This window comes from Paraglaciecola sp. (assembly GCF_030730205.1).
Lineage (GTDB): Bacteria > Pseudomonadota > Gammaproteobacteria > Enterobacterales > Alteromonadaceae > Paraglaciecola.
In genome coordinates, this window is sequence record NZ_JANQVQ010000084.1 from 1 (window position 1) to 56,661 (window position 56,661).

Consider the following 56,661-nt stretch of genomic DNA (forward strand, 5'->3'; position numbering starts at 1 on the left):
TCTTATCAACCGCATACCGACGAATTAAGAACAAGGCTGTCTGCGCGGCTTTAAGTTCACAATTACAATGATCAATTAATAAATCAGTGAGATTTTCAGGTTTAATGGCCTCATCTATCCAGCTTTGCGGCGTTGGGCATTGAAGGAAGGAATTTATTGGTTGTAAAAGTTTTTCAATGCTCATTATTTAATCAATTTTTCCATTTTTAAACTTAAGTCGTGAGAATAAATCACGACTAAACTATCATTATTTTTCAACTAACCCAGAGCTCGCATTACCGCTTGAGGCTCTTTGGCCACAACATTTAAAAGGGTCAAAGCGGGACCTTGGGGATTTCGGTCACCTCTTTCCCAATGACGAAGTGTCGCAACGCTAATACAAAATTTTGAAGCAAACTCCACTTGAGTTAAGCCCAGCCTATGGCGTATCGCTGCAACATCAACATGAGGTGGCTTTTGAGTCCTCTGAGCAACCTGTTTTCCACCCTTAAGTTCAATAGCCTCTTGAAGTCCCTGAGCTATACTTTCAAATGCGCGAGTCATTACTATTCTCCAATACTGTCTTAACAATAATTTCAACCAATCTGCCATGAGCATTTCTATTAGCTTTTTGAAAAATTTTCAGGTTAGTTCTTTCCGAACATGGTCAAAAGATACAAAGGGCTGCGGTCATCATGGTAATAATATCTCACTCTAATACCACCTCTTTTGCCTTTGCTTCCTCTCCTCTAACGTATTTTACGAACACCTTATGTCACTTCCATTCAATCTCCCAATTTCGGAATTTCTTAAGGTATTCAATTCAATATTTATACTCTGGTTCACTTCATGAAGATTCTGATCGTTTAACCTAGTCGGCTAGTCTGGTAATCGTTGGAAGCATGTAAAAAATAATAATCCATTGGATTACACAAATCAAAGAAATCAGTGCCATTGTTAATTGAAAGAGTAACAACTAAATTGGAGATAAAACTATCTGCTATTTAATCGAAGCAAATTAGCTTAACTTTGATATCAGGATAGTAAGATCAAAAGCGCACGCCAGTTTTTAATACCCTAATTAAATCTAGTTGTAGAACGTTATTTTTTGAATAAGTATTTGAAAGAGTACGACAAATAAGCGGTAACCAAGTGTTAAAGCACACTGGATTTAGCCACAAATAAACACAATTTATTAATTTTTATAGGGTCAAACTTATCTAAGTACAAAGGGTGCTACGCTTACGATAATAAGTATGCTCCATTTTTTACTTTAATCAGTTATCTGCCAGCTCTCCCCTGAGTCGCCATTGCCTTTCCCATCTCTGAATCAGACAAAAGTCGTTATCTACCATTCATCTATTGACTACTGGCTACTCATTGAATGACGAAGTGAGTGACACCGATGGGTTAAATTTCAAACAAAACTGTTGACTGTTTAATCAAGCTAAAACAAACTACTGTTAAAATATTGTTAACAACAAGTAAACTATTGGTTCTTTTGCGATTTTTACGACATCAGGAGTAGATATAAATGATATTAAACCACCTATGGGGTCTGTATACCCACCCAAAAGAAGAATGGCATACCATAGATAAACGTCACGAAAGCTTTTTTTATAGTTTGAGTCATATCGCCATCATTTCCTTGATACCAACCCTAACCAGCTATTACTCAGCGGCACACCTTGGTTGGAGTATTGGTGTTGGCGACATTATCAAACTGACTCATCAAAGCGCAATGTTAATGAGTATAGGCATGTATTTTGGATTAATGGTTGGCGTTGTCGCGCTTGCTATTTTAATCCACGAATTAGCAAAGGCATTTGATGCCACTCCTACTTACACCCAGTCTTTAGAGCTTGCTGCCTATACTGCAACACCACTGTTTATGGTGGGTTTTGCGTCTTTCTATCCCGTATTATGGTTTGTGATGGCAATTGGCTTAGTTGGACTCACCTACTCTATTTATTTGCTCTATTCTGGCACCCCCATATTGATGCACATTCCTGAAGAAAAAGGCTTTATTTACGCCAGTTCAGTGGTGACCTGCGGACTAGTTCTTCTCGCAATCTTAATGGCAGCCTCGGTGATACTGTGGAGCGCCGGCATGGGTCCTGTGTATATGCATTGAGTCTCTACCATCCTAACAAGCCAAAAGGCCGCTGTTTAAGCGGCCTTTTTTTATTTGAATTAATAACAAGCTTAGACGTTAGTCATATTGTGCATTTCTAAATTACTTAATTCGGTTTGCAATCCAGAGGTTTTGGCCCCTTCATTTCGCTGTGTATCAATTCGCTCTAAATAAGCTTGATTCACGTCACCGGTAATATACTTGCCATCAAACACAGAGGTTTCAAAACGGGTAATTTGTGGATTAAGCTCGCTCACGGCGTCAACCAAATCTTGGATATCTTGGAAGATCAAGCCATCAGCACGGATAAGCTCACTGACTTCATCAATTTCGCGCCCATAAGCAATCAGCTCATTGGCCGAAGGCATATCAATGCCGTATACATTGGGGAAGCGAATTTCAGGTGCGGCAGAGGCAAAATACACTTTTTTAGCACCAGATTCGCGCGCCATTTCAATGATTTGCTCAGAGGTTGTCCCTCTCACAATAGAGTCATCCACCAGCAACACATTTTTATCTTTAAATTCTGATGAAATTGCGTTGAGTTTGCGACGCACTGACTTACGGCGCATGGTTTGACCCGGCATGATAAAGGTTCGGCCAATGTAACGGTTTTTCACAAACCCCTGTCGATACGGTTTATTTAACTCTATGGCAATTTGCAAGGCTACATCAGTGGACGTTTCTGGGATCGGTATTACCACGTCGATATCGAGTTCAGCCCATTCTTTTGCGATCTTTTTACCCAGTTTACGCCCCATATTAACCCGTGAAGCATAAACAGAAATACCATCAATAAAGGAGTCAGGGCGGGCAAAATAAACAAACTCAAAGATGCAAGGTGAGTTAATTGGGTTGGTCGCACATTGCTGCGTGTGTAGCTCGCCCGCTTCAGTAATGTAAATGGCTTCTCCAGGTGCAACATCACGGATAAACGTAAACCCAACGGCATCTAGGGCAACACTTTCTGAGGCGACCATATATTCATCGCCAAATTCTGTTTTGCGTTTACCTAAAGCCAGTGGACGAATACCAAAGGGGTCCCGAAAAGCTAACATACCATTACCAATGATGGCGGCCACCACCGCGTAGGCACCGCGAATTTTTTTATGCACCGCAGCAACCGCTTTAAACACATCTTCTGGGGTAAGCACCAAACCGGTGGTATTTTGTAACTCGTGAGCAATAATATTGAGCAATAATTCAGAGTCAGAAGTGGTATTAATGTGCCGTCTAGACACTTTTGTCACTTCATCAAAAAGTTCGTGAGCGTTAGTCAAATTACCATTATGGGCAAAAGCAATGCCGAATGGTGAATTGACATAAAATGGTTGAGCTTCAGCGGAGCTAGAGCTGCCTGCAGTAGGGTAACGAACATGACCGATTCCTAGTTGCCCTGTTAACTTCAGCATGTGGCGGGTGTGAAAAACGTCTTTAACTAGCCCATTATCTTTACGTAAATTAAACCGTCCCTCATCCACCGTCACAATACCAGCGGCATCTTGACCTCTATGTTGCAATACAGTTAAGCCATCATAAAGCGCTTGGTTAACTGGGCTTTTACCAACAATTCCGACAATACCACACATGCAGATTACCTTTTTTAAACGGATTTTATAAAACTTGAGTTGCCTTGCAAATATTCGAAAAACCACTCAATGATTAAACTAAACTCAGGTACAAGTATAGAAGTTTGCCACCAATCTGAACTTGCTGACGGTGTAAATGTATCTAGAAAAAATAACAAAGCACTCACAATAAGCACGCCTCGAAGTGCGCCGAATATGGCACCTAATGCGCGGTCTGTTCCACTCAAACCAGTAAACTGTACCAGCTGAGCAATCAAATAATTAATTAAGCCGCCCAAGATAAGCGTCACAATGAACAAAATAGCGATAGCGACTCCGTTACGTATCATGGGGTCAGAAAAATGGGTAAGGTATGACGCTAAGTCAGCGTAAAATTGGCTTGCAATAAAAAATGCACTGAACCAAATCGCTAAAGAAATGGCTTCTTTAATAAAACCGCGGATCAAGCTAATGACGGTGGAGATTAAAATCACACCTAAAATGGCGAAGTCTATCCAATTCATAAGATTCGTATTTCTAAGCTCTTGAGGCTATGGTTCGATGACTTATCGACCAAAGGGCTAAAATCGCGCGCATTCTATCAAATGGACAGGTCAAAATCTTGCTTATTTTTATGTCAATTTTTTAAAAAAAGTGATTTTTAATACTCGTTTATTGAACAGTAAATGGCGTTACCCGGCCTTGTAAGGCAGTAATTTCTTTTAGGTGAGGAAGCACTTTCTCGAGTTTATCTTTTTGCAACTCCGGGCCCACAAACACTTTGGTTAACAAACCTGAGCTTGTTTGCACTGGACGACTAAAAGCACGATAACCGCTTTGTTCTAACTTGGTCAGTAATTCACGGACATTTTTTTGGTGTCTAAAGCTACCTAATTGAACCACCCAGCCTGCACTGGCTAAGGATTTAGGTTGCTCATTATCAACCACGGTTTCTTTTGCCAAGGAACTGGACTCATCTGAAAGGCCAGTATTTTCAGCTTCTTTAGGGCTAACTTGCTGTTGAATTTCCACAGGACTGGAAGACACTTCTGGCTCATCCACCGCAGATTCATTGATGATTTCAATTTGACGTGATGCGCTTAATTGCACTTTTTGCGTATCGAAAGATTCAGGTGCAAGCACTTTTTTAATACTGGGTTTGGTTGGCAATTCAACAAACAAATCTTGCTTGGACTCTTTTTTACCGTCTAATAAATCCGGTAAAAATATGACCGCGATTGCCACTAAAATAACCGTGCCAACCAATCTATTTTGTAAGGCAGAAGACACCTTAATTTTCCTCAACCAAGGTTAACACCTCTGCCACGGTATAAAATGAACCAAACACCACGATAAAATCTTCCTTTTGAGCGTTTTTGCATGCTGCCTCAAAGGCACTCGACACTGACGCAAAGTCTAACACCAAATTGGCTTGGCTTAACACCGAAACTATTTTGGCGGCTGGTGCACCTCTTGGAACAGTCAAAGAAGCACAATACCATTCATCTACTACTTCAATGAGTGGTTCAAGACTTTTTGCAATATCTTTATCCCCTAACATAGCCACAACGGCAATAACACGTTGATGTGATAAGGCTGCAATGTCATTGGCTAATAGCCTAGTAGCATGAGGATTATGCGCAACATCAAGCATGATGGTCGGATTGATTTGTAAAATTTGACGACGCCCACTAAGCCTAGTCTGAGCAAATACCTGCTCAATAAAATTTTGGCTTAAAGTCACACCGATGATGCTCAGCGCTTGCAGTGCCGTAGAGGCATTTTGTGCTGGTATGAAGGGCACCGGCAAATTCTCAAAATGGTACTGGTCATTTTTCCAAGTAAAGCTCGTCGGTGTAGAAACAAAAGAAAAACCTTGGCCTTGCCACGCGGCTTTTACATTAAGCTCAGCGGCTGCCTTAATGAGACTATTGGGCGGACTCGGTTCTCCAATGATCACAGGAATATTTGGACGAAAGATACCGGCTTTTTCCACCGCAATAGCCTCTCGGGTTGTGCCCAACCACTCTTGGTGATCTAAATCGATACTTGTGATGATAGCGATATTTGCATCAATAATATTCACCGCGTCTAAACGGCCGCCTAAACCCACTTCTAATAATAAATAATCACAATCACTCTGGGCCATCAGATAAAGCGCTTGGAGTGTACCAAACTCAAAATAGGTTAACGAAATATCGCCTCTGACATGTTCGATTGCAGCAAAGGCTGCGCAGTGCGCCTCAGGTGTTAACATCTTTCCCTGCACTCTAAGCCGTTCACGATAATCTATTAAGTGGGGAGAACTAAACACCGCAACACGTTTTTTTTGCAGCAATAAGGCCTGTTCAATCATCGCACAGGTCGTGCCCTTGCCATTTGTTCCTGCCACAGTGATAACTGTTTTATGGCTAAAATCAAGCTCCATACGTTTAAATACTAACGCGACTCTTTCGAGTCCCATTTCAATATTCTTAGGATGAATTTCGCTGAGATAAACAAGCCATTGTTCAATGGACCAGGCTGCTTGATCAGCAGCCTTTTGTAGAGAGTTTTTGTGCATTAGTGATGTTGATGATGAAGCTTAGACAATATTCCGTGTAATCTATCACGCATTTCACGACGATCAACTATCAAATCGATCGCACCTTTTTCTAATAAAAATTCACTGCGTTGAAACCCTTCAGGCAGCGTTTCGCGCACTGTTTGTTCAATAACGCGGGGGCCTGCGAAACCGATTAAGGCTTTTGGCTCTGCGACGTTGATGTCACCTAACATCGCTAAACTGGCTGACACACCACCCATAGTTGGGTCTGTTAGTACTGAAATATAAGGCAAACCTTGTTCGCTCATCTTTGCCAAGGCAGCGCTAGTTTTGGCCATTTGCATTAATGACAATAACGCTTCTTGCATACGTGCACCACCACTGGTGGAAAAACACACTAAAGGCATATTGTGTTTTAAACAGGCCTCAACCGCTACTACAAAACGTGCACCAACAACCGAAGCCATAGAGCCGCCCATAAAAGCAAACTCAAAAGCAGCGGTTACTACCGGCATACCCTTCAACTTACCTTGCATGACGACTAAAGCGTCTTTTTCATTAGTGGCTTTTTGCGCTGCAGCTAAACGTTCTTTATAACGTTTTGAATCTTTAAATTTCAGGAGATCTTGAGGCTCTAAATTAGCACCAAGCTCTGTGCGATCATTTTGATCTAGAAAACTGTTGATGCGAGCACGTGCCGTAATACGCATATGATGATTACACTTGGGGCACACACCGAGCTGTTTTTCTAATTCAGACTTATATAACACAGCATCACATTCACCACATTTAGTCCATACACCTTCTGGTACGTTACTTTTTGTGGTTGACTTGTTGCGGGTTAATACTTTATCTATCCAACTCATATCTGAATCCTAATTGACTAATCGCCTACTTAAGACAATTAGCTTGGGTAATGGTTTAATTTGTTTAAGCCTACTGGCCTTTATTGCCCATCATTAAAACACAACATCGTACCTTTACGAAAATAAAACTGGTCTAAGAAGTTAGTCCGCTAAAAACAATGGCCCTAAGGGTTTTCGAGGCAAATCAAACGTTTCGGGATAACTCACATCAACCAGATATAAACCATTAGGTTTAGCCGTAGCACCGGCCTTGGTACGATCTTTTTCTTCAAGTAATGTTTTCAACCAATCAACGGGTCTTTCGCCGCTGCCAATAAGTAACAACGAACCTGTAATATTTCTAACCATATGATGCAAAAACGCATTGGCTTGGACATCAATCATAACATAGTCACCAAGCCGAGAAACAGTAATATGAGAGACACTTCTGACTGGCGTGTTTGCTTGACAGTTTACCGCCCTAAATGCACTAAAGTCCTGTTTTCCAACCAAATATTGTGCGGCTTCGTGCATCAATTCATGATCAAGAGGCGCAAAATGCGTGGTCACGCCACGCGCCAAAATAGCACTGCGTAAGGTGGAATTATGGATGATGTAACGGTAACGACGAGCAGTGGCAGAAAAACGAGCATGAAAATCATCAGAGGTGACTTTAAACCATCGAATACTGATAGTTTCAGGCAAAAAACCATTTATGCCAATTGTCCAAGCACTGCGATGACGCACACTGTCAGTATCAAAATGGATCACTTGGCCGGTGGCATGCACACCTGCATCGGTGCGCCCCGCACACGTGACCTTGACCGGATGATTGGCTATTTTACTAAGCCCCTCTTCCACTAACTGTTGAACAGTGAGAACAGTTTGTTGGCGCTGCCAACCATAAAAAGCACCGCCATCGTACTCCACACCTAAAGCTATTCGCATGACTCGTTTTTATTCCTGAATCGCAAAAGGCCGATATTGTATGCAAGTTATGGTTAAAAACCAGTGATTTCAATTAATTGTGCAGATAATCTGAGTTATCAGTCACGCTTAAAATCCCCAGAGTGCAAATCATGCTTTTTCATCAATTTGTGCATGTCTGTTCTGTTACGGCCTGCTAATTCTGCCGCCCGAGTAACATTTCCATCAGTCATTTTCAGCAATTTAAGCAAGTACTGCTGCTCAAAGGCATCTCTGGCTTCAGTTAGCGTTGGCCATTTTTGCTCAGATGCAGAAAGTGCTTGCTCTACTAGGTGTGAGGCAATTACTGACGTTTGCGTTAACGCTACACATTGTTCAACCACGTTAACCAGTTGTCTAACATTGCCAGGCCACAAACATGTAGTTAATAACTGCATGGCATCATCAGAAAACCGGCTGACCTTAACCTCATGACGCTCTGCGCTTTGTTTGAGTAAATAGCGAGCAAGTAGAGGAATATCTTCAGAGCGCTCCCGCAAACTGGGCAGGGTTATATTGACCACATTTAGACGATAATACAGATCCTCTCTAAAGTTCCCCTCTTCCATCTCGGTATTGAGATTACGGTGGGTAGCAGAGATTACTCTAACATTAATAGGAATTTGCTTACTGCTACCAACAGGCCTTATCATTTGTTCTTGCAAGGCTCGAAGTAATTTAACTTGCAAAGAAATTGGCATATCACCTATTTCATCTAAAAATAAGGTGCCGCCATCGGCTTCTTTAAACAATCCTTGGTGCTCGTTAACCGCACCAGTAAACGAGCCTTTAGCATGGCCAAATAATTCACTTTCAAGAAGATTTTCAGGCAAGGCACCGCAGTTTATAGCCACAAAAGGTTTGTTGGCTCGTTTGCTGGCTTTGTGAATGGCGTTAGCTAGTAATTCTTTACCTGTGCCACTGGCGCCGCTAATTAGTACGCTAACGTCTCTTTGCGCGACACGATACGCTTGATCAAGCAACTGCTCCATTTGCAACGAACGGGTGATGATTTGTTCGCACCATTTACCTTTTTGTAAGGTTTGAGTTTGGCTCACTGCTTTGTTTAATAACGCTCTGAGTTCATCGTGATCAATCGGCTTAGTTAAAAAGCCAAAGACTCCGCGTTGAGTTGCTTCAACAGCGTCTTGAATGGTGCCATGCGCCGTCATCAAAATGACCGGTATGTCTTTACCAATTGACATAATTTCTTCAAACAAACTAAGGCCGTCAAGGCCAGGCATGCGCAAATCGCTGAGCACCACATCAACATTTTGGGTATTTAATAGCCTTAATGCATCCTTTCCACTTTCAGCACTTGTTACCGCATATCCTTCACCGCGTAAGCGAATGGCCATGAGTCGCAACAAACTTTCATCATCATCAACCAATAAAACACTAGGTTGTACTATTTCTTGCTGGCTCATAGCTGGTCTCCATTGTCGTTAGCCATAATTGATGCTTCTATTTTCAATAATTGCTCTATTTGATTTTTCTGTTTTTCAATCATTAGTTTTTGTTCTTCGTTGGCTTGTGACAAATTACTATTCACTCGACCTAAGGTCACTAAGGCGGACTCCAACTCAAGTAAATCTTGGCTCGGTTGGTAGACCATTACTTTTACAAACTGCTGCATTTCCTCTGATAGTTCAGGTAACAAAATCTCTATCCAGCGTTGAGCTCTGAGTCTATCGTTATAGGGCGTCTCTTTACCTTGACTGAGAAGAATCTTTTTTAACAATGAGTTTGGAGCAGCATCAAGGCGCTCTATTTCCGCTTTTCGTTGCAACCACGTTAACGTTTCGAGTTCGCTTCTATAATTGAGCCAAAATGGAATATTACAATTATGCTCAATTTGAGACGTTTCAGCGCGAGCCACACAAAACGACAAAAGCTCTTGGTTTTCTGCCTCGCCGTTTACCTGATTATGCTCGTTTTCGGCGGGCTGTTTATGAGGCAATAATTCGCAGGCGCTAAGTCCAAATACAACGACAAACACAAAACTTAAGCGCTTTGTCATACACTTTCTCCATCCAAAGGAATGCTGACTCTGATGCAAAAATCAGCTTGCTCGATATCAATAATCTCCGCTTTACCATGCATCATACGGGCACAATCTGCAACAATAGACAAACCTAGGCCCGAGCCCACTACGCGGTCATTACGTTTAGTATTTCCTCGACTGAATGGTTGAAATAAAGACTGGCGCATTTCAAGTGGTACTCTCTGCCCTCGGTTTGCGACTTCTAAAACTTGGACTGTTTCGTGCCTATATAAACGAATGGAAATAGGACGGCCTTTACTGCCATGTGCGAGCGCATTAGATAGCAAATTGTCTAAAATTCTTCTAATCAAATGCACATCAGCATAAATGACGTCTAGTTCAATAGAAAGTTCAAGCGAATTATTATTCTGCTGAATAGCGAGAGAATTATCAGTAATAAATTCTTTGAATAAAAATTGTGAATCTATCGATTCAACAATGGGTTTGGCTTGTTGCAATAATAAATTGTAATCAAGTAGCTGAACAATTAATAAATTAAGCCTTTCCGTACTACTATTTAGCAAAGAAACCACTTCTGTTTGCTGCTCATTCAATGGCCCTACCACTTGTTCACTAAGCAATGAACACCCCTCTTTTATGCTCGCTAAAGGAGTTTTTAACTCATGGGAGGCATGCCTGAGCAAAGCGTGCCGTAAATGCTCTAATTGCACTAAGCGAGAAGAGAGCTCATGTAATTTTTGTTCAAGAACAATCAGCTCTTTTGGTCCCGATTTAGAAACAGGTGGCAGCTCGTCCTCCTGGCGTGAGATAGCGCGAATCACTAGCTCTAACTTTTCGACCGGGTTAATAATGACTTTTGTGCCAAATATAATCAGCACTAAAGAAACACCAACTAACAGCACGGTGAGCCAAACTTGAATTTGTAATACAGAGTTAACATAGTCCTGCTGAGCTAAAATTCGAACATCAAGCATTGATTCAATTTGATCGGACAAATCGCCTAGGTTTGCTTTGAACTCGGCTAACTGGGCATCAAGCAATAGCTGGTCTTGATCACCCGCATACAACGCCAACCACCCTAACCGTTCAGATAGATGATGACAGCTCTGCTGTTCATTCAGCTCTTTACAAATCATAGACTGCAGCTCAACAAAGCGCTCTATGGACTTATCCGCCAAATTCTTTAAGGCCTCATTGTGTAATACATTGTATTGCTTAAATAAACGTTCGATATCGACAGACAAGCCTTCCATTTTACTCAGTCGCCTGACAACTGAGACAGAGTACTGCGCCTCGGAATTGGCTATTTTACCCATTTTACTCAAGGTAAATTGGCTGTAGGTTAGGAGCATTAGTAAAGGGACTAATACTAAAATAAAACTCACAACGGTGAGCTGGCGCAAAGAGCCAAGTTGCATTGCACGTCCTATGGAAAGTTTCAAAGACGTGCAGTCTGCATAATAAAAAAAGATCGTACAAGGCGATCTTTTCGTTGTTCGTAAATCATGGCTTATTCGATACTCGCAACTTTCATTTGTTTAGCGATTTTAGCGAACTCTTCAAGTTCATTTTTGCTAATAAAACCATCTAAGTCTTTATCGATAGAACCAAATATCGCCAGCAAGTTTGGATCCGCAACGGACTCTTTTATACTTATCAAACCGTCCTGATTTTTGTCTAAATCAGTGATTTTAGCTTCATCTGCAGAAACACAAACACTACCAAGCACAGTACAAAAAATGACAGCTACTCTTTGTGATTTGGTAAATTGATAATAATGTTGCATACATTCTCCTTTTATCACGTTCGCCAAAGGCAACATTTCGTAAACACACATTAAGAAATGAGAACAATGGGAAAAAGAGGCGTCCATGCCCTAATGGAGACTACAATAAGTCGACCAAAGAAGTAGGCATCATTGGTTGTAAACGCCATTACCACCAATAATATGATATCCATGCCTACCATCTTCATCACTTTTACTATCCGTACATCCTAATTGAGGAACCAGTCAAAAAGGCAGTGATGATAAGCTGACTTATCAGGCTTTATGCCAACAATATTTTTGCTATTACAATCAATCAGTTAGATTCGCTTAACGCCATGACAGAGGCTTGGTAGCACGCTTTGGCGAAAGCCAAACGGGCTTTATGTCTGAAAAAAGAGACTACAACAGATTGATGACTACAAAGCGCATTAAAATCAGCTAGTTAGCTCGTCTTAAATATGCGACCTTGACTAATAATTGAACGTATTAGCTATTATTTTCCTGAACAGCGAGTTTACTTTGTATAAATTGGCTATGGGGAATGTAAAGCAGTTCGGCTATTTTACGAATGGTATATTCTTCGTCGGGGGCTAAAACATGGTCGGCATATGCAATGGTCCATAAAGAATCAAGTATCGCTCTTTTTTGCACGGGTTCGCACAAGTCGTTCAAAGTCTTAGTGAACTTTTGAAAATCAACGGCTTCTTCAGCCTGTGCTTGGCTCATCTCACAAAGGTGTTCAAGCTCAATCTTTGATAGTGTAAAATGTTGACTCAACTGATTACGATAGCTTTCTTGTTCAACTTCAGTGAATTGTCTATCAGCACGCATAACCTCATACAGTAAAACAGCGGTCGCCAACTCAATATTCAGTGCCTGATCGGTTTGGGCATTAATTTCCCATTGGCTATTGAACCAATTTTGGATTTGTTTAAACATATTTCGCTACTCATAAAATGATGATTGCAGTGTCGAACGAATGAAATAGAAATAGCTGACAACGTATGCAACCTTTCCCTAAACTACTGTGGGTATTAACCCAAATTTATCAAGCCTTCAGCAGATTTATGACCGATTAAAGAGAATAACAAACTAGCAGATTTATTCTTCTTCATACATTAAATAGTGACTTTCATGCATGCCAAGGGCTTGGTAAGTTTGCTGTGCAACCACATTTTCTTTTTCTACATAAAGTCTAAAACCACATATATTACCTTGCGTTTTAGCCAACTCCTTTACCTTGGTATAAAGTTGCGCATAGATACCTTTTCGTCGATGTTCAGGCACAATATAGACACTTTGGATCCACCAAAAAACCGCATTGCGCCAATCACTCCATTCAGTAGTGACCATTAAGCTGCCCACCACTTGGTCGGCGGTTTCTGCAACTAAGTAGTATCCTTTATTCGCATCCTTTACCAAGGCACTCACACCACTAGTCAACACCTTAGTATTTAAACGTTTTTGTTCTGTCTCAAAAGCCATGTTTAGATTAAATTCAACGAGGGATGGAATATCATTTTCGTCGGCAACACGTATATTTAACTGCATGAGTTTCCTATATTTTAAAAACAACTTTCACGGTAGAACCGCCATTTGAATGCTCAATCGATTGGCATAGTTCACTTAGCATGGGAAGTCCACGGCCAAATGAATCATCATGTTCACACGTCTTTTTGAGGCTAGCGGGATCAAAGCCCTTTCCTGAATCACTAATTTGGATAACTAGCACATTATCTTGTGGCAAATATTGCACAAGAATATTAACAGTACCTGATGCCAAATTATCTAATTTCTCTTGGCGAGTCGCAAAATACTGAAAAAAACCTTCATTAGTGGCTTTTAACTTTGAGTCTAAATCCAATACACCATGATCAATGGCATTATTGTATAATTCGCTGATTACGGTAAAAAGCGCAGAATGAATACCGTACAAGCCTAATTGACTGGTTAATAATCGGATTAGCTCGGCAATAGGATCTTGAGCTTTGATTAAGTGATGATCCAAACAAAGTTCGATTTTAAAGGGTAGCTGAGAGGCAAGTTGCACGTGGCTAAAGGGCTTCAATTCTTGACAAGTATAAATAACCAATGTGATGTCATCTTTTCGCTCACTGCCGCCCTCATAAACATCAATTTTATTTAATAGGGTGTGCACATCGCTTTGAGGATCTGCCAACAGCCAAGACTCAATACCAGCATCGGTAAGCATCTTGCCTGCTAAATCACAAACTTCAACTACCCCGTCACTAAAACCAATTAATCTATCGCCGTACTGAGCGTCAAATCGGTCTATTTCACACTCAAACTCATTTGGCTCAAGTATGCCCAAGGCCATATGTTTTGAACTAAATTTTTTAACGATATGCCCCCCTTCGTTTTGCAAAATCATGTCTGGCATACCGCCGTTCCAAACATCAATTTGTTTGCCAGAACTATTAATCTCAACCAGGATTGCCGCAAAAAACATCTCATCTGGCAGTAGCTCTAGCAAGGTTGCATTCAAGGTTTCGGTCATTTCACTGATTGACAGGCCTTTATTTGACATTGTTTGAAATGCCTTTGCTACTGGCAACGCGCCAATTGCAGCCGCCAAGCCATGTCCGGTAAAATCACCAAATAAGAAATAAAAGCCGCCACTGGGACTAGTATGACATAAGAACATATCACCATTAAAACTACCTGCGGGCTGCATAACAAAATCGATGATGTCACGAAGTTCTGGTTGAACCTTCAAAGCATTAGCAAAAATATGTTCTACAATTTTATGCTCTCGCTCAACCGAGTTGCGATAAAACGACAACTGCTGATTTTGCTCAATGGTTTTCTTACTGAGAGAACGTGTTCGGGCGTGAGCTCTAATTTTTGCGGCCAAAATGATTTTATCAAAAGGCTTGGTAACAAAATCATCTCCGCCCACTTCTAAACAGCGGGCTAAGGCTTCTTCGTCTTCAATCGCACTGATAAAAATAATAGGCAGATACACATCGCCTGCTAAGGCCTTTAATAAAGGAGCAACTTCGTAGCCGTCCATCACAGGCATCACAATATCGAGTAACACTAAATCTGGCTTAATTCTTTTTGCTAGCGTCAGGGCTTCAAAGCCATTTTCAGCTTCATAACAATCAACATACCCCTGCTGTTCAAGCATATGGACTAACAAAAACCGATTTAGGGCATCGTCATCGACAACTAATATTCGCATATTTATTTACACGACTTAGAGAATTTCAAATTTTTTATCAAAACGGGCTATCTGTAATATTTTCAATACTTGAGGGCGGCATTTTACAATTTTAAACGACGTGACTTGATCACTTAAACTGCGGTGCATATTAAGCAACATACCAAGAGCCGAACTGTCCATGTATTCGGTTTTTTGTAGATTGATAACCACTGAAGTAAATTTTTTAGTTTGATCGTTATAGGCAATCCTAAAGTCCTGAACCTTACTGAAATCAAACTTCTCTTCAATAAAGATGGTCAGTTGCTTACCATCAGTAGAGAATTCTTTTTCTAAACTCATTATTTACTCCAGCTTTTTTTATAAAGAGAACGTTAGTTATTAAATAACAGTTTAATCAGTTTGCCTATAATGTTTCTGGCTTTTTTACTACAATGGCTCGGTTATTTAATTAGAGTGACTTATAGGTAGTGAGTATGAGTGACAATAGAGTAGTCTATAGTACAGACGTAGGTCGAATTCAGCCCAAGGCAGAACCCAAGCTTGTTGCTAAAAGTGATGGCATTGTGCGAATAAGGCGGGAGACTAAAGGCCGCAAAGGTAAGGGTGTTACTACTGTATCCGGTATTGCCTTGGCAGAGCCCGAATTAAAAACCTTGGCCACAAAATTGAAAAAACTGTGTGGCACAGGTGGTGCATTAAAAGATGGCATTATTGAGATCCAAGGCGACAATAGAGATAAATTAAAGGTCGAACTTGAAAAGCTCGGGCATGTTGTCAAGTTAGCTGGTGGTTAAGCGTTTACATTTTATATCGGAGTTTTAATGAGGCAGTTATCTTTAGCAGATTTAAGTATTATTTTGGTTGAGCCATCAGATACCCAAAGAAAAATTATTATCAAAAAATTAGCCGATGAAAACGTGCAACATGTCGAGGCTTACGGAACTGCGGAAGAAGCAATCTCAGCAATTCAAAAAAGTCCGCCTGACCTTATCGTCAGTGCAATGTATTTTGAAGACGGTACTGCACAAAAAATCTTGACCCCACTGAAAAATAATATTGATTTGGCCGATATTCCCTTTATGTTGGTTTCAAGTGAAAGCCGCGCAGAAAAACTGGAAGAGTTTAAACAAGCCGGCGTTGCCGCCATTTTGCCCAAGCCTTTTTCGACAGAAAATCTGAGTAAAGCGTTAAATGCCTCCCTCGATTTAATCAATGCCGACGAGCTTGAATTAGATTTATTTGATGTTGAACAACTCAGAGTTCTCTTGGTAGACGATAGTCGGCTAGCCAGAAATCATATTCGCCGAGTACTAAAGAGTTTAGGCATGCAACAAGTGATGGAAGCTGAAAATGGCGCAGAAGCCCTGACCTTGCTAAAAGATCACACGTTTGACTTGGTTTTCACCGACTACAATATGCCTGAAATGGATGGCAGAGAATTGTCTGAGTTTATCCGATTCAATCCAGAAACTGCGCACTTACCTATCATTATGGTAACGAGTGAATCGTCCAATAGCCTGCATATGGCTAATATCAGACAAACGGGTATAAACGCCCTATGTAATAAACCTTTTGAACTGAAAGAAGTGCGCAACACTATCGTTAAATTAATGAGTAAATAACAAATCTTCACCTAATACCCTGGTTATTAGCGAGTAACAAAGCCCAAAAGTAGCGTAGCTACTATTGGGCTTTTTGCTCTTTAGACCTTAAAACGTCCCAGAATGGTGTGCGTATGAGCTGCGGTTTTGGCTAAACTCTCTGATGCTTGGCTCGTATGCTGCGCACCCAGCTCCAAATCCGTTGCTAGTTCGCTGATTTTATTCACATTACTTAATACTGAATTAGTGGTTTGATGTTGCTCTTCTGTGGCCGCTGCAACAACCTCTGATAACTCAATGACTTGTCTTAAATTAACAGATAGTTCGTCAAGGGCAATGGTAACCAAGTCAACAAGATGTATTCCACCATCAGCTGCGGCTGTGGCTCGCTCCATTGATGTTACCGACTTGGTCGCTGAGATATTCATAACTTCTACTAACTTAGAAATTTCAGCTGTGCTTTGCTGTGAACGATTCGCCAAAGCCCTGACTTCATCAGCTACCACCGAGAAACCTCTTCCAGCCTCGCCTGCTCTGGCTGCTTCTATCGCTGCATTTAAGGCAAGTAAATTAGTTTGATCAGCGATACTCGTAATCACATTTAAAAACGAAGTAATTTGATTGACTTCACTTTTAAGGCCACCAATAACTTCATTTGAATCAGCCAATAATCCAACCAGTAATTTAATATTCCCCGCTGCCATATCCGCTCGTTCCATATTCTCGTTAAGGCTTTTCTGGGCTTGTAAACTCTGAACATTGGTATTGTTGGTGGATTGACTCACCTCTTCAACAGCCACGGTCAATTGATTCATGGCCGTTGCAACAAGATGAGTTTGGTCCCGCTGTTGCGCCGTTTTAGACACACTTGAATTAGTAATTACACTTAATTCTTCAGAAGCTGATGCTAGGGTATCCGCATCCAACTTAACTTGGACGACGATCTCTCTTATTTGTTTAACAAACTGATTAAATCCAAAAATAATTCTATCTATTTCAGGAATGTTGACGGGGCTGATTTTAACCGTTAAATCGCCATCACCTGATGCAAGACCATCACATATTTTGCCTAAATGATTTAATGGGCTGACTAATTTTGCTGCTAACCATAGTGTAATTAACACCGATAGAGTCAACAGCCCTAAACCGACAAGCAAAATAGAAGTTAATAACGATGAAGATAATTCTTTTGCGGGCGCGAGTGCCTCTTCTACATCAATTTCAGCCAAAACCGCGATTGTATGCTCACCGACATTAATCGGCATATAAGCAGAAAAAACATCAACTCCTCGATAATCAGTAACAATTTCAAAGCCACTTTTGCCGGCCAAAGCTTGTTGAGCAGATAATGAGCTTACTGGTTGAACACCTACAGACGTTCCTTTGGTTTGGGCCTCTTCGGCTTCCTTGGGAAATTTCGCTTTAATGGCTTTGATGTAACTACTTTGGTCTTCAATAAAAAACCGACTTTCTGTTAACAAATCGCCTTTTTTACTGACTAAATACGTTTCTCCTGATTCTCCAAATCCCCGTGACTGCCATTTTAACTGATGAGTCGCTATGCTATTTATCTTGTCCATGGGCATCTGAAAAATCAACACCGCGATAATTTTACCGTTTACATATATAGGCGCAGAGACAAAACCAGCCAGAGCATTATAAGACGGGAGATAAGGTTCAAAATAACTCACCGACACTTGATTAGGTTCAGCCTTTAACCCAGCATGAAATACTTCAGCAATCTGTGAATTAGCATAAGGTCCGCTTTTCAGGCTCGTTGCAAAATCAAGCTCTTTAAATACGCTGTATACAATATTACCGCTTGCGGCATCCGCAATAAATATATCGTAATAACCGAATTCGTTTAAGAACTGCCTGAATTCAGGGTGATATTTTTTGTGTGCATCTCCATAGGTTGAACTTTGCTTTAAATCAACTAATCCGTCTTTTTGGCCTAGTTCAAATGATGAATTGGCAATAAAATCGTGCTGCAAGGCCAAACCATTATCACTAACCTGAGATAATAAACTACTAGCAGAATTAATTTTATCTGTATTGAGGTTTTGGTACTGACGGGTGAAATCTACATCGTAGTACGACTTCAAGGTATTGAGTTCGCCGCTGCTTAGTTCACCTCGTTCTTCAGCATATTCATTGTAAGCGGGCACAAAGGCCAAAGCCGCGCTGACAGTAACAGAGCTGCTGGCTTGGATCCTGACTTGTGACTCAATAAAATCAAAATAATCAGTGATAGCCTCAGCGGTTTGCACATTTTGCGAGATTAAACGTTTTTCCGCCGCCGAAGTTAGAGAGTCTGTTGATTTATTGGCGGCAATATTAATTGACACTAGACTCACTAATCCGATCGATATCATTAAAATAACGACAATTACCCAGATCAATCGCATTTTTAATGACATTATACTTCCTCAGTTTTTAACAATTTGAATCAACCTTCAGGTTAATTTGGAGATGCTTTCGAGTGATTAATATCAAATCAGTACCAAATTATTTCTTGAAGCTTATTCACTCCACGTTCTATCGTCATCTGCTTTTAATAACAACTTTTTGCTGTCAATTAACGATTGTTTGGAATAATCGCCAAACCACGCGCCAATTTGCAAAAATTGTTTTATAAATTCACGCTTATCGTTTGCTTCTACTAAGGTCAGTGCCTGAGCAAATTGTTGCGCAAATTTACTAAGTAGCCTGACACTGTCTTTGTTATCAAAAATAATATCGGCATAAAGTGCAGGGTCTTGAGCAAACAATCGCCCTACCATCGCTAACTCCAATCGGTAAATGGGAGAGCTGAGCGAAACCAGTTGTTTTAAATCAGGGTTTTCGCTGGCTAAATGAGCACCAAAAACAAAACTACAAAAATGCCGCATTACCTGGATAAACACCATAGCATCATCATGATCCTTGGCATCGCTATGCTGTAAAATCGCTCCCCAAATCGTCATTTGTTGTAACAACCACTGGTACTTAGTTTCGTCACGACCATGACAGACCACTACAACTTGTTTAACCAAACTAGGCACATCCGGGCCAAACATGGGATGTAAACCGAGAACAGGACCACTATGGGCGTTTAACATGGCATTAAGTGGTTTTTGTTTCGTACTGGTGATATCCACCAATAAACAGTCTTTAGGCAGGTTTTGCAGACGACTAATAATTTCTTCAGTCATCTGAATCGGTACAGCAACCAAAACTAATCCAGCATCTTCAAAAATAGCATCACTGTTTTGCCAATCGGCTTTTTCAAGTACAGTGACGGAGTAGCCACTTCTTGTAAACATGTCTACAAAGATACGGCCTAAGGCACCTGCTCCACCAACTACCACTATCTTTTTGATCTCGGGATTAGTACAAAGATAATTGACATTTTGCGTATGGTAAGACTCACGCATTATGCGCCTTAGCAAGTCTTCTACTAAGGTTGGCGACACCCCCTGAGCTTCCGCTTGCTCACGTCGCTTGCTGATCAATTCAGCCTCGCGCTCAGGCACATAAATAGGCAAGCCTACACGACTTTTATACTGCCCCACTTGCGCAGTAATTTTTGCCCGTTGTGCCAATAGCTCAACCATTTGACTGTCTATTTTGTCAATTTGTATTCGCAATTCATCGAGCGAGATGCTGGGTTCCGTCATGTTACTTCCTGACCATTATTTATCGTTCATCTTATTTAAGCGCATCGGCAGCACAGTTATCAATTTATCTCTGATGTGATTGATAGTCTCGTCTGTGGAATGCCAATCAATACATCCGTCGGTAATAGAAACGCCGTACTCAAGTTCTTCAGGCTTTTTGCCCTCACTGCTTTGATTACCATGATTTAAATGGCTTTCTAACATTATACCTATTACCGATTGGTTACCCTCTAAGATTTGATTTACCACATTTTGTGCAACCAGCGGCTGACGTCGAAAATCTTTACTTGAGTTGGCATGACTGCAATCGATTACTAAACCGGCGCTTAGCTTCGCTTTTGCCATTTCAGTTTCACAATCGGCCACACATACTGAGTCAAAATTGGGCTGTTTACCACCACGTAAAATAATGTGACCGTCTGGGTTGCCTTGCGTTTGAATTATACTCACTTGTCCATCGCCATTAATGCCCATGAAACTATGACCAGAAGCGGCTGATTGCAGCGCATTAATTGCAATACCTAAACTACCATCCGTGCCATTTTTAAACCCAACGGGCATAGACAAACCACTAGCCATTTCTCGATGGGTTTGTGACTCAGAAGTGCGAGCGCCTATCGCAGACCAACTGAACAATTCAGCGAGATATTGAGGACTAATCGGGTCAAGTGCCTCTGTTGCTACAGGCAGTTCAAGTTCTGCTAACCAAATTAACAGTTCACGTGCTTTACGCAAGCCAGTTTCAATATCAAAGGTGCCATTAATATGCGGGTCGTTGATTAAGCCTTTCCAGCCTACTGTGGTACGAGGTTTTTCAAAATACACTCGCATGACAATATATAAGGTGTCTTTGCATGATTCATGTAACTCTTTCAATTTTAGGGCATATTCTTTTGCCGCCTCGATATCGTGAATTGAACAAGGGCCGCAAATCACTAAAAATCGATGGTCACGACGATGAATAATGTCGCTAATGACTTTACGAGAAGACTGAATAATTTCCAGGGAATGCTGGCTCACAGGAAGCTCAGACTTTAAAACAGAGGGTGTAACTAATACTTGCTCTGAAGTGATGTTTATATTGTTAATACTATCGCGGAACATAAATTACTCTTTACTTTGACTTAGCAATGACTGGGAATTATAGATGAGATACTTGTAAATACTGAGGAAAATCTAACTAACACTAGACCGTACAAAATAATTTACACAATAGAAAAATCTATATCTAAAAACAGGGTTGACTTTTTAACAGGGCAGAGTTTTACATGCAAGCGATTATTCAAATCAGCTGTAAAAAAGCCTTCAGCCGATTGATTTTCGTACAAATTAACACAATCATTTTGATTCTCTACCTTACTCATTCAGTTAGCTCTACTCAAATTTGATAGTGTGCATTGATATCTGGTTATACCAGTAATTCTAAGGCTGGCTTAAGTAGGTTTTTAGTAGGTTAAAGTTAGCTTCAGTTTGTTGGGCTTTTTGTGTTTCGCCGCCTTTGTCTGGATGATGTAAATGCTGATATTTGCGATACACTGTTTTGACTTGCCGTAAATCACTATCAACATCAAGCTCAAAATACTGAAAAGCCGCTTTAACTTCATCAAGAGCAATGGAAACACTTCCCTTTCCCATCGCAGTCCAAAATTGAGTTAATAGTTGTTCTACATCATGACCTGAGGTAGTACTAAAGTTACGCCAATCTAAATAATAGGCTTGCAGACTATCTAATTCGGTCAATCCTTCCTTTTGACTCTGATAAGGCTGCAATTTGATAAGAGTAGAATGGATTTCAATATCGGCGATTTGCTCGTTCAAATATAGACTTCTCAGCTGATATAAACTGTGAAACAAAACAAAGTGACTTTGAAATAATAGTAAAGGCTCTGACAAGCAGTTTTTATCGAACAAAGCAAAAGGTGCTTGTTGCAACAAACCAAACAACTCATATTCGCTCTTACCTTCTGGATATTGCGATAAGATGCTGGCTAGGGCATTTTCTAAATTAGCGTGGCGCAAATCTAGCTCCTTTAATACTTTTTGTTGCTAAGCAAAACGATACAGTCTTGAAATTATTACATAAATTCACCAGCATGTTGGGGAAGGTAAGTAACTAATTCGGATTTAATGCGACGTAGCTAAAAATGAATCATCGAGTGAGGCGCATCGTGTTAAGTTCATTATTTAGCCTCAACATTATTTTGCTCGTAGTACTCGTGTTTTTATCTACATGTTTGGCGTTTGTTTAATCAACGCTAAGGGATAAAATAGGCCTGCACTTTTTTACTTAGCTTAAGTCTGCTGTTGGCTTTTATTGAGGGTGTGTTAAACAGCATCGGGCTATTGGCGGAGCAATTCTTTGATGCTAAGGTGCCAAACATAACTCAACCTATCCATACCTGTCGCCAGCTAAAGTAAAAGACTTTCACAGTGAGCGCAATAATCTTGCTGGAACCCCGCCCACCAAACTATTGGCTGGCACGTTTTTAGTCACCACAGCGCCGGCGGCAATCACTGAATTGTCTCCAATAATCACACCATCGAGTATTTTTACCCCAGCGCCCAACCAAACGTTATTGCCTATCGTAATTTGTCTGGCGCTTTCAATACCTTTTCTACGTTCTAGTGCATCAAGAGGGTGGGTTGCGGTAGAAATAATAACGCCCGGCGCAATCATCACATCATCGCCAATAGTGACGGGGGCGGCATCTAAAATGACCAAACCATGGTTAGCATAAAAATTGTTTCCTACCCGAATATTATAACCATAGTCACAATAAAACGGCGGCTCTATCCAAGCGCTTCCTACTGCACCAAACAAATCTTTAATGATACGGCGCGCGCCTTTTCGATCATCGATATCGTGTTGATTAAAAAGCTGACACTGTTTTTTTGCCTGAGCACGCTCTTGTTGGAGCTGCTTATTGCTCGGAAAATAAGCCAGACCTTGTAACATTTTTTGCTTTTCACTCAATTCGTTTTCAGACATTAGCTAAGTCACCTACCATGGCTAAGGCGAGGGCTTCTGCCACTCTGATACCATCAATGCCTGCCGACCAAATGCCTCCAGCATAACCTGCGCCCTCTCCTGCTGGATACAAGCCTCTTGTATTTATACTTTGATAGTCATCGCCTCGTTTAATACAAATCGGCGAAGACGTACGGGTTTCTACCCCTGTCAACAAACCGTCTTTTTTGGCAAACCCTTTAATTTGCCGATCAAAGGCAGGGATCGCTTCTTGGATTGCTTTTGTCACATAGTCAGGCACAACCTTACTCAGATCAGTTAGGGTAATACCTGGGGTATAAGAGGGTTTAACATCGCCCAACTCACTACTGGCTTTGCCTGTTAAAAAATCACCAATCAATTGAGCAGGCGCATGGTAATTTTCGCCCCCTACTTGATACGCTAATGCTTCTAATTGGCGCTGCAAAGCAATACCTGCCAGAGGATGGCCTGGGTAATCTTCTTCAGGGGTAATGCCCACCACGATAGCACTATTGGCATTGCGTTCATGCCGCGAGTACTGGCTCATACCATTAGTGACCACTCTGCCCTCTTCAGAGGCCGCAGCAACAACGGTACCACCGGGGCACATACAAAAGCTGTAGACAGTACGGCCATTATGACAATGATGAACCAATTTATAATCAGCCGCCCCCAATATTGGATTACCGGCGTTGTCACCAAAGCGGCAACTATCAATCATTGATTGTTCGTGCTCAATTCTAAATCCGATAGAAAAAGGCTTAGCTTCAATATAAACACCTTGCTCATACAACGTTTCAAAGGTATCTCGCGCACTATGGCCAATGGCTAAAACCACATGCTTGCTGGCTAAGTAATCTCCTGTTGATAAGTGCAAACCTTTTAACTGTCCTGCCTGAATGTCCAGTTTTTCAACTCGAGTACTAAACCGGATTTCACCACCTAAGGCAATAATGTTGGCTCGCATTTTTTCGACCATATTAACCAGCTTAAAGGTACCTATATGGGGCTTACTGACATACATGATTTCTTCTGGTGCACCGGCGGCAACAAACTCGTGCAGCACCTTACGGCCATAATGTTTACGATCTTTAACCTGACTGTACAATTTTCCGTCTGAAAATGTACCTGCCCCACCTTCACCAAACTGCACATTAGATTCAGGATTTAAAGGCTGTTTACGCCAGAATCCAAAGGTATCTTTAGTGCGTTCACGGACAGCTTTTCCTCTTTCTAACACAATAGGTTTAAAACCCATTTGGGCTAATATTAATGCAGCAAACAAACCACAAGGCCCTAATCCTACTACTACAGGTCTGGCGCTTAATGTTGCGGGCGCTTGTGCGACAAATTTATAACTCATGTCAGGCGTGACACGTACGTGCTGATCTTTAACAAATTGTCGAAGTAACGCGTCTTGTTCCCTCACTTCAACATCAAAAGTGTAAATCAATTGAATGTCTTTTTTATTGCGAGCGTCGTAGGCCCGTTTAAAGACATCAAAGGAAAGTAATTGCGCCTTACTAATTTTTAATTTATCTAAAATGGCCTGTTCAAGCGCAGCTTGATCATGATTTAAAGGTAATTTAACTTCAGTAAGACGTAACATAAAAAATCCAAATAGAAAGGCCGGACAGCCTATCTGTCAGGGCATCACTATTTTAAGCCAGCTTGAGCGTATAAGGTAGGCTAAATGATCATCTTAGGCATATTTAAGCTAAAGTGCCTTGTGTTTTCACATAGCTACTTTATGATCTTAGGCATAGTAACTGAGCAACACATTTCGTATTCTAATTATGACCTTTGTAGTGACCGACAATTGTATAAAATGTAAATACACTGACTGCGTGGCAGTATGCCCTGTAGACGCTTTTTTTGAAGGAGAAAACTTTTTAGTTATTGATCCAGATATATGCATTGATTGCGCATTATGTGTACCAGAGTGTCCTGCAGATGCTATTTTTCAAGATACTCACCTAAATGAAGAACACCTGCCCTATCTGAGTATCAACGCTGAATTATCAAAAGTTTGGCCAAACATAATTGAATTGAAAGCGCCGCCTGAAGATGCGGACGAATGGAATGGTGTGAAAAACAAATTATCTATGTTGCTACCATAAACAACACAGTAAAACTCATAAAGCAAAAACCCGCCAATGGCGGGTTTTTTTATAAGTTAACGGTAACGCGAAATTAATTTTAGTTAAGCTTTTCTTTGATACGTGCAGAACGACCAGAACGGTCACGCAAGTAATAAAGTTTAGCACGACGAACATCGCCACGACGTTTCACTTCAATAGAACTGATTGCCGGGCTGTGTGTTTGAAATATACGCTCAACACCTTCGCCGTCAGAAATCTTACGAACTGTAAAAGCAGAGTGTAGGCCACGGTTACGCTTAGCGATTACAACGCCTTCGTAGGCCTGAAGACGCTCTTTTTCGCCTTCTTTTACGCGTACTTGCACAACTACTGTGTCACCAGCGCCAAACGCAGGAACATCAGTTTTAAGCTGAGCTTCTTCAATTTTCTTGATGATATCTTGATTAACTTTACTCATCATATCCTCTCATCCTAGATTAACTGTCGTTTTGCTGCAGAACTTGTCGCTGGTATTCAGCTAACAAACGTTGCTGCTCCTCAGTCAGAGCTAGGTCGTTTAATAATTCAGGGCGTCGTAGCCAGGTTCTACCTAACGACTGTTGTAAACGCCACTGCCTGATTTTGTCGTGATCACCACTTAACAACACCTTAGGAACCAGCTTTCCGTCGAGATTTTCAGGCCGAGTATAATGGGGACAATCGAGCAAACCGTCGCTAAACGAATCTTGCTGAGCCGATTGTTCATGCCCAAGTACACCTGGCACCAACCTCGATATCGCATCCATTAAGATCATTGCTGGTAATTCGCCACCACTTAACACGTAATCACCAATTGACCATTCCTCGTCAACTTGGCTTTGGATTACCCGTTCATCAATACCCTCGTATCGACCGGCAACTAGTATCAAACTTGTATTTTCAGCAAGCTCTCTTACACCAGCTTGATCCAGCTTTTTCCCTTGTGGAGAAAGATAAATCACTTTCGTTTTTTCTCCTGCAGCAGTTTTTGCTGCAAGAATTGCGTCTTTTAAAGGCTGAACCATCATCAGCATGCCAGGTCCGCCACCATAAGGCCGGTCATCTACAGTTCGGTGTTTGTCATGAGTAAAATCACGAGGATTAAAACACTCAACTTGCACCTTGCCGTTTTTCACGGCTCGCCCTGTAACACCTTGCTGGGTAAACATCTGCAACATTTCTGGAAACAGCGTGACTACCGCAAACTTACGTTGTTCGTCCTGAGATTGTGACTGCATTAAAACGCAGGATCCCAATCAACTTTGATGGTTTTCGCCTCACGATCCACTTGTTTGACAACTTGGTCAAGCAAGTAAGGGACCATGCGTTCTTTTTGACCAAAAGCATCATTTAAATTGGCTTTAATCAACATTACGTCGTTTGCGCCCGTTTCAAATAATTCTTTTACCACACCCAAGCTGTAACCTTGTTCCGTTACGACTTGCATGCCGACTAACTCACGCCAATAAAAATCATCATCCGCCAATTGAGGTAGCTGTTGTGCTTTAATTGAAATTTCAAGATTTTTGATGCTTTCCGCATCATCTCGAGTTTCAACCCCAACCAGCTTGGCAACTAGACCTTTATTGTGGGTTCGCCACTGGTCAACAACATATTCTTTTAGCTCTTGCCCTTGACCTAAAAGCCAAGGAGAGTAAGCAAACACGCCGTCTTGTTCATGGGTATAAGTGGTAATCTTGACCCAACCTTTAACACCATAAGGTGCACCGATTTTGCCAACAACCAATGTGTCAGACGAGTGACTCATTTAACCCTCTATCTTGTTTTGCAACAGCAATTAAGCTGCTACTTTTTGAGCGTCTTTTACCAAGCGAGATACGCGCTCAGATAAGCTTGCGCCTACCCCAACCCAGTACTCAACACGGCCAAGGTCTAAGCGTAAACGCTCTTCAGAACCTTGTGCAGTAGGATTGAAAAAGCCTACTTTTTCAATGAAACGACCATCGCGTGAACGACGGCTGTCTGCCACTACCACTTGATAAAATGGACTCTTTTTTGCACCACCACGCTGTAAACGAATAGTAACCATATTTGCCTCAAACTCGTTGTAGCGTTAACGTTAACTTAATGTACCTTTTAAACAGGCATTTATTGCCAGATAAAAGGACGCGGTATTGTACGGATCTGAGCATCTAATGCAAGCCTTTCTCACGCTTCAGGCTTCAGTAAATTAGAAATTTAATGGGAAGATACTTAACATTTTAAATTTAAGCAGGAATAACGCAGAGCTCACTACTGAAAAATCTGAACGAGGGGCGGTAAAAGTAAAAATCGAATCCTCAAATTAACTCAGTCACTGTTTAGCATTCAGAGCTAAAAGTAATGTTATGAATCAATTTTACAAAATGAAAAAGGGCCGCAACGTATTACCGTTACAGCCCTTCATTTATATGGTGCGGATGGAGGGACTCGAACCCTCACAAGCTATGCTCACCACCCCCTCAAGATGGCGTGTCTACCAATTCCACCACATCCGCGTATAAAAACTTTTAGTTTGGAACGTCTGCTGCTTCGTTTTGTTCTGCTGCGATTGGCACATCGCTTGTTGACTCAGTTACTGTCGCTGGTACATCAGAATCGATTGCAGGTTCAACTACTGCAGGAACATCGATATTTTGCCAATCATCCAAACTTTTTTCTTTGTCTGCTGTTTGGCTACCTAAGATAAGGCTGATAACAAAAAACAAAGTGGCCAATATTGCCGTTGTGCGCGTTAAGAAATTTCCAGATCCGGTTGAACCGAATACCGTATTTGAGCCGCCACTACCGAATGAAGCGCCCATATCTGCGCCTTTACCTTGTTGGATTAAAACAAATCCAATCAACATGATGGCTACGATTACATACACAACGATTAAAATTTCGTAAAACATTTTTTGCCTCTATTGCTTTGCTGCTAAGCAAATACTTAAAAAATCTTCTGGATCTAAACTAGCACCGCCAATTAATCCACCATCTACGTCTTGCTGACTAAATAACTCTTTGGCATTACTGCCTTTGACACTACCGCCATATAAAATTCTAATTTTTTCGGCGATATCGCTGTTCTTTTTGGCTAGATGCTCACGTAAAAAATGATGAACTTCTTGCGCTTGTGCTGGACTGGCCGTTTTACCCGTACCTATTGCCCAAATTGGTTCATACGCTAAAACAAGCTTTGAAAATTCATTAACGCCGATTTCTTGCACAACTGCGTCAATTTGTTCTGCTAAAAAAGCAAAAAGATTGCCACTGTCTCTAATTTCTTCCGTTTCACCCACACACAAAATGGGCGTTAAATCAGCTTCTAGCGCTTTTTTAACTTTCGATGCAACAACATCATTTGTTTCAGCATGTCCGGCCCGTCTTTCTGAATGACCAACAATGACATACTGGCAACCACACTCTTTCAGCATGGATGCGGCGATCTCTCCAGTATGAGCACCACCATCAAACTGGCTCATATTTTGAGCCCCTAGTGCGTTCAGACCACCAAACATACCTAAATATGGAAAGGGCGGACAGATAACAACCTCAAGGTGTGCCAAATCAGCAGTCGCTAGACTATCTTCAAGTAGTTGGATTAACGGTTTGTTTCCGTTCATTTTCCAGTTACCAGCAACGATGGGTTTACGCGTTGAATTTTGCACTATCATTCCTTAGGCCGCTTATAAAAAAGCGCGCGAGATATTAACCAACAGAACCTAAATATACAAGCACCAAGCTTGATATTTAAGTTCTAAAACGCTTATTCGATTACTTTACGTACAGCATCGGCTATATATTCAGCCCATTGACTGGACGCACCTGCATCATGTGCTTCAACCATGACACGAATTAACGGCTCTGTACCACTTTTTCTGAGTAGAACTCGGCCTTTGTCTCCAAGATTTTTTTCAGCCTCGGCGGCAGCTTGTTGAACTAGTACATGTTCAAGAGGATCTTGACCGTCAGTAAATCTGATATTAAGCAACGTTTGCGGATATTTTTCCATTCCTCTTGCTAACTCGTTCAAGGTCATGTGTGCCCGTAACATTGCAGCCAATACTTGCAAACCAGCTATAATACCATCGCCTGTTGATGCAGCAGCCAAATTAAGAACATGCCCGGAACTCTCTCCGCCAATAGACCATCCTTTTTGTTGCAGTAGTTCCATCACATATCTGTCACCCACTTTACTACGTACAAACGGCACACCTAGCGTAGCCAGAGCCACTTCTAGGCCTAGGTTACTCATTACCGTCCCAACCACCCCGCCTTTTAATTGCCCTGATTTGAGCACATCACGGGCAATCATGTATACAATTTGATCACCGTCGAGCACGTTCCCTTTGTGATCTACCAACATTAAACGGTCACCATCACCATCTAAAGCAAAACCAAGATCCGCTTGATGCTCAAGTACACTTTCAGTGACAGCTTTCATTGAGGTCGCACCAACCTTCTTATTAATATTGAGTCCGTTTGGCTCAGTACCGATTTCGATAACTTCAGCGCCTAATTCACTCAACACATTTGGTGCAATGTGATACGTGGCACCATGGGCGCAATCAACCACTATTTTCAAGCCTTTTAGTGACAACTCAGAGGGAAAGTTACCCTTACAAAATTCTATGTAACGGCCTGCTGCATCATTGATTCGACTGGCTTTACCCAACTTATCAGAGGCTACGCATTCCATCGGTTTTTCCATTTGGGCTTCGATGGCTAACTCGATATCGTCGTCCAGCTTCATGCCATCAGCCGAAAAAAACTTAATACCGTTATCATAATAAGGATTATGTGAAGCGCTGATCACGATGCCTGCTTCACATCTAAATGTTTTGGTTAGATACGCGATTGCTGGGGTAGGCATCGGACCTAATAAACCAATACTGATCCCTGCAGCAGATAAACCTGCTTCTAATGCTGATTCCAACATGTAACCAGAAATACGGGTATCCTTACCAATAAGTACTTTATTAGTGCCCTGCCCGGCCAATACCTTACCGGCAGCCCACCCTAACTTCATAACAAATTCAGGGTTAATTAAACTTTCGCCCACTTTGCCCCGAATTCCATCAGTGCCAAAATACTTTCTATCGCTCATCACGATTATCCTTATAGGTGTTCATTGTTGTTAAAATTTTAATCGCATCGACTGTTTCTCGAACATCATGGACTCGAATTATTTGTGCCCCTTGCTGCACGGCTAACAATGCTCCGCTGATACTGCCCGCTAAACGCTCATGCACAGGTCTATTAATAACCTCACCGATCATGGTCTTTCTTGACAAACCAATCAGCATACCCGCCCCCAGATGCTTTAACTTAGCTAAGTTGGCTAATAGCTGGTAGTTGTGCGCAAGTGTTTTACCAAAGCCAAAACCTGGATCTATCAATATATCTTGATGCGCAATACCCGCCTCTATACATTGACTTATCCTTTTTTGTAGAAAGTCAGTGACATCACTGACCACATTCTGATAATTCGGAGACATTTGCATAGAGCGAGGTTGACCTTGCATATGCATTAAACAGACAGGAATTTGGGCGTGGGCAGCGGCCTTTAATGCCTCATCTTCTTGCAGAGCCCTTACATCGTTAATCAATCCAGCTCCTGCCTTTACCGCTGCTTTCATGACTTCAGCTTTGCTGGTATCAACAGAGACAACAGTATCAAAACGCTGCTTAAGCGCTTCAATAATAGGTACAACGCGGTCGAGCTCTTCTTGCACAGAAACAGGTTTAGCGCCAGGACGAGTAGACTCTCCCCCAACATCAATAAAACTAGCCCCTGATTCAATCATTCGCTGAGCTTGGCGTATCGCCTCATCGGCCAGAACAAAGGCACCACCGTCGGAAAAGGAGTCAGGTGTAACGTTGAGAATACCCATCACTTTGGGGCTAGATAAATCTACAAATTTATCGTTAAACTGCATCGATAATGTATGTCCATTGTCTAAATATTTTGAGTTTCAGTTAATAAAAAACGCTTTGAGGGTATAACCCTCAAAGCGTTTAATTAATCCATTTAAAGCGATTAACTCGTTGCATCACCTGGCTTGCCAACTGGCGTTGATGGTTTATCTTGTTTCTTTTCACCATCCACTACAGTCGCACCACCTGTGGGCTTGTTACTGTCGTTTTTCTTTTCGTCCTTTACCCAATCAGCAGGAGGACGCACTTCACGTCGAGCCATCAAATCTTCAATCTGCAATGCATCAATCGTTTCGTATTTCATTAAGCAATCTTTCATCGCTTCCAAAACGTCTCGGTTTTCGGTGAGAATTTTTTCAGCACGTGCATAGTTGCGGTTGATGATGTCTTTCACTTCTTCATCAATGGCTAACGCTGTTTGGTTAGACATTCTTAATGATTTTGAAGAAGAACGGCCTAAGAATACTTCACCCTCTTCTTCCGCGTACAATAATGGACCCATTTTTTCAGACAAGCCCCATTGCGTCACCATTTTGCGAGCTAAATCACTTGCACGTTCAATATCATTTGATGCACCAGTGGTAACACCTTCATTGCCAAGTGTCATTGCTTCGGCGATTCGACCACCAAACAAACTTGAGATCATACTCTCCAAATGACGTTTGCTGTGGGAATACCTATCTTGCTCAGGTAAATACATGGTCACACCCAGTGCTCTGCCGCGAGGTATGATTGATACTTTATAAACAGGATCATGCTCAGGTACTAATTTGCCTACGATAGCGTGGCCCGCTTCATGATAAGCCGTATTAGTTTTCTCTTCCTCAGACATCACCATGTTTTTTCGCTCAGAGCCCATCATGATTTTATCTTTGGCTTTATCAAACTCTTCCATCGAAACAACACGCTTACCAGTACGAGCAGCAAATAGAGCAGCTTCGTTGACTAAGTTTGCTAAGTCAGCACCAGAGAAACCAGGAGTTCCACGAGCGATGACGGCCGGTTCAACATTATCGCCACAAGGCACTTTACGGATATGCACTTTTAATATTTGCTCACGACCACGAATATCGGGCAAGCCTACGATTACTTGACGGTCAAAACGACCAGGACGCAGTAATGCAGGATCTAATACGTCTGGACGGTTAGTCGCTGCTATGACGATGATCCCTTCGTGACCTTCAAAACCATCCATCTCAACCAACATTTGATTCAATGTTTGCTCACGCTCGTCATGACCGCCGCCTAAACCGGCACCACGTTGACGACCAACCGCATCAATTTCGTCGATGAAAATGATACAAGGTGCAGACTTTTTAGCTTGCTCGAACATGTCACGAACACGAGATGCACCGACACCCACAAACATTTCAACGAAATCTGAACCAGAAATAGTAAAGAAAGGGACTTTTGCTTCACCAGCAATGGCTTTAGCCAACAAGGTTTTACCTGTTCCAGGAGGACCAACCATCAAAACACCTTTAGGGATCTTACCGCCAAGTTTTTGAAATTTACTTGGGTCGCGCAAGAAATCTACCAGTTCTGATACGTCTTCTTTGGCTTCGTCACAACCAGCTACATCAGCAAACGTTGTTTTTATTTGATCTTCACCCAGTAAGCGCGCTTTACTCTTACCAAAAGACATTGCACCACGGCCACCGCCGCCTTGCATTTGACGCATGAAGAATATCCACACCCCGATGAGTAAGATCATGGGGAACCACGAAATAAAGATAGTCGTTAGGATTGATGATTCTTCAGGTGGCTTACCGAAAACCGCAACATTGTTTTCAACCAAGTCATCCATCAGTTTCATATCAAGATAAGGAATATAGGTAACAAACTCTTCGCCGTTACGCTTTACACCACTTATTGCACCTGAATCTTTGTCAATGGTGGCACTGTTAATATTGCCAGACTTAACCTCACTTAAAAAACGTGTGTAATCTGTCTGTACCTTGCTTGTTTCATTGCCTGAAAAATTTTGGAATACAGACATCAGTACTACCGCAATTACCAGCCATAAAATTAAGTTCTTCGCCATATCGCTCAAGTTAATTAACCTCTATTGTTTCAATTCTGCTGAGTCTGAACACAGACCATCAGGTTACTATAATTTATAGCCCGTCGCTACCAGATAAACTTCTCGTGAGCGTGCTCTTGAAGACTCAGGCTTACGAGTTTTGACCACAGTAAACGCTTGTTTAACCGCTTTGAAATATTCATCAAAGCCTTCACCCATAAACACTTTTACGATAAAACTGCCGTTACGTTTCAATACTTGATGACACATGTCCAACGCAAGTTCGACCAAATACATTGACTTAGCTTGATCAGCTGCGTCGTTGCCACTCATATTGGGCGCCATGTCAGACATAAGGACATCTACGTTTTTACCGCCAATTTTGTTCAATAATTCGTTTAATACCGCTTCTTCTCTAAAATCACCTTGTAAAAACTCAACGCCAGCCAGTGAATCCATCGCCAAAATATCACAGGCGACAACAATACCGTCGTCCCCAACAAGGTTAGCGGCATACTGAGACCAACCGCCAGGCGCCGCACCTAAATCGACTACGGTCATACCCTCTCTGATCAAATTGTCTTTCTGATGAATTTCTTCAATCTTAAACACAGCTCTAGAGCGTAAACCTTGCTTTTTGGCTTGTTGTACGTATTTGTCTGCAAAATGTTCTTGCAGCCAACGACTACTGCTAGCCGATTGTTTTTTCTTTGTCATTGATTTGCGTTGATATTAGGAATAACCGAGTTATGGCGTTAGAATAGCGCTTTTCAACCATTCGTATTGAATAATTTTGTAAGAAATATTACACCATGACTTTATCAAATAAACAAAAGCAACATTTAAAAGGCTTAGCGCATTCGCTAAAACCTGTAGTGCAATTAGGACAACATGGCCTGACAGAAGGTGTGTTAGCCGAAATCGAAGGCGCCTTAGCTCATCACGAGTTAATAAAAGTTAAAGTACCAACAGATGACAGAGAAGAAAAAAAATTGATTATGGATACTATCGTTCGCGAAACTAAATCGATCAAACTTCAGGTGATTGGTCACATCTTGATTATTTATCGACAAAGCGATGATAGGAAAATTGAGTTACCTAAAAAGTAGTCTCACAAACTTACGACGCCAAAAGTTAAATTGGATACTGAGATAAAAACCTCAGTATCCATTCGTTTTTAGTGCTGATGCCCACCGTCACCGTGAGCGTGACCATGTTCCAGTTCTTCTTCAGTTGCGGCTCGAACGTTTACGACTTCTAATTCAAATTGTAAGGTTTTGCCCGCCAGTGGATGGTTTGTATCGACGGTTGCCATAAACTTACCCACTTTGACAATCGTGACTTGTCTTTGGCCTTGATCGGTGTTCACAACCGCTGACATTCCAGCAGACCATTTCTTAGCACCTTGTAGGTGTTTAACCGAAACCCGTTGTTCACTATTTTCCAGTAATTCACCAAAGGTCTCACTGGCAGGTAATTCAACAGAAAGCTTATCTCCTGCCTGCTTGCCTTCTAAGCTTTTTTCAATGCCTGGCATCATGCCGTTATGACCATGTAAGTAGGCTACTGCTGCTTGCTCACCGTTACTTTCTACTTCCGTCCCATCAAGCTCTTTGATGACATAATTAAATTGAACAACACTGTCTTTGGTAATTTGCATGATTCTACACTTTGCGATTGAGTTAAGGTTTTAAAACGCAGAATAGTAGCAGATCCGGCTTAAAAAGCAGTAAGCAGACGTAAGTAATTTCTTATTCAAACAGAATATATTTTTAATTGTCTACCCGACATTTGCATTTAAGGCGGCTGGCAGCTCTTATCAATCCTCGCCGCCACTGACAATATTGGCGATATTCAATAAATTGAGCACCGCAGTGTAATTAATCGAACCTTTGGGATAACGGCCTTTACTATTAAGTTGACCTGCTTCTTTATTCATTAACAATTCTAAGGCTTGTTCCACCGTTTCCACAGCATATATATGAAACTTACCGCTTTTTACCGCCGCGATAATTTCTTTATCTAACATCAAATTTATCTGATTTGATTTGGGAATAATCACGCCCTGCTTGCCACTTAACTCTCGGTGTTGGCAGAGCTTAAAAAAACCTTCAATTTTCTCATTTACGCCGCCCACTGATTGCACCTGGCCGTATTGATTAATTGAACCTGTAATGGCTAAATCTTGCCGAGCAGGTATTTTGGTTAAGGCAGAAATTAAAGCAATCAGTTCAGCAAGCGAGGCGCTGTCGCCGTCGATATGGCCATAGGATTGTTCAATGGCAATATTAGCCGATAACGTTAAGGGAAATAATTGCGCATACTTATGACCTAAATACCCCGTTAGTAAAAGAACCCCTTTTGAGTGAATTGGCTGACCAAGTTCAACTTCGCGTTCAATATCTACTACGCCACTTGAGCCCGCATAAACAGTTGAGGTGATACGAGCGGGGGTACCAAACATGCAATCACCCACTTCTAATACGGTCAATCCATTGACTTTACCTACATCAACACCGTCGGTGGCAATCAGTATTTGCCCTTGTTTGATATCATCTAACACAGCTTCACTGACTCTGCCAGTTCGATAGGTTTTCGCTGCCAGCGCAGATTCTATATGCGTCACATCAAGTTGGGTAACGCCAGCCTTGCGACAAAAATAAGCGGCTTCATGTAACAACTCAATGACTTCAGAAAAGCGGGCGGAAAGCCTATTTTGGTGCTCAGCCAAGCGAAGACTAAATTCAACTAAGCGATACATCGCTTTGGCAGATATATCACTCAGGCCTAATGTTGTAACTTGGTTGCGTACTCGACCAACAAAATCAAATAGATTTTTCTTTTCAAGGGGTATTTCATGGTCAAAATCGACCAATACCCTAAAGAGTTCGTAAAACTCATCATCGTATTCTTGCAAGGTATAATACAAATCTCTTGAGCCCAACAATACTACTTTAACGTTGATGGGTATTTGTTGTGGATTTAAGGTGATTGAATTAACCATACCTGTATCATGTTGCGGTATATCCATTTTTAACATGCCTGATTTCAGCACCAGTTTTAAGGTTTCCCAAGCAAATGGCTGTTCTATGAGCTTATCAACGTCTAACAATAAATAACCTCCGTTGGCCTTGTGCAACGCACCGGGGCGTATCATACGGTAGTTAGTGTAAACCGAACCTTGAACGTTGGTGTACTCAATACGCCCAAAGAGATTTTGGTGTGATGGATTGGGCTCGTATATCAGTGGAGCGCCATCATTTATAGCATGAGACACCAAAATATTCGGGAGGTATTGCTCTTCCAGTACGGTGCGCCTATCAAAATCATCACTGCGCTCGTCGGACTTTTCATCTTTTTTTTCCTCAGCAAGTAATTCAACAATGGTTTCTACCAAGTGCGGCTTTAGTTGGCGGAGGAATTTAAGAATGGCAAGATCAGCCGCATATTTATGTTCTAACTTTTTTAATAGGGGCTTTATTCCCTGCTCTGCTGTGGCGTTTTTTAAGGCTCTTAACTTTTCAGATGATGCACGCTTCCATTTTGGCAGCTCTATTAATGCCTCACTTAAACTGTCTTCTAACTCATCGATAAGTTTGTAAAAGTGAAGGCGTTGCTCTTCGCCCAACTCGGCAAAATCTTTGTCAGTCAGAATGTTGCCATCAACCACAGGTGAAAAAGTGATCACTCCACCTTCTTCGAATAAGCTCACTCCTTTACGCTGAGCAAGTGACTCTACCTCATCTATGGCTTTGTCATAGCCTTGTTCAAATTCACGGGCAATAGCCGCTTTTTTGCGTTGATAACCTGGGTTATCAAATGCCGCCGGAAAAGTATCAAGCAATTCATCGAGTAAGGTATTGAGCTCTTTATATAAGCGCTTACTTTCGCCAGCAGGGAGCCTTAGGGCAAAAGGTTCACGCTCATCTTCAAAATTATTGATATAACACCAATCGTCTGGGGTTTCGGTATTGGTAACGTACTTATCAATATATTCGCGCACTAAAGTAAAGCGACCGGTTGCTTGCTCCCCCATTACATATAGATTGTAACCTCTGGCATTAATGTCCAAACCAAAAGCAAGTGCATCGCGAGCCCGATCTTGTCCTATAAAAGTAGAGTTGAGCGCATTATTATCTTTTAAGGCTTGATTGATAAGACGACGACTAGGTTTAGCCGACAACTGCTGCAAAGTTAACGCATGTTGGTTAAGCATAATGTCCATTTACTACAAAATTTTGCGTAGTGAAACGCGGATTAAAGGAGGTGTCAAACACAAAGCAAGTATTGTAACTCGATTTTTAAAACATTTAAAAAATACCTGCTTTAAAATAATGTAGAACAAAAACTGAAAACTAATTAATCTGCACAAAACCGCACAAAATTTGCGCAGTTAAACACGAATAGCTGACTCATGACCAAAAACATCGAATTAAGCGCTCCTAAACCTGCTTAAGCTATTGTTTATGTTAGTAGCGCTAAGGTATTCTAACAGGCTAAATTTTCATTTTTATCAACGCCGCGGAAGTCTTTTTTAATGGCACAAAAACAATACCAACCTCAACAAATTGAAAAAGAGGTACAAGCATTCTGGGAAAGCAATAACACTTTTAAGGCTGTTGAACAGCCAGAAAAAGAAAAGTTTTATTGTTTATCTATGTTTCCATACCCTAGTGGTCGCTTGCACATGGGCCATGTGCGTAATTATACCATCGGTGATGTCATTAGCCGTTTTCAGCGCATGCAAGGTAAAAATGTATTACAACCTATGGGTTGGGATGCCTTTGGTTTACCCGCTGAAAACGCCGCAGTAAACAATAATACCGCGCCAGCCAAATGGACCTATGCCAACATCGAATATATGAAAACCCAGCTCAAGTCTTTGGGCTTTGGTTATGATTGGGATAGAGAAGTCGCTACTTGCAAACCTGATTACTATCGTTGGGAACAGTGGTTTTTTACTCGCCTGTATGAAAAAGGCTTGGTTTATAAAAAAAATTCTACGGTAAATTGGGATCCCATCGACCAGACGGTTCTTGCTAACGAGCAAGTGATCGACGGTCGAGGCTGGCGCTCTGGTGCCCTAGTTGAACAAAAAGAAATTCCGCAGTGGTTTATCAAAATCACTGATTACGCTGAAGAGCTGGTGAATGACCTTGAACAGCTAACTGAATGGCCTGACCAAGTACGTACCATGCAAAAAAATTGGATTGGTCGTTCCGAAGGTGTGGAAATTACTTTTGACTTAGTTAACGCCGTTGCCGGAGCCACCTCGTTTGATGTTTATACAACTCGCCCAGATACCCTTTATGGTGTGACCTATGTGGCAGTAGCGGCCCAGCACCCTATCGCCCTCGAAGCAGCCAAAGACAACATTGAATTGGCGCATTTTATTGACGAGTGTAAAAACACCAAGGTTGCTGAGGCAGAATTAGCCACCATGGAGAAAAAAGGCTGCGCGACAGGTTACTACGCAATTCACCCTCTTACCGGTGAAAACGTGCCAATTTGGGTCGCAAACTTTGTGTTGATGGGATATGGCTCAGGTGCAGTGATGGCAGTTCCTGGTCATGATCAACGAGATTGGGAATTTGCGACTAAATACCATCTTACTATCAAACAAGTCATTACCTCACTCGAGACTGACACCATTATAGATTTAGGCAAAGCAGCCTTCACTGAAAAAGGCTTATTGGTTAATTCACAAGAATATGATGGACTCAACTCGGCTGAAGCTTTTGAACAGATTGCGACTAAGCTCACAGAGTTAGGCAAAGGTAAAAAAACAGTTAACTATCGTTTACGTGATTGGGGCGTTTCAAGACAACGCTATTGGGGCACACCCATCCCAATGTTAAATCTTGAAGACGGCCAAGCGGTACCTGTACCTGCTGAGCAATTACCGGTTGTGCTGCCTGAAGATGTGCAAATGAATGGGGTTATCTCCCCTATTAAGGCCGATCCACAATGGGCGAAAACGCAATACCAAGGCCAAAACGCCTTACGAGAAACCGACACCTTTGACACCTTTATGGAATCATCTTGGTACTACGCTCGTTATGCGTGTGCTCAAAATGACCAAGCTATGTTAGATCCAAGTCAAGCCAACTATTGGTTACCTGTTGATCAATACGTGGGTGGTATTGAACATGCGATTTTACACTTATTGTATTCACGGTTTTTTCACAAATTATTACGTGATGAAGGACTAGTAGAATCAGACGAGCCGTTTAAACGCTTACTGTGTCAAGGCATGGTATTAGCTGATTCGTTTTATCGTGAGGACGAAACTGGCAAACAAGTCTGGTACTCACCTGCTGATGTGATCAGTGAAAAAGATGACAAAGGTCGTATTGTACGTTCAGTATTGGCCGCTGACGGTCAAGAAGTCAAACACGGCGGCATGACCAAAATGTCGAAGTCAAAAAATAATGGTATCGACCCTCAGCAAGTTATTGATGTTTATGGCGCGGACACCATTCGTGTATTTACTATGTTTGCCGCACCACCGGAACAAACCCTCGAATGGATTGATTCTGGGGTTGATGGCTCACATCGTTTCGTTAAGCGTCTATGGAACCTAACACAAGAGCATCTTGAATTAGGTGAGGTAGCCACTTTAGATGTAGCGTTACTCACAGCAGAACAAAAAAATCTGCGCCGCTTAGTGCATAAAACCATTGAGAAAGTGACCGATGACGTAGGCCGTCGTCAAACCTTTAACACCGCAGTGGCTGCAATTATGGAATTGCTCAATCATTTGCAAAAGGCGCCACAGGTTGAAGCCCAAGATAAAGCGGTAGTACGTGAAGGTATCAATGCCATCGTATTGTTACTTGCCCCTATCGCCCCACATATTTGTCATGTTTTGTACAAAGAGCTTGGGTTTGATGGCGATATTGAGACAGCAGCTTGGCCAGTAGTTGATGCCGCTGCCTTAGTTGAAGACGAAAAATTGGTGGTTGTGCAAGTTAACGGTAAAGTAAGAGCTAAAATTACCATTGCCGCCGATGCGACGCAGGAACAAGTGGAGGCTTTGGGTTTACAAGAACACAATGTGGTTCCTTTTGTTGAAGGTAAGACGATACGTAAAGTGATCTATATACCTGGCAAATTACTTAACATCGTCGCAAATTAAATAAAGGTAAATATTCGGTGCTAGTTACGCTTTTTAAAGGTTTTATCGCCGGGGGATTGTTAATTGCCCTGACCGGTTGTGGTTTCAGCCTGCGCGGAGCGTTCCATTTGCCCGCAGAGATCCAGACTGTGCAGTTAAGCTCAGTGGCGCACAATGCGTCGCTCGAGCGCGCCTTGGCCAAACGATTAAAACCCTATAGGTTGCAGATGGTAGATAATAGTGGCGCGACTGCAGACTTAACTATCACCTTGTTGCCCGATGAATTAGATCGCCGTTTACTCTCGCTGTTTCAAACAGGTCAAGTTGCCGAATACGAGTTAGTCTATACCGTGAAATATCAGCTGCAATTTGCCCACAGTGAGATGCAAGCAATTGAGTTTACGGTTACCCGCGAATATCAGGATGATCCTGACGCAGTATTGGCTAAATCTCGAGAATTAGATCTGGTTTTAGGCGAAATGCGTCAACAAGCAGCCGATCGCATTATTCGCCAAATATCGACCAGTTACCCACACCGCAACGCTAACTCGCCGTTGTAATGCAAGTTTATCCCAACCGATTAAAAGCGGCTTTAGCGCAGCGTTTAACGCCATTTTATATGGTGTTTGGTGATGAACCCCAGCAAAAAATGGAAACGCTACAAGCCATTCGTGAAGTGGCGTTACGACAAGGCTTTGATGAGCGACAATCGCTTACGGTTGATAGCCAATTTAATTGGAATAACTTAGTTGAAGCCACACAGACCCTGTCCCTGTTTTCGAGTAAGCAATTTATTGAGCTTGAATTGCCCACAGGCAAACCCGGTACTGAAGGCAGTAAAATACTCAGCATGCTTGCCACGCAAAGTAGTGACGATTTACTCGTTGTGATCCATGGCGCTAAAATTGGTAAGGATGTGCAATCGAGTAAGTGGTTTAAGCTACTAGATAAAAATGGGGTATATGTCCCCTGTTACCCACTTGAAGGTAACTCGCTGCAGCAATGGCTAAGCCAGCAGATGCATACAGAAGGCTTGCAGGCGTCAAAAGAAATATGTCAGTTATTGGCAGACTATTGTGAGGGAAACCTACTCGCTGCTAAACAAGAGGTGCAAAAACTCGCTTTGTTGTATCCCGCCGGTAATCCTTCCTTAGAACAAGTCGAACAAGCCGTGGTGGACCAAAGTCGCTTTACCGTGTTTCATCTAATTGATGTATTGTTAGCGGGCGATGCTCAAAAAGCCTTAAAAATGCTCTATCGACTGGAAAGTGAAGGCATCGAGCCTACGATTATTTTGTGGGCTCTGACTCGTGAATGGCAAACCATACAAGCCTTGTTGTTTGCTCAACAAACTGGCCAAGCATTAAATTGGAATCAACATCGTATATGGGGTAATCGTCAGGCCTTGTACTTATCAGCACTTCAACGTCTAGATTTAGCGCAAATGCACGCCTTACAGAAAAAACTGACTACCCTTGATTTTGCCATCAAGCAGTCGCAAATTTTGAGGCCTTACGTCGAACTGTGCCATTTATGCCTTATGTTTATTCCGTTTAATCTTGAGGCCTTTCCTCTTGATTATGGATTGAGTGATTGATGTCACTCGCTCCCGCTATTGGCTTATTTGGCGGTACGTTTGACCCCATTCATAACGGCCATATAGAGCCTGTTATGGCGGCGGCCAAGCAGGTCAATTTGCAAACAGTTGCTCTAATGCCAAACTACTTACCAGCCCATAAAGCGCAAGCCATGAGCAGCAGCGCCCAGCGCCTAGACATGATAAAACGGGTGTGTGATACCTACCCTTTATTTTATCCAGAGCCTTGGGAAATAGAACAAGCTCGTGTCACTTATAGCGTTGACACTCTAAGCGCATTTAGAGACCGCCATCCTAATTCCCCTATCTGTTTTTTTATCGGCACAGATTCACTTAATTCATTACCAACGTGGCATCGCTGGGAAACGCTATTGAACTTATGCCACTTTATTGTGTGTAAACGAAACAGTGAGACAACAAAAAAACCGACAACTGAGCAGCAGAAAATTGTCGCTGATTTATTACGCAAACATCAAACGACTGAGCCTGCTTCACTGCATCGAACATTGGCTGGCCACATTTACTTAGCCGATACGCCAGAAGTGAACGTATCCTCTACCAAAATAAGAGCCTTAATCGCCCAAGGATACCGTCCTCACGAAATGCTGCCTGAGTCGATTTTACAGTACATCGAATACACTAAGTTATATCAGCCTAAGAGCAATATCTGATAAACTACCCACTTAATTTAAATTTGTAAGGAATATCTTTGGACCATCAACAATTAAAAGCATTTGTCATCGAGAAAATAGAAGACCTTAAAGGTCGAGACATAGTTGATCTTGATGTCGCAGAAAAATCATCGGTCACTGAAACTATGGTAGTGTGCTCAGGTAACTCTAAACGTCATGTTGTTTCTATCGCCGAAAATATTATCGTTGAAGCAAAATTGGCCGGAAACCCTCCACTAGGTATTGAAGGTCGTGATACCGGTGATTGGGTGTTGGTTGATTTAGGGGATGTCATTGTGCATGTTATGCAAGACGAGGCCCGTGATTTTTATCAATTAGAAAAACTCTGGGGTTAAAAAACCTTGGTGAATATTTTCGTTAGTCTGCAGTCGTAATGCGAATTCAGCTTATTGCCGTTGGTCAAAAAATGCCTGCTTGGGTAGAACAAGGGTTTCAGGAATATCTGCGACGTTTTCCCAGTGATATGCCACTTGGACTAACAGAAATACCAGCAGGAAAACGAGGCAAAAATGCAGATATTAAACGCATTTTGCAAAAAGAAGGCGAACTGACCTTAGCCGCTATCCCTAAAGGCAACCGGATTGTCACATTGGAAGTCAATGGTGCAAGTTGGGACACCCCTAAACTGGCCAGCCAGATGGAAAAGTGGCAAATGGACGGGCGGGACGTTAGTCTTCTTATTGGAGGTCCAGAGGGGCTTGCACCAGAATGTATTCAAGCCGCGGAACAAAAGTGGTCATTGTCGAGTCTGACCTTACCTCACCCACTTGTTCGAATTGTAGTGGCAGAGAGTTTATATCGAGCTTGGTCAATCAATAATAATCATCCCTATCATAGAGAATAGTTTTGCCTACACCGCGTATTATCATTAAAGACCATACGGCTGAGGCCAACTTATTTGCCAGACGCAGCGTGATCGCCATTTTGGTTATTTTTGTCATGATCGCAATCGTTTTGACTAATCTACATTACCTGCAGGTCACCCGATTTGAAGACTACCAAACCCGGTCAAATGGTAATCGCATTAAGGTGCTGCCTGTCGCCCCTAATAGGGGCTTAATCTACGATCGCAACGGCATTCTCTTGGCTGAAAATTTACCCGTATATAGCATTGAAGTGATTCCAGAAGAAATCACTAATTTAGACGCAACCCTGGCTGAATTGCAGCAGCTTCTCGCACTAGAAGATGACGAAATAGCAGATTTTAAACAGGATTTGAAACGCCAACGTCGTTTCAAACCCGTCACCTTGCGAAATCGATTATCACCAGAAGAAGTCGCGTTGTTTTCTGCCCATCAACATAAGTATCCCGGTGTATCAGTCGAAGCACGGTTAGCCCGTCACTATCCCTTTGGTGAAGCCCTAACCCATGCTCTGGGCTATGTAGCTAAAATTAACAAAGCTGATTTACAAAAATTATCTGAAGCAGGACAAGAAGCCAACTATGCAGCGACTTACGATATCGGCAAGTTGGGCATAGAAAAATACCATGAAGAACTCTTGCATGGTCAAGTGGGTTATCAAGAAGTTGAAGTAAACAGTAAGGGCCGAATTATTAGGACCTTAGATTTTGAACCGCCTATTCCAGGCAAAGATCTAGTGCTGAATATTGATATAAATTTGCAGCTAGAAGCCATGCGCGTGTTTGCAGGTGAACGAGGCTCCGTTGTTGCCATCGATCCTCGTGATGGAGGCGTGTTAGCCCTTTACAGTAGCCCAAGCTACGACCCCAATTTATTTGTCCACGGAATAAGCAGCAAAGAATATAAAAAGCTCCTTTCTTCGAAAGACCGTCCTCTTATCAACCGTGCCACACAAGGTCAATATCCACCGGCCTCTACGGTAAAACCGATGCTTGGTTTACTCGGTTTAGAGGAGAAACTCATCACACCTGATTACAAAATACACGATTTGGGTCGTTACAAATTAAACAACGTTGAGCGAATATGGCGTGACCACAATAAGTGGGGGCATGGTTGGGTGAATATCACAAAAGCGATTGAAGTTTCCTGTGATACCTATTTTTACGACTTAGCCTACCGCTTAGGAATTGATCGCATCAGTGAAAGTATGAATGAATTCGGTTTTGGTGATTATACCGGCGTTGATCTACACGAAGAATCTGATGGACTGATGCCAAGTAGAGGTATCGTTAAAGCCATGTTTAACCGCCCCTGGTACATAGGCGATACCATTAATGTCGGTATCGGACAAAGTTATTGGACCGCCACGCCTATTCAGTTAACTCAGGCAATTACTGACCTAGCAAATAGAGGCCGCAGACTGATACCACAAATATTGCGAGGCAACATGGTGGATAACCAACTTGAGCTAGAGCCGCTTAAGGAACGCCGCCCCATAGAAGTAAAAAACAAACAAAATTGGGATGTTATTCTAGATGCGATGTACGGCACGGTAAATCGGGCAGGCAGTGCATTTAAGGCATTTGCGAATACTCATTATACCTCAGCCGGTAAAACCGGAACTGCACAATTAGTTACCATAGGCCAAAACGAAAAATACGATGCCAGTAAGTTATCGGAAGAGAACCGCGACAATGCTATGTATGTGGGCTATGCCCCCTATGATAAACCGCAAATTGTGATGACCATAGTGCTTGAAAACGCAGGACACGGCGGAGCACAGGCTGCGCCTATAGCCCGCGCTATGATGGATTATTATTTCAAAGATCAAGTTTTCCCTGAACATACTGTCATTGATTATCCACCTGTTACTAAGGTTTCTGAGCAATCATCTACAGCAACAAGAGCGGCGGATTAATCAGTGTTACGAACTAAATTTACCACGAATAACGACAGTTTTTTAAGACGCATTCATTGTGATGGACCGCTGCTCCTAGGTCTTTTTGTACTGATGTCTGTGGGGCTGGTGACAATATATTCTGCCGGTGGCCAAGATATTGATCTTATTCAGCGCCAAGTTACTCGACTAGGCCTCGCCTTAGCAGTCATGTTAGTTATTGCTCAAGTTCCCATTGCCGCCTTTCGTAAATTATCGCTGTATTTTTATCTCGTTGGCGTACTGATGTTAGTCGGTGTTCTTGTGTTTGGTGTAGTGGGTAAAGGGGCGCAACGTTGGCTTGATTTAGGTGTGTTTCGTTTTCAGCCTTCTGAAATCTTGAAACTCGCCGTACCGATGATGATTGCTTGGTACATTAGTCGTTTCAATCTACCACCTAAAATGATTCACGTTCTTGGTGGTTTTGTGCTGGTTGGCATACCCACCCTGCTGATTGCCAAACAGCCCGATTTGGGTACCGCTTTGTTGATTGCTAGCTCAGGTATTTTTGGCTTATTTTTGGCTGGCATGAGTTGGCGTTTCATTAGCGGCGTAGTGGTGTGCGCATCCGCGTTTACCCCCATCATGTGGATATTTCTGATGAAGGAATATCAAAAGCAACGGGTACTTACCTTCCTCAACCCCGAAACTGATCCGCTGGGCTCCGGCTATCATATCATTCAATCGCAAATTGCTATTGGCTCGGGTGGACTCGACGGCAAAGGGTGGTTACATGGCACGCAATCCCAATTAGAGTTTTTACCAGAACGTCATACCGATTTTATCTTTGCCGTTTTCAGTGAAGAGTTCGGTTTTTGGGGCGTGGTAGGCCTGTTGGTAATCTATGCATTTATTGTGGTGCGCGGGATGATTATCGCAGTAAACGCCCAAGATGCTTACAGCAAAATATTAGCCGGGAGTATCACGCTGACGTTTTTTGTTTATGTGTTCGTTAATATGGGCATGGTTTCGGGCATTTTACCTGTTGTTGGCGTCCCGCTCCCCCTAGTGAGTTATGGCGGCACGTCAATGGTGACTCTGCTGGCGGGTTTCGGCATATTGATGTCCATCAGTACCCAAAAACGTTTACTTTCTCGTTAATTTCAATGCCTTATCAAAGGAGCTTTAATGGTGTCGATGGTTCAAATATTAATTGAAAATTGCAATGTTCAGCGCTCCTCATGCACTCGGGTATTACGAAGCACCTATGCATTATTTAGTTTGCTGTTTATAGCAAGCTTTGTCAGTAATTGTGCAATAGCCTCAAGTCTAAGTGCGGACAAACAGGCTGCTTTTATTGAAAAAATGGTTAGCAAACATCAATTTAATGAACACTATCTCACCGAATTATTTAGCCAGGCGACGCCGAATCAAGCCATATTAGAGTCGATTGCAAAACCATGGGAGGCGAAGCCATGGTTTAAGTACTACCCCATATTTTTAACCGAAAAACGCCTTAATAAAGGGCTCGAATTTTGGCAGCAATACCAAACTGAACTGGCTGAAGTAGAAAAACAAACGGGCGTGCCTGCCCAAATTATTGTATCCATTATTGGCGTTGAAACGTTTTATGGCAGCTACTTAGGTAAATATACGGTTTTTGATGCTTTGCAAACGCTGGCGTTTAATTATCCACCTCGCTCCACGTTTTTTACCAGTGAATTGGAACATTTGTTTTTACTCGCCCGTGAAGAGCAATTCGATATCACCTCACTCATGGGCTCTTACGCAGGGGCCATGGGCTGGGGGCAATTTATTCCCTCAAGTTATAGAGCCTATGCCGTTGATTTTGATAAAGATGGTCAAAGAGATTTATTGAATAATCCTCTTGATGCCATCGCCAGTATTGCCAATTATTTCAAACGTCATGGCTGGCAAGCGGGAAAACCCATCGCGTATCCGGCAAGCGTAAAAGGAAGTCAATATAACTCCCTTTTAAGCACAAGCTTAAAATTAAAGCATACATGGCAGCAGGTACAAGATGCTGGGGTAGGATTAAGCACAGAATCAAGCCCAGAGTTCCCAGCGGATACCAGCGTAAAACTCATTGAATTTGAACTAGAGCAAGGTAAGGAGTACTGGCTTGTTTTTGGCAATTTTTATAGTATTACTCGTTATAATCATAGCCCGCTTTATGCCATGGTAGTGTATCAATTAAGTGAACAGCTATTAGCGGCAAAACAACCTAATACTAAGGACAACGCTGTTAATTAATATGCGATCGAGCTTCCGCCACTGTGTTTATTGTCTGATCTTAATTACTATGGTAATGGGGTGTGCGCAACAGCCAAGCCGTTATCAACTAAAGCATGACTCAGCGCCCCATGCATTGCCTGAAACGGTTCATATGCATGATGCTGAACCCAAATATGAACCCTACGCCCCAGCTAATCAACGTCCTTATACGATTCGTGGAGTGCATTATACGCCCCTACCAACTGGCAAGGGCTACAGTGCAGAAGGTTTGGCGTCGTGGTATGGGCAAAAATTCCATGGTCATTTAACCTCTAATGGTGAAATTTACGATATGTTTACCATGACCGCGGCCCATAAAACCTTGCCGCTGCCTTCTTTTGCTCGTGTTACTAATTTAGCTAATGGTAATCAAGCCGTCGTTAGAATAAATGATAGGGGCCCGTTTCACTCCGAAAGATTAATTGACCTTTCATATGCGGCTGCATTAAAGCTAGGCATGCTAAGCAACGGAGTCGCAAAAGTAAAACTAGACGTGATACATATTGATGAACTTGGCCACATGACTATTGGAAATAGTCCAACCATTGCCCCGATAGCGCCCCCCCTTACTACCTCGCCGGTAAAAAACACCACTAATTCACCTCAGATGGTCTATCTTCAAGTCGCCGCTTTACAAGACAAAAGCAAAATAGAGATGATAGGCAATGCATTAACCAACTTATATCAAATACCTTACCGGGTTCCTTTTGACGGTAGTATTTATCGTTTACAATTAGGGCCTTTAACCGATGAACGAGCCATCGAACATTTACTAAACGAACTTAAATCCAATGGCTACCCCGGCGCCTACAAAGTATACCAACCTTGATATAAGCCTAATAAAAATAAACTTTTAAGACATTATTTGGTCGTAATTTGTGGTTTGCAAATTCTTACAAATTGCCTGAATTTATTGTTCCATGAGCAGTTTTTTGAGTGCAAAAGTGCTATATTAGTGGCCGAATTTAAAGAGCTATAAACATACCTTAGCTCTCTGACTCTTAACTCAAATCATAAAACGGTTGATTAATGCGAAAACTCTATTCTTTCAGTGCTGTTATTTTCAGCAGTCTTAGCCTTGTATTTATTAGTAGCGCCTCATTGGCTGCAGTTGTCATTCCCCCTGCCCCATCGGTTGCGGCAAAAGGATTTATTCTGCTTGATTATCAAACAGGTAAGGTCATCGCAGAACAAAATGCCGATATTTTATTACCTCCTGCCAGTTTAACTAAAATGATGACCAGTTATGTTATCGGCAAAGAAATTGTTAATGGCAACATTCAAGAGAATGACATGGTCACTATTTCTGAGAATGCGTGGGCTAAGAACTTTCCAGATTCATCGGTTATGTTTATTGAAGTTGGCAAACAAATATCAGTGGGTGATCTTAACCGCGGCATTATCGTGCAATCTGGTAACGATGCCTGTGTTGCAATGGCAGAACACATTGCCGGTAGCGAAGATGCCTTTGCTAGCATGATGAATATGCATGCAGAAAAGCTGGGCATGTCTTCAACGCACTTTATTAACAGTCACGGTTTACATGATGCTGATCACTATACTACCCCCAGAGATATGGCGACCTTGGCTAAAGCACTGATTCGCGATGTACCAAATGAATACGCGATTTACAGTGAAAAAGAATTTACCTTCAATGGCATAAAACAATACAACCGTAACGGTTTGTTGTGGGATAAAAGCTTAAACGTTGATGGCATCAAAACGGGCCACACTTCTGATGCAGGTTACAGTTTGGTGACCTCAGCAACCCAAGATGGGATGCGTTTAATTTCTGTGGTAATGGGTACTGAAAGCGACCGAGCCCGTAAAGAAGAAAACAAAAAGCTACTTAAATACGGGTTTAGGTTTTTTGAAACTATTACCCCTTATAAAGCAGGCAGTAGCTTTGTAACGCAGCGTATATTTATGGGTGACAAGGAAACGGTCGATCTTGGTATTTTACAAGATACCCCCATTACCATTCCCCGCGGACAAAGTAAGAAGTTAGAAGCGAATTTTAAACTAGATAAAAATCTGCAAGCCCCTTTAGCCAAAGGCGAAGTTGTAGGTACCTTATATTTGCAAATAGAAGGCGAAGATATTGCTGAGTATCCATTGGTTACTTTGCAAGAAGTCAATGAAGGTGGATTTTTTGATCGCATGGTCGATTTCGTAAAATTGAAACTTGGGTTTGACAGTTAAACTTCTATTCAACTGAGATTGAGAGCGTAATGGATACTAATTTTGACAAACTGTTAGATTTTCCTTGTCAACAAACATTTAAAATCATGGGTGTGGCACACGAGCGTCTGCCTGATGATGTTGTTAGCTGTTTACAGGTGCATGCTCCGGGTGATTACACCCCAAAGGTCAAACCAAGCTCAAAAGGCAACTATCACTCTATTTCCTTAAGTGTGACAGTCGTCAGCAAAGAGCATATGGAAACCCTTTACGTCGAATTGGCCAAATTAGAATTAGTTCGAGTTGTTCTGTAACAAGCTAAAGAGTGAGTTATGTCACATCAGCACCATGTCATTATTAGGCAGCTTGGCCAACAGGCCTACTTGCCTATTTGGCAAGCCATGCAAGACTTTACCGATAAGCGCGATGAGCATACACCTGATGAATTATGGTTAGTCGAACACGAGCCAGTTTTTACTCAAGGTCAAGCGGGTAAAGAAGAGCATTTACTTGCGCCCGGCACCATTCCTGTGGTTAAAGTCGATCGTGGCGGTCAAGTCACTTACCATGGTCCTGGCCAACAAATGTTGTATGTACTGCTGAATTTAAAACGTAATAAACTCGGAGTAAGAACTTTAGTGACGGCGCTCGAAGAATGCATAGTCAATACCCTTAAAAAATATCAGATTGACGCTTATCCCAAAGCGGACGCCCCAGGTGTGTATGTTGAAGGTAAAAAAGTGTGCTCTATTGGCTTAAGAATACGTAAAGGGTGTTCGTTCCATGGTTTAGCATTGAACGTTAATATGGATCTAAGTCCGTTTTTACGTATTAATCCCTGTGGTTACGCAGGCTTAGAAATGGTAAATTGCGAACAACTTGGTGGCCCAGCGAATATCGATGAGGCAGGCATTAAAATAGTTAAATCATTATGTGAGTTAATTGGTATATCACCACAAGATTCATCCACATTAATTGAATACAGAGAAGGTTTTGATGAGTAAGGTGCAGGTACAAGGGCGTGTTCAAGCGGGTGTAAAACTGCGTGATGATGAGAAAGTAAAGCATATTCCCATTACCATTTTACCAACTGAAAAAACAGAAATGTTGCGTAAACCTAATTGGATTAAAATCAAATTACCCAGCAACACCAGTAATATTGATCACATCAAAAATACTCTACGCAAGAATAATTTACATTCAGTATGTGAAGAAGCAAGCTGCCCCAATTTGGCGGAATGTTTCAACCACGGTACGGCGACATTTATGATTTTAGGCGATATCTGCACCCGTCGTTGTCCCTTCTGTGACGTCGCTCACGGCAAACCGCTTCCCCCTAGCGCTGAGGAGCCAATTAAGCTTGCCAAAACCATCGCTGAAATGCGTTTAAAGTACGTGGTGATTACCTCTGTAGACCGTGATGACCTGCGTGATGGTGGCGCCCAACATTTTGTTGATTGTATTAATGCAATCCGCGAACATAGCCCGACTACTAAAATCGAAGTTTTGGTGCCTGATTTTCGTGGTCGAATGGACCGTGCCCTCGAAATTTTTAAGAACGGCGTACCCGATGTGTTCAACCACAACCTAGAAACCATTCCACGCCTCTATTTAGAATGCCGCCCTGGTGCAAACTACCAATGGTCGCTGGATCTATTGAAAAAGTTCAAAGCGCAACATCCCGGTATTCCAACCAAATCTGGCTTAATGATGGGTATGGGCGAGGATAAAGAAGAAATTGCTGAAGTATTGAAAGACCTGCGAGCCCATGACGTAGAAATGTTAACGCTTGGCCAATATTTACAACCGAGTAAACACCACTACCCACTGAAGCGCTATGTTCACCCAGATGAATTTGACGAGTTAGGTGAAATTGCCAAAGAAATTGGTTTCACCCATGCAGCCTGTGGTCCTATGGTACGCTCCAGTTATCATGCAGATAAACAAGCAGCTGGCGTTGAAGTTAAATAGATCGTCAAGCAAATTAAAAACAAAACTCGCCCTATGGCGAGTTTTTTGTTTGAATCAGAAAAAATGAGAGATACAGATGAAGTACGGCTATTTAGTTAGTTTAATATTGTTCGCCCCCCTACTGTTCGCGCAAGACGAGTGGCGAACTCCCGATCCAAACAATCTTGTTTATTTATATCTTGAAACCGGTACGGTTGTCATTGAGCTCGCTCCCACCATGGCGCCGCTCCACGTGAATCAATTCAAATCCTTAGTAGATGAAGGCTATTATGACGGCCTTGATTTCTATCGTGTTATTGATGGATTTGTGGCGCAAGCCGGTGACTTGATAAAGCAAAGAGCCAGCACCAACGATTCCCCGCTTAAAGCAGAATTTACTCGAAGTATACCTGCAAAAGACGATTTCATAGCCGTTCAGTCTCCTGATTTTATGGCCCCTGAGACTGGCTTTATTCAGGGTTTTGCAGCAGGAAGAGACCTTAAAACACAAGAAGAGTGGTTACTGCACTGTCCTGGTAATGTCGCAATGGCACGTAGCAATGAAAAAGACTCAGCCACCAGCGATTTTTATATTGTCATTGGTCAAGCTACCCGCCATTTAGACCGCAATATGAGCTCCTTTGCACGAGTCATTTACGGTATGCCGGCGATCCAAGCCTTGCAACGGGCCGATTTCAATAATGCTAGTGGCGTCATTGACGAGCCCATTAAGCGCAGTAAGATTATTCGTGCTAAATTAGCCAGTCAGCTCCCTCTTGCTCAGCAGCTTCAGCTCCAAGTGCAAGAGCCAACGTCAACAGCAGTACAACAAAGATTAGCAAAGGCAAAAACACTCGACAGTGAATTCTTTCATTTTAAGGGCAATGGCAATTTAGATCTGTGTTACTACCAATTAAAAACCCGTGTACAAGATAATTAAGCTAGTGTCTTCTACTATTTACCTGCAATATAAGACGCATATAGAACGGTGAAGAACATAGTATGAATCTAGAAAAAGCCCATAAACGCCTTAATAAGTTGCATAACCGTGGTGATCACGGTTATCCAATGATTGATATCCAATACTTTGGCGTCAGCTCAAAATGTGCAACAAAGGTAGTAATCAGTTTTACTCAAGAGGCAGGGGCTCAAAAGTTTGAGGAGTCTTTTACGGCTTTAAGCGATATTCGCCTTGATGAAGTAGTACAAACTACCCTACTGAAGATTATTGACAGAGCTGAAGCTAAAACAGTTGTCATTCAAGAACAAGTGCTCAGTGCGTAACAAAACGAGGGTGTTTTGTTACGCATAATACTGTTTAACGAGAATATTGTTGAGCTCGTTTTCCACGTAATTTCTTTTTCTTGGGTCCAGCTTCTTCAGTATTGCTGTTCTTCTTTTTCACCCTAGCTGGTTTAGCGGTGCTTTTTTCCGTCAATTGCTCAGTAGATTTAGCACGACGAGGTTTCCCTTTAGGGAGGGTGTCGGCTGATTTTTCAAAATCAATCAGGGTTTCACTCGCCCTGTTTGAGCGCCCAGATAAGACTTTACGAGAAATACTTTTTAGCAGCGAACCGCGGCTACTGACTTCAAAACCCGGTTTTACGATACGTTTAATATCCGTACCAATCAGTTTTTGAATACGTTCTAATGTTTGCTCTTCTTCGCGGCTAACAAATGAAATTGCATTACCGGCTGCTCCAGCTCGGCCTGTTCGACCAATTCGATGTACATAGTCTTCAGGTAGATACGGCAAGTTAAAGTTCACCACATAATCAAGGCCTTGAATATCAAGTCCTCGGGCAGCGACTTCAGTAGCAATCAATATTTGTAATTTTGCTGATTTAAAATCTGCAATGGCTCTGCGTCTCGAGCCTTGACTTTTATCACCGTGGCAAACGGCAGCTTCAATTTTGCTTTTTTTCAAACCAGCAAGTAATGCATCGGCTTGTTCTTTAGTACTAGTAAAAACTAAAACTTGAAACCAATTTTTTTCGGCTAGTAATTTTTCAAATAGCTCAATTTTGCGGCTTTCTTCGACGGGATAAATAGCATGCCTTACTGTATCAGCAGTGCTATTTACCTTGGTTACTCGAATTTGCTGATGGTCATGCAAAATTTTGTGTGATAACTCATTCACCGCCGGCGAAGTCGTCGCCGAAAACAAGAGGGTCTGTCGCTTTTCTGCAGTCAGCTGCATTAATTTAAGCACATCTGCAACAAAGCCCATATCTAACATGCGATCAGCTTCATCTAAAACAACAAATTCAACATTACCTAAGGCAACGTTACCCAAGGTAAGGTGCTCCATCAAACGACCAGGTGTGCTGATTACGATGTCGACGCCCGCTTTTAATTTATTGGCTTGGCCGCCCATCTTCACTCCACCATACAGTGCCGTCACACTCACAGTAATAAATTGGGCATAACTCGCAATAGCATCAGCCAATTGCTCTGCTAATTCACGGGTTGGAGTCAAAATTAAAGCACGAGGACGACCCGCAACGGTATCTTTTGGCCTATCCAACATTTGCTGCAAAATAGGAATAGAAAAGGCTGCGGTTTTGCCCGTGCCTGTTTGAGCTGTTACTTGTAAATCTTTACCCCGACGGGCCGGCACAATAGCCTGCATTTGCACGGGTGTCATATTGCTGTAGCCGCACTCATCAAGGGCGCGTTGTAGCTCCGGGGCTAAATCTAAAGATGAAAATTGCATAAGGTTCCTCTGTAGAATTGCTACAGTCAAAAAAACGAGGGCGGAATATACAGCATTTTAGCTATAAAGGTGAGGATTGATTGTGCTTTTGTGCAAATTTTATGCAGCAGCAACGCTATTCTGATTTTATTGCTTTATTAAGTCTGCATTACATATATTTCTAACTGCTACTACCAAGCCTGAAAGAACAAATTTACCTGTGTTTGGCGCCCAAGACGAAAAATGGATAGTTTAAACATTTACCCAATACAGCATCGACACTCTATGAACCAAAGAGAAATCACTAATGCTTAGTAGATAAACGCTTGTCCCAATTACCATTGTGACCAACGGCACACGCCTCTTCAGTGTCGAAAAACACGTTACGACGGACATCCTTGAGTAAAATACCCGCTTTTAACAATTGCTTTTGTACTAGTTTACGCAAATAGCCATCCTGCTTTTGTGCGCATGCTTGGCGTAACTGCTCTTGCGTAACAAAAACGCAGGTGACTGCCAAACTTTCAGGGAAGTTGCTAAAGTCAGCTCGATGAGTCAACCAAACAAAACCTTCGATGTGTCGTTTGGCCTCTTCACAGACCTTAGTGAGCGCCTTAACCACATTATCATCAAGCTTTTTGATAGTTGATTTCATCGAGCTCATATTACTTCCCGTAGGTGCACAAATAAGCGGTATCTCGTGTTACCTTTACTTGAAACTTAACATTAGCTTCAACGGTAAATACCTCATTATTACTAAAAGTTTGCCAATCAGAAGCACCAGGTAATAATACCGTTAATGCGCCGCTAACTACTGTCATGGTTTCAAACTGACTCGTGCCAAACTCATATTCACCCGGCGCCATTACACCTACGGTAGCCGGCAAGGTAGCCGTTTGAAAGGCCATCGATGTTACTTTTCCATCAAAATATTCGTTTACTTTAAACATTTTTTATTCCTATATAGAGAACGCTAATTTACTGTCTAATTTAACAGATTTACAATACTAACAAGGCAACTATTTAGCCTAAATTAGATGACAATTGACTAGTTACTAATTTTTAGTCTCATCTTTTTTCGGTTCACCATTTTCATCTTGTTGTTTTTTAGCTTCCTCTTTGCGTTGTACTATAGCTTCTATGGTTTGTTGAGCCTTGGGATCAGGTAGAAACATTTGGGTAAATATACCAAACGCTAGCGCTATACCTTTTCTTTCTCGGGCTAAAGTCACTAATTTTAAACACAGCCAAATAAAAATAAAAATAATTATCCAAGGCTTTAGCTCGGCATAAATCGCGATTAAATCACTCATAGTTACATTCTCAAATTTGCTTTATTAATGCAGGTATAAAATCCCTGCGGTAATCTTGGTTACTTAAGCAAAAATTGAATTGGGGAGGATATCTAAAGGCTCATACTGCTGATTGAATGGTTTTATGAGGCTTTGTCGCTTGATCTTATGCCACACTTGTTGTTGGTGTGACATGTAAACCTGAACACCATGTTGATAGTTTTTAAGCAGGGGAGGTGCAAAAGCGTCGCCTGCTAGACGGATAAAAAATGGTAGTAATATGACTGAGTCATTGTGGGTTTGATTATGAGTAACAGGATCGAGTGATCCTATTTGCTTGACTGAGGTACAAAGCTTTATTTTCTTGTAGTCCAATTGCATTGCTGCAAAACGCTCAACGGTAAGCGGCTGAGAATTGTTGACACTTTCTAAGCTTGGAGCGATTGAATCAGAATGGGGCACATTGGGCGATACGAGGAGCACGGAAAATACTAAACACAAGGCGCTTAAAAAAAGCATCGCCGAGGTTTTATTATTAATGTTCATCGTGTTTTATGCGCCATTGTTAAACACCTTATTTACTTTATGATGGTGACCTTATTCAGTAAACCAAGTTAAATTATTCGCATAGCAAGCTTAGAGAACATAATTATGATCATTCAACACCATCAGCAAGATATAAACACAGCCACTGGCACTATGCACATTAAGGTTTATCGTCCCGTGCAAGCTGGCACTTACAATGCCATTATTTTTTATTCTGAAATTTTTCAGCTAACCGCTCCTATTGCACGC

General features: G+C 41.9%; 60 protein-coding genes, 1 tRNA gene and 1 pseudogene. 22 read left to right on the forward strand and 40 right to left on the reverse strand.

The window, feature by feature from the left end; all coding sequences use genetic code 11:
* Both miaE and NWQ57_RS07105 read right to left on the reverse strand, forming a co-directional pair.
* Positions 1-184, reverse strand: a 184-nt coding sequence (miaE, locus tag NWQ57_RS07100; RefSeq protein ID WP_306021446.1) for a tRNA isopentenyl-2-thiomethyl-A-37 hydroxylase MiaE, incomplete at its 3' end; no start/stop codon positions are given.
* 74 nt (positions 185-258) lie between these two features.
* Positions 259-543: a DNA-binding transcriptional regulator gene (locus NWQ57_RS07105; protein WP_306021447.1), complete on the reverse strand. Its 285-nt coding sequence runs from the start codon at positions 541-543 to the stop codon at positions 259-261.
* Between the two features lie 970 nt (positions 544-1,513).
* Between NWQ57_RS07105 and NWQ57_RS07110 the strand changes: the two genes are divergently transcribed.
* On the forward strand, positions 1,514-2,113 hold the full coding sequence (locus NWQ57_RS07110; protein WP_306021448.1) for a Yip1 family protein: 600 nt from the start codon (positions 1,514-1,516) through the stop codon (positions 2,111-2,113).
* A gap of 71 nt (positions 2,114-2,184) precedes the next feature.
* Here the strand turns inward: NWQ57_RS07110 and purF are convergent, their stop codons facing one another.
* From purF to NWQ57_RS07180, 14 genes are all read right to left on the reverse strand, one after another.
* Positions 2,185-3,702 (reverse strand): amidophosphoribosyltransferase, encoded by a 1,518-nt coding sequence (gene purF, locus NWQ57_RS07115; protein ID WP_306021449.1) that lies wholly within the window; start codon positions 3,700-3,702, stop codon positions 2,185-2,187.
* 14 nt (positions 3,703-3,716) lie between these two features.
* Positions 3,717-4,205: a CvpA family protein gene (locus NWQ57_RS07120; RefSeq protein WP_306021450.1), complete on the reverse strand. Its 489-nt coding sequence runs from the start codon at positions 4,203-4,205 to the stop codon at positions 3,717-3,719.
* Positions 4,206-4,353: 148 nt separating this feature from the next.
* Positions 4,354-4,971, reverse strand: a complete 618-nt coding sequence (locus tag NWQ57_RS07125; RefSeq protein WP_306021451.1) for an SPOR domain-containing protein — start codon at positions 4,969-4,971, stop codon at positions 4,354-4,356.
* Between the two features lies 1 nt (position 4,972).
* Complete coding sequence (gene folC / locus NWQ57_RS07130; protein WP_306021452.1) at positions 4,973-6,244, reverse strand: bifunctional tetrahydrofolate synthase/dihydrofolate synthase; 1,272 nt, start codon at positions 6,242-6,244, stop codon at positions 4,973-4,975.
* A complete protein-coding gene (gene accD / locus NWQ57_RS07135; protein ID WP_306021453.1) occupies positions 6,244-7,092 on the reverse strand; it encodes an acetyl-CoA carboxylase, carboxyltransferase subunit beta in 849 nt (282 codons plus the stop codon). The genes folC and accD overlap by 1 nt, the downstream gene beginning before the upstream one ends.
* 141 nt (positions 7,093-7,233) lie before the next feature.
* Positions 7,234-8,019 (reverse strand): tRNA pseudouridine(38-40) synthase TruA, encoded by a 786-nt coding sequence (truA, locus tag NWQ57_RS07140; protein ID WP_306021454.1) that lies wholly within the window; start codon positions 8,017-8,019, stop codon positions 7,234-7,236.
* A gap of 98 nt (positions 8,020-8,117) precedes the next feature.
* A complete protein-coding gene (locus tag NWQ57_RS07145) occupies positions 8,118-9,464 on the reverse strand; it encodes a sigma 54-interacting transcriptional regulator (protein WP_306021455.1) in 1,347 nt (448 codons plus the stop codon).
* A complete protein-coding gene (locus tag NWQ57_RS07150) occupies positions 9,461-10,057 on the reverse strand; it encodes a hypothetical protein (RefSeq protein WP_306021456.1) in 597 nt (198 codons plus the stop codon). Before NWQ57_RS07150 ends, NWQ57_RS07145 begins: the two co-directional genes overlap by 4 nt.
* Positions 10,054-11,460 carry a sensor histidine kinase KdpD gene (locus tag NWQ57_RS07155; protein WP_306021457.1) on the reverse strand — a complete coding sequence of 469 codons (1,407 nt, stop codon included), beginning with the start codon at positions 11,458-11,460 and terminating at the stop codon, positions 10,054-10,056. The genes NWQ57_RS07150 and NWQ57_RS07155 overlap by 4 nt, the downstream gene beginning before the upstream one ends.
* Positions 11,461-11,552: 92 nt before the next feature.
* Complete coding sequence (locus tag NWQ57_RS07160) at positions 11,553-11,828, reverse strand: hypothetical protein (RefSeq protein WP_306021458.1); 276 nt, start codon at positions 11,826-11,828, stop codon at positions 11,553-11,555.
* Positions 11,829-12,296: 468 nt separating this feature from the next.
* A complete protein-coding gene (locus NWQ57_RS07165) occupies positions 12,297-12,749 on the reverse strand; it encodes a TerB family tellurite resistance protein (RefSeq protein WP_306021459.1) in 453 nt (150 codons plus the stop codon).
* Between the two features lie 162 nt (positions 12,750-12,911).
* Entirely contained in the window at positions 12,912-13,361 is a 450-nt protein-coding gene (locus tag NWQ57_RS07170; RefSeq protein WP_306021460.1) for a GNAT family N-acetyltransferase, read from the reverse strand.
* Between the two features lie 7 nt (positions 13,362-13,368).
* On the reverse strand, positions 13,369-15,015 hold the full coding sequence (locus NWQ57_RS07175; protein ID WP_306021461.1) for a SpoIIE family protein phosphatase: 1,647 nt from the start codon (positions 15,013-15,015) through the stop codon (positions 13,369-13,371).
* A gap of 15 nt (positions 15,016-15,030) precedes the next feature.
* Entirely contained in the window at positions 15,031-15,336 is a 306-nt protein-coding gene (locus NWQ57_RS07180) for an STAS domain-containing protein (protein ID WP_306021462.1), read from the reverse strand.
* A gap of 134 nt (positions 15,337-15,470) precedes the next feature.
* On the opposite strand from NWQ57_RS07180, the gene yciH reads away from it, so the two are divergent.
* A complete protein-coding gene (yciH, locus tag NWQ57_RS07185; RefSeq protein WP_306021463.1) occupies positions 15,471-15,791 on the forward strand; it encodes a stress response translation initiation inhibitor YciH in 321 nt (106 codons plus the stop codon).
* 27 nt (positions 15,792-15,818) lie between these two features.
* The gene (locus NWQ57_RS07190) at positions 15,819-16,619 is read left to right on the forward strand and encodes a response regulator (protein WP_306021464.1); all 801 of its coding nucleotides are present in this window, start codon (positions 15,819-15,821) and stop codon (positions 16,617-16,619) included.
* Between the two features lie 80 nt (positions 16,620-16,699).
* Here NWQ57_RS07190 and NWQ57_RS07195 read toward each other — a convergent pair whose 3' ends face one another.
* The 6 genes from NWQ57_RS07195 to NWQ57_RS07220 all read right to left on the reverse strand — a co-directional run bounded on the left by NWQ57_RS07195 (position 16,700) and on the right by NWQ57_RS07220 (position 24,855).
* Entirely contained in the window at positions 16,700-19,018 is a 2,319-nt protein-coding gene (locus tag NWQ57_RS07195; RefSeq protein ID WP_306021465.1) for a methyl-accepting chemotaxis protein, read from the reverse strand.
* A 102-nt stretch (positions 19,019-19,120) separates the two neighbouring features.
* On the reverse strand, positions 19,121-20,257 hold the full coding sequence (gene tyrA, locus NWQ57_RS07200) for a bifunctional chorismate mutase/prephenate dehydrogenase (RefSeq protein ID WP_306021466.1): 1,137 nt from the start codon (positions 20,255-20,257) through the stop codon (positions 19,121-19,123).
* Between the two features lie 15 nt (positions 20,258-20,272).
* Positions 20,273-21,361, reverse strand: coding sequence for a 3-deoxy-7-phosphoheptulonate synthase (locus tag NWQ57_RS07205; RefSeq protein ID WP_306021467.1), 1,089 nt, complete (start codon positions 21,359-21,361; stop codon positions 20,273-20,275).
* Positions 21,362-21,679: 318 nt separating this feature from the next.
* Complete coding sequence (locus NWQ57_RS07210; protein WP_306021468.1) at positions 21,680-22,276, reverse strand: DNA-J related domain-containing protein; 597 nt, start codon at positions 22,274-22,276, stop codon at positions 21,680-21,682.
* 406 nt (positions 22,277-22,682) lie between these two features.
* Positions 22,683-23,246, reverse strand: coding sequence for a sugar O-acetyltransferase (locus NWQ57_RS07215; protein ID WP_306021469.1), 564 nt, complete (start codon positions 23,244-23,246; stop codon positions 22,683-22,685).
* Complete coding sequence (locus tag NWQ57_RS07220) at positions 23,239-24,855, reverse strand: NAD(P)/FAD-dependent oxidoreductase (RefSeq protein WP_306021470.1); 1,617 nt, start codon at positions 24,853-24,855, stop codon at positions 23,239-23,241. Before NWQ57_RS07220 ends, NWQ57_RS07215 begins: the two co-directional genes overlap by 8 nt.
* Before the next feature lie 187 nt (positions 24,856-25,042).
* Here NWQ57_RS07220 and fdxA point away from each other — a divergent pair, with 187 nt between their 5' ends.
* Positions 25,043-25,366 carry a ferredoxin FdxA gene (gene fdxA, locus NWQ57_RS07225; protein ID WP_306021471.1) on the forward strand — a complete coding sequence of 108 codons (324 nt, stop codon included), beginning with the start codon at positions 25,043-25,045 and terminating at the stop codon, positions 25,364-25,366.
* Positions 25,367-25,445: 79 nt separating this feature from the next.
* On the opposite strand, the gene rplS is transcribed toward fdxA, so the two are convergent.
* From rplS to rlmE, 11 genes are all read right to left on the reverse strand, one after another.
* Positions 25,446-25,805, reverse strand: a complete 360-nt coding sequence (rplS, locus tag NWQ57_RS07230) for a 50S ribosomal protein L19 (RefSeq protein ID WP_306021505.1) — start codon at positions 25,803-25,805, stop codon at positions 25,446-25,448.
* Between the two features lie 19 nt (positions 25,806-25,824).
* Positions 25,825-26,604, reverse strand: a complete 780-nt coding sequence (gene trmD, locus NWQ57_RS07235; protein ID WP_306021472.1) for a tRNA (guanosine(37)-N1)-methyltransferase TrmD — start codon at positions 26,602-26,604, stop codon at positions 25,825-25,827.
* Positions 26,604-27,134 (reverse strand): ribosome maturation factor RimM, encoded by a 531-nt coding sequence (rimM, locus tag NWQ57_RS07240; protein WP_306021473.1) that lies wholly within the window; start codon positions 27,132-27,134, stop codon positions 26,604-26,606. The genes trmD and rimM overlap by 1 nt, the downstream gene beginning before the upstream one ends.
* 30 nt (positions 27,135-27,164) lie before the next feature.
* Positions 27,165-27,416: a 30S ribosomal protein S16 gene (gene rpsP, locus NWQ57_RS07245; protein ID WP_306021474.1), complete on the reverse strand. Its 252-nt coding sequence runs from the start codon at positions 27,414-27,416 to the stop codon at positions 27,165-27,167.
* Positions 27,417-27,778: 362 nt separating this feature from the next.
* Positions 27,779-27,864 (reverse strand) — tRNA-Leu (locus NWQ57_RS07250).
* 12 nt (positions 27,865-27,876) lie between these two features.
* Positions 27,877-28,260 (reverse strand): preprotein translocase subunit SecG, encoded by a 384-nt coding sequence (gene secG, locus NWQ57_RS07255; RefSeq protein WP_306021475.1) that lies wholly within the window; start codon positions 28,258-28,260, stop codon positions 27,877-27,879.
* 9 nt (positions 28,261-28,269) lie between these two features.
* Entirely contained in the window at positions 28,270-29,016 is a 747-nt protein-coding gene (gene tpiA / locus NWQ57_RS07260) for a triose-phosphate isomerase (protein ID WP_306021476.1), read from the reverse strand.
* A gap of 98 nt (positions 29,017-29,114) precedes the next feature.
* Positions 29,115-30,455, reverse strand: a complete 1,341-nt coding sequence (gene glmM / locus NWQ57_RS07265; protein ID WP_306021477.1) for a phosphoglucosamine mutase — start codon at positions 30,453-30,455, stop codon at positions 29,115-29,117.
* Positions 30,445-31,287, reverse strand: a complete 843-nt coding sequence (gene folP / locus NWQ57_RS07270; protein ID WP_306021478.1) for a dihydropteroate synthase — start codon at positions 31,285-31,287, stop codon at positions 30,445-30,447. Before folP ends, glmM begins: the two co-directional genes overlap by 11 nt.
* A gap of 101 nt (positions 31,288-31,388) precedes the next feature.
* Complete coding sequence (gene ftsH / locus NWQ57_RS07275) at positions 31,389-33,338, reverse strand: ATP-dependent zinc metalloprotease FtsH (RefSeq protein ID WP_306021479.1); 1,950 nt, start codon at positions 33,336-33,338, stop codon at positions 31,389-31,391.
* Between the two features lie 57 nt (positions 33,339-33,395).
* Positions 33,396-34,025, reverse strand: coding sequence for a 23S rRNA (uridine(2552)-2'-O)-methyltransferase RlmE (rlmE, locus tag NWQ57_RS07280; RefSeq protein ID WP_306021480.1), 630 nt, complete (start codon positions 34,023-34,025; stop codon positions 33,396-33,398).
* 95 nt (positions 34,026-34,120) lie between these two features.
* Here rlmE and yhbY point away from each other — a divergent pair, with 95 nt between their 5' ends.
* Entirely contained in the window at positions 34,121-34,417 is a 297-nt protein-coding gene (gene yhbY / locus NWQ57_RS07285) for a ribosome assembly RNA-binding protein YhbY (RefSeq protein WP_306021481.1), read from the forward strand.
* A 68-nt stretch (positions 34,418-34,485) separates the two neighbouring features.
* Here the strand turns inward: yhbY and NWQ57_RS07290 are convergent, their stop codons facing one another.
* Together NWQ57_RS07290 and NWQ57_RS07295 are read right to left on the reverse strand one after the other, a co-directional pair.
* Entirely contained in the window at positions 34,486-34,968 is a 483-nt protein-coding gene (locus tag NWQ57_RS07290; protein WP_306021482.1) for a peptidylprolyl isomerase, read from the reverse strand.
* A 159-nt stretch (positions 34,969-35,127) separates the two neighbouring features.
* The gene (locus NWQ57_RS07295; RefSeq protein ID WP_306021483.1) at positions 35,128-37,524 is read right to left on the reverse strand and encodes a Lon protease family protein; all 2,397 of its coding nucleotides are present in this window, start codon (positions 37,522-37,524) and stop codon (positions 35,128-35,130) included.
* A gap of 321 nt (positions 37,525-37,845) precedes the next feature.
* Between NWQ57_RS07295 and leuS the strand changes: the two genes are divergently transcribed.
* The 16 genes from leuS (at position 37,846) to NWQ57_RS07375 (ending at position 53,163) form a co-directional block, all read left to right on the forward strand.
* On the forward strand, positions 37,846-40,446 hold the full coding sequence (gene leuS, locus NWQ57_RS07300) for a leucine--tRNA ligase (RefSeq protein WP_306021484.1): 2,601 nt from the start codon (positions 37,846-37,848) through the stop codon (positions 40,444-40,446).
* Between the two features lie 17 nt (positions 40,447-40,463).
* Positions 40,464-40,985, forward strand: a complete 522-nt coding sequence (gene lptE / locus NWQ57_RS07305) for an LPS assembly lipoprotein LptE (RefSeq protein ID WP_306021485.1) — start codon at positions 40,464-40,466, stop codon at positions 40,983-40,985.
* On the forward strand, positions 40,985-42,022 hold the full coding sequence (gene holA / locus NWQ57_RS07310) for a DNA polymerase III subunit delta (protein ID WP_306021486.1): 1,038 nt from the start codon (positions 40,985-40,987) through the stop codon (positions 42,020-42,022). Before lptE ends, holA begins: the two co-directional genes overlap by 1 nt.
* A complete protein-coding gene (gene nadD, locus NWQ57_RS07315; protein WP_306021487.1) occupies positions 42,022-42,693 on the forward strand; it encodes a nicotinate-nucleotide adenylyltransferase in 672 nt (223 codons plus the stop codon). Before holA ends, nadD begins: the two co-directional genes overlap by 1 nt.
* 38 nt (positions 42,694-42,731) lie before the next feature.
* On the forward strand, positions 42,732-43,049 hold the full coding sequence (rsfS, locus tag NWQ57_RS07320) for a ribosome silencing factor (protein ID WP_306021488.1): 318 nt from the start codon (positions 42,732-42,734) through the stop codon (positions 43,047-43,049).
* Positions 43,050-43,087: 38 nt separating this feature from the next.
* The gene (gene rlmH / locus NWQ57_RS07325; RefSeq protein WP_306021489.1) at positions 43,088-43,558 is read left to right on the forward strand and encodes a 23S rRNA (pseudouridine(1915)-N(3))-methyltransferase RlmH; all 471 of its coding nucleotides are present in this window, start codon (positions 43,088-43,090) and stop codon (positions 43,556-43,558) included.
* 2 nt (positions 43,559-43,560) lie between these two features.
* Positions 43,561-45,495: a penicillin-binding protein 2 gene (gene mrdA / locus NWQ57_RS07330; protein WP_306021490.1), complete on the forward strand. Its 1,935-nt coding sequence runs from the start codon at positions 43,561-43,563 to the stop codon at positions 45,493-45,495.
* Positions 45,496-45,498: 3 nt separating this feature from the next.
* Positions 45,499-46,614 (forward strand): rod shape-determining protein RodA, encoded by a 1,116-nt coding sequence (gene rodA / locus NWQ57_RS07335; protein ID WP_306021491.1) that lies wholly within the window; start codon positions 45,499-45,501, stop codon positions 46,612-46,614.
* Positions 46,615-46,641: 27 nt separating this feature from the next.
* Complete coding sequence (gene mltB / locus NWQ57_RS07340; RefSeq protein ID WP_306021492.1) at positions 46,642-47,727, forward strand: lytic murein transglycosylase B; 1,086 nt, start codon at positions 46,642-46,644, stop codon at positions 47,725-47,727.
* Between the two features lie 49 nt (positions 47,728-47,776).
* On the forward strand, positions 47,777-48,577 hold the full coding sequence (locus NWQ57_RS07345) for a septal ring lytic transglycosylase RlpA family protein (RefSeq protein WP_306021493.1): 801 nt from the start codon (positions 47,777-47,779) through the stop codon (positions 48,575-48,577).
* Between the two features lie 200 nt (positions 48,578-48,777).
* Positions 48,778-49,950 carry a serine hydrolase gene (locus NWQ57_RS07350; protein WP_306021494.1) on the forward strand — a complete coding sequence of 391 codons (1,173 nt, stop codon included), beginning with the start codon at positions 48,778-48,780 and terminating at the stop codon, positions 49,948-49,950.
* 29 nt (positions 49,951-49,979) lie between these two features.
* Complete coding sequence (ybeD, locus tag NWQ57_RS07355) at positions 49,980-50,243, forward strand: DUF493 family protein YbeD (RefSeq protein WP_306021495.1); 264 nt, start codon at positions 49,980-49,982, stop codon at positions 50,241-50,243.
* Between the two features lie 18 nt (positions 50,244-50,261).
* Positions 50,262-50,933 (forward strand): lipoyl(octanoyl) transferase LipB, encoded by a 672-nt coding sequence (lipB, locus tag NWQ57_RS07360; protein ID WP_306021496.1) that lies wholly within the window; start codon positions 50,262-50,264, stop codon positions 50,931-50,933.
* Positions 50,926-51,900 carry a lipoyl synthase gene (lipA, locus tag NWQ57_RS07365; protein ID WP_306021497.1) on the forward strand — a complete coding sequence of 325 codons (975 nt, stop codon included), beginning with the start codon at positions 50,926-50,928 and terminating at the stop codon, positions 51,898-51,900. The genes lipB and lipA overlap by 8 nt, the downstream gene beginning before the upstream one ends.
* Before the next feature lie 76 nt (positions 51,901-51,976).
* Positions 51,977-52,819: a peptidylprolyl isomerase gene (locus tag NWQ57_RS07370; protein WP_306021498.1), complete on the forward strand. Its 843-nt coding sequence runs from the start codon at positions 51,977-51,979 to the stop codon at positions 52,817-52,819.
* A gap of 62 nt (positions 52,820-52,881) precedes the next feature.
* The gene (locus NWQ57_RS07375; RefSeq protein ID WP_306021499.1) at positions 52,882-53,163 is read left to right on the forward strand and encodes a hypothetical protein; all 282 of its coding nucleotides are present in this window, start codon (positions 52,882-52,884) and stop codon (positions 53,161-53,163) included.
* Between the two features lie 34 nt (positions 53,164-53,197).
* On the opposite strand, the gene NWQ57_RS07380 is transcribed toward NWQ57_RS07375, so the two are convergent.
* From NWQ57_RS07380 to NWQ57_RS07400, 5 genes are all read right to left on the reverse strand, one after another.
* Positions 53,198-54,595 (reverse strand): DEAD/DEAH box helicase, encoded by a 1,398-nt coding sequence (locus NWQ57_RS07380; protein ID WP_306021500.1) that lies wholly within the window; start codon positions 54,593-54,595, stop codon positions 53,198-53,200.
* A 283-nt stretch (positions 54,596-54,878) separates the two neighbouring features.
* Positions 54,879-55,238: a Fis family transcriptional regulator gene (locus NWQ57_RS07385; RefSeq protein ID WP_306021501.1), complete on the reverse strand. Its 360-nt coding sequence runs from the start codon at positions 55,236-55,238 to the stop codon at positions 54,879-54,881.
* 1 nt (position 55,239) lies between these two features.
* Positions 55,240-55,524: a pyrimidine/purine nucleoside phosphorylase gene (locus tag NWQ57_RS07390; protein WP_306021502.1), complete on the reverse strand. Its 285-nt coding sequence runs from the start codon at positions 55,522-55,524 to the stop codon at positions 55,240-55,242.
* A gap of 105 nt (positions 55,525-55,629) precedes the next feature.
* Positions 55,630-55,887 carry a hypothetical protein gene (locus tag NWQ57_RS07395; RefSeq protein WP_306021503.1) on the reverse strand — a complete coding sequence of 86 codons (258 nt, stop codon included), beginning with the start codon at positions 55,885-55,887 and terminating at the stop codon, positions 55,630-55,632.
* A 63-nt stretch (positions 55,888-55,950) separates the two neighbouring features.
* Positions 55,951-56,412 carry a hypothetical protein gene (locus tag NWQ57_RS07400; RefSeq protein ID WP_306021504.1) on the reverse strand — a complete coding sequence of 154 codons (462 nt, stop codon included), beginning with the start codon at positions 56,410-56,412 and terminating at the stop codon, positions 55,951-55,953.
* 105 nt (positions 56,413-56,517) lie between these two features.
* Between NWQ57_RS07400 and NWQ57_RS07405 the strand changes: the two are divergent.
* Positions 56,518-56,661, forward strand: a pseudogene (locus NWQ57_RS07405) (dienelactone hydrolase family protein); the annotation flags it as partial.

Excerpts from the sequence above, each read along its gene's own strand:
- NWQ57_RS07105 (WP_306021447.1), bottom strand. The coding sequence starts at position 543 with ATGACTCGCGCATTTGAAAGTATAGCTCAGGGACTTCAAGAGGCTATT.
- NWQ57_RS07110 (WP_306021448.1), top strand. The coding sequence starts at position 1,514 with ATGATATTAAACCACCTATGGGGTCTGTATACCCACCCAAAAGAAGAA.
- purF (WP_306021449.1), bottom strand. The coding sequence starts at position 3,702 with ATGTGTGGTATTGTCGGAATTGTTGGTAAAAGCCCAGTTAACCAAGCG.
- NWQ57_RS07120 (WP_306021450.1), bottom strand. The coding sequence starts at position 4,205 with ATGAATTGGATAGACTTCGCCATTTTAGGTGTGATTTTAATCTCCACC.
- folC (WP_306021452.1), bottom strand. The coding sequence starts at position 6,244 with ATGCACAAAAACTCTCTACAAAAGGCTGCTGATCAAGCAGCCTGGTCC.
- accD (WP_306021453.1), bottom strand. The coding sequence starts at position 7,092 with ATGAGTTGGATAGATAAAGTATTAACCCGCAACAAGTCAACCACAAAA.
- truA (WP_306021454.1), bottom strand. The coding sequence starts at position 8,019 with ATGCGAATAGCTTTAGGTGTGGAGTACGATGGCGGTGCTTTTTATGGT.
- NWQ57_RS07145 (WP_306021455.1), bottom strand. The coding sequence starts at position 9,464 with ATGAGCCAGCAAGAAATAGTACAACCTAGTGTTTTATTGGTTGATGAT.
- NWQ57_RS07150 (WP_306021456.1), bottom strand. The coding sequence starts at position 10,057 with ATGACAAAGCGCTTAAGTTTTGTGTTTGTCGTTGTATTTGGACTTAGC.
- NWQ57_RS07155 (WP_306021457.1), bottom strand. The coding sequence starts at position 11,460 with ATGCAACTTGGCTCTTTGCGCCAGCTCACCGTTGTGAGTTTTATTTTA.
- NWQ57_RS07160 (WP_306021458.1), bottom strand. The coding sequence starts at position 11,828 with ATGCAACATTATTATCAATTTACCAAATCACAAAGAGTAGCTGTCATT.
- NWQ57_RS07165 (WP_306021459.1), bottom strand. The coding sequence starts at position 12,749 with ATGTTTAAACAAATCCAAAATTGGTTCAATAGCCAATGGGAAATTAAT.
- NWQ57_RS07170 (WP_306021460.1), bottom strand. The coding sequence starts at position 13,361 with ATGCAGTTAAATATACGTGTTGCCGACGAAAATGATATTCCATCCCTC.
- NWQ57_RS07175 (WP_306021461.1), bottom strand. The coding sequence starts at position 15,015 with ATGCGAATATTAGTTGTCGATGACGATGCCCTAAATCGGTTTTTGTTA.
- NWQ57_RS07180 (WP_306021462.1), bottom strand. The coding sequence starts at position 15,336 with ATGAGTTTAGAAAAAGAATTCTCTACTGATGGTAAGCAACTGACCATC.
- yciH (WP_306021463.1), top strand. The coding sequence starts at position 15,471 with ATGAGTGACAATAGAGTAGTCTATAGTACAGACGTAGGTCGAATTCAG.
- NWQ57_RS07190 (WP_306021464.1), top strand. The coding sequence starts at position 15,819 with ATGAGGCAGTTATCTTTAGCAGATTTAAGTATTATTTTGGTTGAGCCA.
- NWQ57_RS07195 (WP_306021465.1), bottom strand. The coding sequence starts at position 19,018 with ATGTCATTAAAAATGCGATTGATCTGGGTAATTGTCGTTATTTTAATG.
- tyrA (WP_306021466.1), bottom strand. The coding sequence starts at position 20,257 with ATGACGGAACCCAGCATCTCGCTCGATGAATTGCGAATACAAATTGAC.
- NWQ57_RS07205 (WP_306021467.1), bottom strand. The coding sequence starts at position 21,361 with ATGTTCCGCGATAGTATTAACAATATAAACATCACTTCAGAGCAAGTA.
- NWQ57_RS07215 (WP_306021469.1), bottom strand. The coding sequence starts at position 23,246 with ATGTCTGAAAACGAATTGAGTGAAAAGCAAAAAATGTTACAAGGTCTG.
- NWQ57_RS07220 (WP_306021470.1), bottom strand. The coding sequence starts at position 24,855 with ATGTTACGTCTTACTGAAGTTAAATTACCTTTAAATCATGATCAAGCT.
- fdxA (WP_306021471.1), top strand. The coding sequence starts at position 25,043 with ATGACCTTTGTAGTGACCGACAATTGTATAAAATGTAAATACACTGAC.
- rplS (WP_306021505.1), bottom strand. The coding sequence starts at position 25,805 with ATGAGTAAAGTTAATCAAGATATCATCAAGAAAATTGAAGAAGCTCAG.
- trmD (WP_306021472.1), bottom strand. The coding sequence starts at position 26,604 with ATGCAGTCACAATCTCAGGACGAACAACGTAAGTTTGCGGTAGTCACG.
- rimM (WP_306021473.1), bottom strand. The coding sequence starts at position 27,134 with ATGAGTCACTCGTCTGACACATTGGTTGTTGGCAAAATCGGTGCACCT.
- rpsP (WP_306021474.1), bottom strand. The coding sequence starts at position 27,416 with ATGGTTACTATTCGTTTACAGCGTGGTGGTGCAAAAAAGAGTCCATTT.
- secG (WP_306021475.1), bottom strand. The coding sequence starts at position 28,260 with ATGTTTTACGAAATTTTAATCGTTGTGTATGTAATCGTAGCCATCATG.
- glmM (WP_306021477.1), bottom strand. The coding sequence starts at position 30,455 with ATGAGCGATAGAAAGTATTTTGGCACTGATGGAATTCGGGGCAAAGTG.
- folP (WP_306021478.1), bottom strand. The coding sequence starts at position 31,287 with ATGCAGTTTAACGATAAATTTGTAGATTTATCTAGCCCCAAAGTGATG.
- rlmE (WP_306021480.1), bottom strand. The coding sequence starts at position 34,025 with ATGACAAAGAAAAAACAATCGGCTAGCAGTAGTCGTTGGCTGCAAGAA.
- yhbY (WP_306021481.1), top strand. The coding sequence starts at position 34,121 with ATGACTTTATCAAATAAACAAAAGCAACATTTAAAAGGCTTAGCGCAT.
- NWQ57_RS07290 (WP_306021482.1), bottom strand. The coding sequence starts at position 34,968 with ATGCAAATTACCAAAGACAGTGTTGTTCAATTTAATTATGTCATCAAA.
- NWQ57_RS07295 (WP_306021483.1), bottom strand. The coding sequence starts at position 37,524 with ATGCTTAACCAACATGCGTTAACTTTGCAGCAGTTGTCGGCTAAACCT.
- leuS (WP_306021484.1), top strand. The coding sequence starts at position 37,846 with ATGGCACAAAAACAATACCAACCTCAACAAATTGAAAAAGAGGTACAA.
- holA (WP_306021486.1), top strand. The coding sequence starts at position 40,985 with ATGCAAGTTTATCCCAACCGATTAAAAGCGGCTTTAGCGCAGCGTTTA.
- nadD (WP_306021487.1), top strand. The coding sequence starts at position 42,022 with ATGTCACTCGCTCCCGCTATTGGCTTATTTGGCGGTACGTTTGACCCC.
- rlmH (WP_306021489.1), top strand. The coding sequence starts at position 43,088 with ATGCGAATTCAGCTTATTGCCGTTGGTCAAAAAATGCCTGCTTGGGTA.
- mltB (WP_306021492.1), top strand. The coding sequence starts at position 46,642 with ATGGTGTCGATGGTTCAAATATTAATTGAAAATTGCAATGTTCAGCGC.
- NWQ57_RS07345 (WP_306021493.1), top strand. The coding sequence starts at position 47,777 with ATGGTAATGGGGTGTGCGCAACAGCCAAGCCGTTATCAACTAAAGCAT.
- NWQ57_RS07350 (WP_306021494.1), top strand. The coding sequence starts at position 48,778 with ATGCGAAAACTCTATTCTTTCAGTGCTGTTATTTTCAGCAGTCTTAGC.
- ybeD (WP_306021495.1), top strand. The coding sequence starts at position 49,980 with ATGGATACTAATTTTGACAAACTGTTAGATTTTCCTTGTCAACAAACA.
- lipB (WP_306021496.1), top strand. The coding sequence starts at position 50,262 with ATGTCACATCAGCACCATGTCATTATTAGGCAGCTTGGCCAACAGGCC.
- lipA (WP_306021497.1), top strand. The coding sequence starts at position 50,926 with ATGAGTAAGGTGCAGGTACAAGGGCGTGTTCAAGCGGGTGTAAAACTG.
- NWQ57_RS07370 (WP_306021498.1), top strand. The coding sequence starts at position 51,977 with ATGAAGTACGGCTATTTAGTTAGTTTAATATTGTTCGCCCCCCTACTG.
- NWQ57_RS07375 (WP_306021499.1), top strand. The coding sequence starts at position 52,882 with ATGAATCTAGAAAAAGCCCATAAACGCCTTAATAAGTTGCATAACCGT.
- NWQ57_RS07380 (WP_306021500.1), bottom strand. The coding sequence starts at position 54,595 with ATGCAATTTTCATCTTTAGATTTAGCCCCGGAGCTACAACGCGCCCTT.
- NWQ57_RS07385 (WP_306021501.1), bottom strand. The coding sequence starts at position 55,238 with ATGAGCTCGATGAAATCAACTATCAAAAAGCTTGATGATAATGTGGTT.
- NWQ57_RS07390 (WP_306021502.1), bottom strand. The coding sequence starts at position 55,524 with ATGTTTAAAGTAAACGAATATTTTGATGGAAAAGTAACATCGATGGCC.
- NWQ57_RS07395 (WP_306021503.1), bottom strand. The coding sequence starts at position 55,887 with ATGAGTGATTTAATCGCGATTTATGCCGAGCTAAAGCCTTGGATAATT.
- NWQ57_RS07400 (WP_306021504.1), bottom strand. The coding sequence starts at position 56,412 with ATGAACATTAATAATAAAACCTCGGCGATGCTTTTTTTAAGCGCCTTG.